This is a genomic window from Nisaea sp. (genome assembly GCF_017640745.1).
GTDB lineage: Bacteria > Pseudomonadota > Alphaproteobacteria > Thalassobaculales > Thalassobaculaceae > Nisaea.
The window spans coordinates 57,332-113,648 of sequence record NZ_JAEPQA010000009.1 but is presented as its reverse complement, the minus strand read 5'-3'; the positions used below and the strand labels follow the sequence as shown (position 1 = coordinate 113,648).

Below are 56,317 nucleotides of genomic sequence, written 5' to 3'. Positions count from 1 at the left end.
CTCGACCTCTGCGCCCATTGGGGCCGGCGGGGCCGCATCTGATGGCGCGCTATCTCATCACCGGCGGCTGCGGCTTCATCGGCGGCCATCTGGCCCGCGCGCTCGTCCAGGCGGGCAACCGTGTCACCGTTCTCGACGATCTCTCCAGCGGACGGGAGGGCAACCTGCCGCCGGAGGCCGATCTCGAGCGGGGGTGCGTGACCGACGGCGCGCGGCTTGCGGCCATCGCGGGACAGTGCGACGGCATCGTCCATCTCGCCGCCATCGCCTCGGTCGAAGCGGCGGCAGCGGATCCGCGCCGGGCCGAAGCGGTCAATCTCGGCGGCGCCCGGAACGCCGTCGAGGCGGCGCGAACTGAAAAGCTCCCGCTCGTCTACGCGTCCTCCGCCGCCGTCTATGGCGATGCCGGGCCCCGACCGATTGCCGAAACCCATATCTGCGCGCCGCTCTCCGCCTATGGCCGCCACAAGCTGGAGAGCGAGAGCGCCGTTCTGACGCTCGGCCCGCGCGCCACGATCATCCGGCCGTTCAACGTCTACGGGCCGCGCCAGCATCCGGCCTCGCCCTATAGCGGGGTGATCGCGCGGTTCATTTCCGCCTGCCTTGCCGGCGAGACGATCACGGTGAACGGCGAGGGTCTCCAGAGCCGCGATTTCATCTATGTCGGCGATATTGTCCGTCTCTTCCTCGCCGCCATGAGCCGCGCACCGGAGGCCCCTCTGACCGTGAACGGCTGCACCGGGCAGGCGATCAGCATCCTGAAGCTGACACGGGCGATCGGGGAGGCCTGCGGCACCGATCTCAAGCTAAGACACGGTCCGGCACGGCCGGGCGATATCCTCCACTCCCGCGGCAACCCCCGGCACGCTCACGAAACCCTCGGCTTCCAGGCCGAAGTCCGGCTCGGAGACGGTCTCGCGGACACAATTGCCTGGCTACGCGAGGAAGATCAGTAGGCGGAGCGTCCGGTCCCGACCTCGATCACGGTCAGCGCCAGGATTTTCAGGTCGAAACCGAGGGACCAGTTCTCGATGTAAAAGAGGTCGAGCTCGACGCGCCGGCGCATCTTCTCGACCGTGTCGGTCTCTCCGCGAAGACCGTTGACCTGCGCCCAGCCGGTGATGCCCGGCTTCACCCGGTGGCGGCCGAGATAACCGTCGATGATGCCGGCATACTGGCGATTGTGGGCCACCGCATGGGGACGCGGTCCGACCAGCGACATGCTGCCGCCGAGCACGTTCAGCAGCTGCGGCAATTCGTCGAGGCTGGTGCGGCGGAGAATGCGGCCGAGCGCGGTGACGCGGGGATCGTCGCGCGTGGCCTGTTTTAGCGTTCCGGCGTCTGCGGACTCGGTGCCGCCGTTCCGCATGGTGCGGAACTTCAGCATCGTGAACTCGTCGTTGTTGAAGCCGAAACGGCGCTGGCGGAAGAAAATCGGCCGCCCCATCGTCAGCAGGACCGCGAGCGCAATCGCCAGCATCACCGGCGCCAGAGCGACGATCATCACGCTCCCCAGCACGATGTCGACAAAGCGCTTCTGCACGCTCGACCAGCCGCCGATCGGTACGTCCGCGAGGATGATACCGGTCTCGCCCGCGATCCGGTCAATGCCGAGAACCGGGACGCCGGCGAGATAGCCGGGCAGCTGGAGGCGGATATTGACCGGCTGTTCGCGAAGCCGCGCGAGGGCCGCGCGGAACGCTTTCTCGTGCCCCGGCTCGTAACAGAGCAGCACATCGTCGACCCGTCCGGCCGCGATGATGCGATGAAGGCTCTCCTCGCTGCCGAAGAGCGGCACCTCCTGGAAATAGTCATTGCCGAGACCGTCGCCGACGAAACCGCCGACCAGTCGCGTCGCGCCGCCCCGTCCGGCGACCATGGCGAGGGTTTCCTCTTTGACCAGGCGGGGCGAGCCGAGGACGGCGATGCTGGCGGAAAACCATCCATTCCGCCTGACCTTCCGGACCCAGGCCAGCGCGAGGGTTCGCACCGCCACAAGGCCGACGCTGCCCCCGACAACCATCTCCACCAGCCAGAAACGGGAGAAATCCTCCGAGATCTTGAAAGCGAACAGCGCGACGATGAAGATCACCATTGTTCCGATCCAGCAGCGCAGCGACTGCATCGCGTGGATCCGCTCGATGTCGCTGCGGTGGAAGGCGTAACTGCCCTGGTTGCTGCCGCAGATCAGGTAGAGGGCGCAAAGGAACAGCCCGGCGAGGACGTAGCGTTCGGGCAGCACGAAGCTTCCGTTCCGGACCGCATAGCCGACCACGTTGATGGCGAAGAGAGTGACCGCTTCCAGAACCGCGAGCCAGACGGCGAGCCAGATGAGGGATCTGTTCTGCATCGCTCACGCCGTCCCGGCCGATGACGGACTCATCGTGCGTTGGCCCAGCCGGGCTCCTCGGCGTCGAGGGAGACTTTTGAATCAACGCCGTAATACTGGCCGTCATAGGCTTCCGCGCCGCCGTCGATCGATTGAATCCGGAGGTTGTTCTTCGACATCACGATGCCGGAGAGGTTCTCGCCGAGTTCGTAGATCTCCCGGATGGCCTGCTCCGCGGTTTCGCGGCGGGTCCGCTCCCATTCGATGACGAAGACAGTGGCGTCGACCTGGGGCACCAGGACCAGGGTATCGGACACAACCGACGCCGGGCCGGAATCGATCACCGTGAAGTCGAAATTCTTCTCCGCGTACCGCAGCAGCTCGGCCATCCGGCGCGAAGCGAAATAATCGTCCGAGCTCGACATCACGCCGCCGGTCGCGACGTAATGGACTCCGAGACCGAGATCGAACTCGATCGCGTCCTCGATCTCCGCCTCGCCGTGAAGAAACTGCTTGAGGCCCCGGCTGGTATCGCCGTTCAGATGCTTGGTGACGGACCCGTTGACCGTATCGCAATCGATGATCAGGACACGCAATCCGGCGGAGACCGCGTTGACCACCAGGGCGAGCGCGATCGAGGACTTGCCCTCGCCCGCAATCGAAGACGTGATCAGGACGGTGCGGATCGGCTTGCCCTCGCCAAGCAGATTGAGCGCGGTGCGCAGCTTGCGGATACCCTGGCCGACGGCGGAGCCCGGACGGCGGCGGACCAGCTCGAACAGCGGTGTCTTCGATTCGTCTACCTGCTGCGACAGCGGAATGCTGGCGATCACCGGAAGCCCGGTCGCCTGCTCCACCTGTTTGGCGTTCTTGAAGCCGCGGATCAGGAAGTCCATCAGCAGCGCGAGCAGCGCGGCGAGAATCATCGCGGCCAGGATGGAGGCCAGCACCGCCAGCTTCTTCTTCGGCGCGATCGGCACGCGGGGCGCCACGGCGCGCGAAATCACCTCGGCGCCGGCCTGCTCCGGCTCGCGCTGCTCGATATCCACCGCCGCCAGCCGGTTCAGCATGATCTCGTAGAGATTCTGGTTCGCGGCCACCTCGGCCTGGATCGCCCGGAGCGCGATTTCCGCCTCCGTCTGGTCCTCCATCGTCGCCTTCAGCTCCGAGACCGCGTTCTGCACGTTCGCCTCGCGCACCCGCGCGATCTCGGTCTCGTTGCGCATCGACTGCACGATCTTGCGCACTTCGCCCGCGATCGTCGTGCGAACGTCCTCCAGTTCCCGGCGGGTCTTGATCACGTCGGGATGGCCGTCGCGCAGGGTCGTCAGCTGTTCGGCGAGACGCTGCTGGATCCTCGATTCCTGGAGCCGCAGATTGTTGATCAGCTGGGAGGCGAGCACCGGGGCCAGACTCTCGGTGCCGTCCTGCTGATCGATCAGGAGCTGTACCTGACGCAGCCGCGCCTCGCGCTCCGCCCGCTCGGTACTGGCCTGGATCAGCTGGTCGTTCAGCTTGATGAGCTGCTGGCGCATCAGCTCCGTGCCGCGCACGTCGAGCAGACCTTCCTCGCGACGGAACCGCTCGAGCTTCTCCTCCGACTGCAGCACCCGTTCCTGCAGCGCCGCGACCTGATTTGTCAGCCACTGACTGGACTGCCGCACCGCTTCGTCGCGCTGATCGCGCTTCTGCTCGAGGAACATGTCGGCAATGGTGTTCGGCACCAGAGCCGCGAAAGTCGCATCGTTGCTTTGGAATTCGATTGTGATGACGCGCGAGAGCTGCTCCCCGTCGACCGTCAGCCGGTCGAGGAAGGTGTCTGTCACCTCGGCATAAAGCGCCTCTGGAGACAGCATCTCGGACTTGCCCGCGTCGGGCGAGGCGAGCTTTCCGAGATCGAGCCCAAGATTGTCGACCAGCCAGGCGTTGGCGGCCTCAGACCAGTGCGAGATCGTCTTGTCGATATGCAGAATGGCCGCAAGTTCGACCGCGCCGCTCTTGATCTTGCCCCAGGCCGTGTCCGCTTCCGAACGCAGTGCCGGATTGAATTCGGGAACCCGGTCGAGCTCCAGCTTGTCGATAACCTTCGACGCGAAGGCCCGCGACCTCAGATAGGCGGTCTCCGTCGGAAGGTTCGCGTTTCCGGTGCCGAGGCCCTGCGGCAGGGTGAGGCCGGGAATGTTGAGGTTCCCGCCGGGCTCGCTCATCTGCAGCTTCGTGCTGCCGGAAAAGACCGGCTTCATGGAAAACACGACGAGACCGGTCGCGAGCGGCACCAGGATCAGCACGGTCAGGATCAGCAGAAAGCGCCGGCGCATCACCGAGACCAGGCGCCACAGATCGAAGGTCTCGCCGGTTTCAAGCGGATCGGCGAACAGCGCCGACGGCGCCTCGGCGCCGCGGCGGTTTCTCGGGAATGCCGTGATGTTCGCCATCCGCCCCCCTAGAACCAGCGCCGCTTGATCTCGATGACGTCGCCCGGATAGACCGAGGTATCGAGACTGACGTCACGGACGGTCTGCCCGTGCTCCGTCCGCCGGGTGAGAAGCACCTGCGACTTCGCCGCGCGGCGGGTGAAGCCGCCGGCTTCGGCCACCGCCTTGCGCATGTTCAGACCGAGCACGAAGTCATAGCTTCCGGGCGTGTTCACCTCGCCCAGCACATAGAACGGCTGGTAGCGCGCGATCACGATATCGACCTTCGGATCGATGACGAACTGCCGGTCGACGATCTCGGTCACCAGCGCCCGCAGTTCCAGCGCGGTCTTGCCGCGGGCCTCGACCTTGCCGACCAGCGGCAGCTCCAGTTTTCCGTCCTCGGCGATATCGACGATGGCGGAAAGTTCCTCATGGCCGAACACGGTCACCGCGACCCGGTCGCCCTCGACCAGCCGGTATTCGGCGATGGTCGGAGTCGTGGGCGGCGGCAGTTCGTCGACCTCGGACGAGGCGCAGGCGGCAAGCGCGAGGCTGAGACCCAACAACGCGAGGGCCGCGAGCCGGTTCGATGCGAGAATGAGATCTGACCGCATCATTCTCTCCTAGAGCCGCCCGAGATTGAACGGATCGACGACCCCTTCGTCAATCCTGCAACAGAGCTTCATCCCGAGCCGGAACGCGATCGTTGTCGCCTCGAAATCACGGCTCGCCACCGTCGAATCGGAGACCTCGTGCTCGAGACTGAGGCCGGCGAAGAAATACTCGTTGATCAGATAGGTCGCTCTGAGGCCGACCGTGTAATCGTCATCCTCGCGCTCGATCTGCTGGAAATCCTCGTTGGCGTAGGAGAAGTAGGCATTGAAGATCAGCTGCTCGAACGGATCGTAGTCGAGTCCGGCATTGAAGCCATGCGTGAGCTTGGTCCCCGCGGTCGGATCGTCCGATTGCTGGTTCTCGATCTGGGCGCCCGCGGTGAAGGTCATGACCGGCGTGAGGTTCCAGAGCAGCGCGCCGGAAGCGACGAAATCCGTCTGGGAAGACCGCGAATCCTCGTCGAAGATGCGATGCGACATGCCCACCCGGCCGCTGAAGGCGCTGACACCGGTCACGTCCCGGGCCGCGCCGACGCTCAGGGTGAACCGGGTCGAATCCTGGTTCTGCGAAACCTTCTCGACGAACATCTCGCGCAACAGGCTGGGCGAGACGAAGAGATCGTACTCGCCGCCGGTCGAGATCCCCACCAGGCCGCGCAGATTGAGAGAGGTGCGGTCGAGGGAGTCCCGGTTGACGCCGTCCGTCGCGTTGTAGTCCCGGTGTAGCACCTCGCCGACGACGCGGGAAAAAATCCGGTCGTTCTGCCGGTCGTCATAGGTCGCGCCGACAAGATACTGGTTATAGGTCAGCGGCTCGAAAGCGGCGCCGGGATCGGCATCGTCGCCGCGCCGGATGTGTCCGCGTTTGGCTTCGGCGAAACCGCGCGCGAAAAGCTCCTCGTCGAGATCGTAGCGGCCCGCTGCGCCGAGACTGATGTCCGTGGTGTTCTCGCGGCTGGACTCCCCGACCCTCCGGTCGTCCACGTTCACGATCAGCAACGCCTCGTGATTGGTCCAGTTCGACCGGAGCGCGGCGGCGGCCGACACTTCGGTGAAGCCGGACCCGGTCTCGTTGTCGGTGGTGCGGAGGATATTGCTGTCATGGCCCGCATCCACGGTCGCGCGCGGAAAAAGATCGAAGCTTCCGCCGAGCCGGGCGGTATCCGAGGTGTCTCCTGGCCGGGTCAGCATGTCGAGCGAAAGCCCGTAACTCTGGAAATCCAGCCGGGGCCGCCCCTGGACCGACTCCTTGCCGGCAAGCTGCGCCGCGGCGGGAAGCGCGAAAGACAAAAGCGCAAGCAAAGCAAACGCCAGGCCGGCGAGCCCCTTGCCGGCTGACCTGACTGCGCGGCTCCGCCCGCACAGAAGCCACGATTGAGAAAAGTCCATGTGACCGGCCAGCTGATTCTATCCCGAACGCGGTTTGGCTGCGCTTAGGCAGCGCTTTAAAGTAGTCGAATTATCCATTGAAACAAAACATTTTTATGAGCATAGTTAGCTGACAAGACTCATGATGGCCGCGAAAACGTAAAAATTTGGTGGCTTTTTATGTGAAAGTGCGTTTTTTCGCGGTAGAGATATCGCCCGGCCGTCCTGAGCCTTTTTGACTGTATGCTGTCCACGCCCCGCGGTTTCCGGTGAATTACCGGGTGCCTGCAAAACCGGTGGCATGGTAAGAAAGAACCTGGGAAACGGCCCTACTGAGTTTTAAGCGGAGGACCGCATGGCACTCAGCCAAGTCCAGAACCGAAATCGGGGCCCGAGCCAGGAATACCTGCTGCTCGACTATCTGCAGCGCCTCGGACGGAACGTGGATGGCCGCATGGCCGTTCACATCCATCTGTCGCGCCTCCGCCCGCAGAACCGTCAGGATCACCATATCCGGATCGCGGCGGCGACCTTCGAAGGCATGGTCCAGAACTACGAGGGCCAGATCTTCATCCTGAGCAATTCGGATCTGTTCTTCGTCTGTAAGGACGCCACCGTCGAGGATATCGACGCGGCGATCATGAAGGTCCGCTACCTCTTCTCCGAGGACCCGCTTTCCCAGGGCGACGAGGAAGAGGATCTCGCCCGCTTCTGCTCCTGGTACAATGTCGCGACCCAGTACGAGGACCTTCTTGAGCTGGTCAAGCAGATGCACCGCGAGCGCGAGCGCAAGTCGCGCCTTGCCGTCAGTGCCGACCAGAAGGTGGACCCGCGCACCAAGGGCTCGCGCAAGCCGCTCGACCCGGAGCAGCTCGGCAAACTCGAATCCTTCCTGCAGCGCGCCGACCTCTCCAACCTGATGCGCCGCCAGCCGGTCTGCGCGCTGACGCCGAACAACCCGAATCCGCAGCCGGTCTTCCGCGAGCTCTTCATCTCGATCCACGACCTGCAGCAAACCGTTCTGCCGGAGTTCGACCTCGCCTCGAATCTCTGGCTGTTCCAGCACCTGACCCAGACGCTCGACGCGCGGATGCTGTCGCTTCTGATCCGCAACGACGACAGCTCGATCGCAAGCTCCTTCAGCGTCAATCTGAACGTGCAGACGATCCTTTCGCCGCCGTTCCTGAACTTCGATTCGAGCCTGAAGGCGGTCGCCCGCGGTACTGTCGTGATCGAGCTGCAGAAGATCGACATCTTCGGCGACATGGGCGCCTACATGTTCGCGCGCGACTTCATGCGCGAGCGCGGCTATCGCATCTGCCTCGACGGGCTGAACCATCTGACGCTGCAGTTCATCGACCGCGAACGGCTCGGCCTCGACCTCCTGAAGCTGATCTGGACCCCGGACATGGCCGACGACATGTCGGGCGCCCGGACCACGGAGCTGAAGGAGCATGTCGACCGCTGCGGCCGCGCCCGCATCATCCTGACCCGCTGCGACAGTGACGAGGCGGTGCGCTTCGGCCAGTCGCTCGGCATCACGATGTTCCAGGGCCGCTATATCGACAAGCTGCTGACCTCGGAAGGAAGGGTGGCCTGAACATCGTCATCCCGGCCGCAGAGCCGGTACCTTTCGACGATTAGGACCGCATCCGTCGCAACGAGGTCCCGGGTCAAGCCCGGGATGACGGCCAAAGCTGAATAAGATAGGGAACTAACCCCGCGGGGCGTGCTTGTTCAGGATGCGCTGCAGGGTACGGCGGTGCATGCGCAGGCGCCGGGCGGTTTCGGAGACATTGCGGCCGCACTGCTCGAAGACCCGCTGGATATGCTCCCAGCGCACCCGGTCCGCGGACATCGGATTGTCCGGCGGCGGGGGAAGGGCTTGCTCATGGTCCAGCAGCGCGGCGGCGACCGCATCGGCATCGGCCGGCTTCGGCAGGTAATCCACCGCACCCGCCTTCACCGCGGCAACCGCCGTCGCGATATTGCCGTAGCCGGTCAGCATGATGATGCGGGCATCCGGATTGGCCTCACGCAGCGCGGTCACCACATCGAGCCCACTGCCGTCTGTGAGCCGCATGTCGAGCACCGCATAGGACGGCGGATCGTTCTTCACCGCGTCCAGTCCCTCGGCCACCGAGCCGGCGCTGGTCACGCTGAAACCGCGCTTCTCCATCGCCCGCACGAGACGGTTGCGGAACGGCTCGTCATCGTCGAGCACAAGCAATTTCCGGGTCTCGTCGACCCCGGTCAGTTCGTCTGTCACCTAGCGTCTCCGCCATTCGGGCCGGTCCGGCCCCTTTCCGGTTAATAAAGGAAAACTGCGTCCGGTCAAGAATCCGTCACCCCGGCCTCCAGGTCGGACCGGAGCCAGCGAATCGCCACGCGGGCACCGCCCTCGGCCCTGTTGGAGAAGGAAAGCGTGGCGCCGCCGCGTTCCAGCAGCGTCTTCGCGATGAAAATGCCGAGCCCCATATGGCCGTCCTTGCCGGAGCGGCTGGAGACGTAGGGCTCGCCCAGCCGGTCAAGAACCAGGGGCGAGAAACCCGGACCGTCATCCTCGATGATGACCGATGCCATGCTGTCGTCCCAATAAACCGTGATCTCGACCGTCTCGGCGGCGAACTGCACCGCGTTCTGCACAAGCGTGCCGATCCCCTGGTTCATCTCCGGGGTCAGCACCACGCGCGGCTGGTCCGCGGCAACCGTCTCCTCGTCAGGTTCGAGATCGAGCGCACCGCCCGGCCCGTGCTGCTCGACGATGACGACGATGTCGTCGCGCTGGTGCGGCGCGGCGGCGGTTTCGACCGCGGCGCTGAAGGGAACGGTCTTGAACGGGCCAGGCGTATCCTGATCCGGCCGGCGGGAGAATTCCGTCAGGATATCCCGGCAACGGGCCGTCTCGCTCAGGAGCAGATCCAGATCCTCCCGCCATTCGCTGTCCTCGGGAATGTCCTTGCGCAGTTCGCGGGCGACGACGGCGATGGTGCTGAGCGGCGTTCCGAGCTCGTGCGCCGCGGCGGCCGCGAGCCCGCCGAGCGCGGATAGCTGCTGTTCACGGGAGAGCGCGAGACGGGTGGCGGCGAAAGCGTCCGACATACGCCGCGCGTCCCGGCTCACCCGGTAGGTGTAGCCGGCGATGAAGAGCGTCGCGATCACGATCGCGGCCCAGAGGCCGAAGACATAGATGTCCGGAAGCTCCAGACCGTCGCCCGACCAGGGCAGCGGCCGGTGCACCACGGCGAGAGCGGATGCCGAGACCAGGGCGAGGAAACTCAGCCAGACGGTCGCCCGACCGGAGAGGATGGTCGCCGAGACCGTGACCGGCGCGATCAGCATTAGCGCGAACGGGTTTTCGAGACCGCCGGTCCAGTAAAGCAGAGAGCCGAGCTGCGCGATGTCGAAGGCCAGGCCGAACGCGGCGACCCGGCCGTTGCGGACCGGTCCGCCCTGGCGGAGGCTCTGGCAGACGACGTTGTAGAAGGCGCCGAAGGCGATGATGCCGAGCGTGATCTCCAGCGGCACCGGAAAACCGAGCCCGTAATGCACGACGAGCAGGCTGATGAGCTGGCCCATCAGCGCCACCCAGCGGATCATCACCAGCGTCCGTGCGCCAGCCGGTCCCAGCCCGTCGGCAAGGCCGAAGCGGACCTCGAGATCTTCCAGATTCCTGCGCTCTGTGGCCACCCGCGCCGTCTCCCCGGTTTCCGTCATTGTCCACTAGCACGCCTCGGGCTAAGGTCGCGACGCCCATTTCGGCGCATCAGAACTGCACATCCACAGAGTTCGAACCCATGAGCAAGGCGGTCATCGACGTCCGGGACCTGGAAAAGCGCTATGGCGCGGTGCATGCCGTGCGCGGCGTCGGTTTCACCGCCGAAGCCGGAACCACCGTCGGCCTGCTCGGCGGCAACGGAGCCGGCAAGACCACAACCATCGCGATGATGCTGGGCCTTCTGGAGCCGACCGGCGGCAGTGTCTCGATCCTCGGCTGCGACATGGCGACGGACCGCTACCGTGCCCTGCCCTTCATGAATTTCTCCTCGCCCTATGTCGACCTGCCGCATCGCCTGACCGTGCGCGAGAACCTCATGGTCTATGCCAGGCTCTATTCCGTGCCCGACCCCAAGACGCGGATTGCCGAGCTGGCGATGCAGCTCGACATGGAGGACTTCATGAACCGGCCCTCCGGCAAGCTCTCGGCCGGACAGAAGACCCGCGTCGCGCTGGCCAAGGCGCTTATCAATACGCCGAAGGTGCTGCTGCTGGACGAGCCGACCGCCTCGCTCGACCCGGATACCGGGGACTGGATCCGCACATATCTCGAGACCTACCAGCGCGAGAACGGGGCCACCCTGCTGCTCGCCTCGCACAACATGCAGGAAGTCGAGCGGCTCTGCTCCAAGGTGCTGATGATGCGCAAGGGCGAGATCGTCGACCGGGGCAGCCCGGCGGACCTGCTGGCCAAGTACGGACGCAAGACCATGGACGAGGTATTCCTCGACGTCGCCCGGCAGACCGGTGCCGCGAACCGAAAACAGGAAGACCGGGAGACGGCATGAGCGGGAACACGGATTTCACCCCGCCGCCGGCCTCGCTGTTCTCGGCAGGCCGCATCGGCGCCATGGCGCTGCGCTATTTCTACCTGCTGCGCAATTCCTGGCCGCGGCTGATCGAGATGGCCTACTGGCCGACCATGCAGATGATCCTCTGGGGCTTCGTCACCAAGTTCTTCATCGGCGAGTCGAGCTGGATCGCGGGCGCCGCGGGCGTGCTGCTGGCAGGCGTGCTGCTCTGGGACATCCTGTTCCGGGGCCAGATGGGCTTCGCGATCTGTTTCCTCGAGGAGATGTGGTCCCGCAATCTCGGCCATCTCTTCGTCAGCCCGCTCCGGCCGCATGAATTCGTCGCCGCGCTGATGACGATGAGCCTGGTGCGGACCCTGATCGGCGCGTTACCGCCCGCCCTGCTCGCCATCGTCTTCTACCAGTTCTCGATCTTTTCCCTCGGCCTGCCGCTGGTCGCCTTCATGGCCTGCCTCTTCTTCATGGGTTGGGGCGTCGGCCTGCTGGTGATCGGCGTGATCCTGCGCTTCGGCCTCGGCGCGGAGAGCCTCGCATGGGTGCTGGTCTTCGCTTTCGCCCCGATCTCGGCGGTCTACTACCCGGTCGAGACGATGCCGGAGTGGCTGCAGACCGTCGCCTGGTGCACGCCGTCCGCCTATGTCTTCGAAGGCATGCGCGCGGTGCTGTTCGACGGCGATTTCAGGCTCGACCTGATCGCGGGTGCGATGGTCATGAACGTGATCTATTTCGCCATCGGCGCGTTCATCTTCTGGCTCGCCTACCGCAGCGCCCGGCGCGACGGACGGCTGCTTCAGCTCGGCGAATAGAGCGGCGCCAGGATCTCTCTCAGCTCCGCCATCTTCGGATCGCCCGAGGTCAGGATATAGAGCCCGGCCTCGTGCAGCCCGACCAGATGCATCGCCGTCATCCGGAGCTCGCGCGCGAGCAGGCAACGGTAAAGCTCTTCCAGCGGCACCGGCACGGTCTCGATATCCTCGGCTTCGTCGAACGAGGTCTCGCCGGTGATCCGGGCCCCGGTGGCGAGGAAGCTGAAGCAGGTATTGGAATTGACCGCCGCGTTCGGAAACATCCGCCCGGTCTGCACCCAGTGGAGCGCTTCCGCCCCGGTCTCCTCGGCAAGCTCACGCTGCGCCGTACGGAGAGGATCGGTCTCGCCCGGATCGACGGTTCCGCTCGGCAGGCCGAACACGACCTCGCCGATCCCGTGGCGATACTCCTCGATCATCAGCACCCGGGCATCGTCGGTCACCGCCACCATGTTCACCCAGTTCGGCAGCTCGATCACGTGATAGGGCTCGACGACGACGCCGTGCGCGGTCTCGCAGCGGTCCATGCGGTGGGTAAGGTACCGGTCGCTGTAATTGATCCGGCTGTCGAGCACGCGCCAAGGCTTCGGCATGGGAACTCCTCGGAGGCTCAGGACGGGCCGCTGACGCCAGCATCGGCGAAGGTCGCCATGCCGTTGTGGCAGGCGACGGCCGCCTTGACGATCCCGATCGCGACCGCCGCGCCGGACCCCTCGCCGAGACGCATGCCGAGATCGAGGATCGGCGCCTTGCCGATCTTCTCCAGCAGCAGGCGGTGACCCGGTTCGGCCGAGCAATGCCCGACCTGGCAATGTTCGATGCTGCGCGGATCGGCGGCGTGGAGCACCGCGGCGGCGGCCGTGCAGGCAAAGCCGTCGAGCAGCACCGGCACCCGGCCCATGCGGGCGGCCAGAATGGCGCCGGCGATCGCCGCGAGTTCCAAGCCGCCGACGGCGGCGAAGAGCTCAAGCGGATCTTCCGTGCGGGCCTTGTGCAGGGCGACGCCGTCCGCCACCGCCTTCACCTTGGCCGCGAAGGCCGCGCCGGTGACACCGGTGCCCGGACCGGTCCAGTCCTCGGCCGCGCCACCGAAGAGCGCATGGCAGATCGCCGCGGCGGAGGTCGAGTTGCCGATCCCCATCTCGCCGAGGCAAAGCAGGTCGATACCCGGCTCCACCGCCATCATGCCGTAGGCCATGGCCTTGGCGCATTCGTCCTCGCTCATGGCCGGCGCCTCGGTGAAGTCCGCCGTCGGCTGCTCAAGCGCCATCTCGTAGACCCGGAGATCGGCATCGTGAAGCTCCGCGAGCTGGTTCACCGCCGCGCCGCCGGAGACGAAATTATGCACCATCTGCTGGGTGACCTCGGCGGGGTAGGCCGAGACGCCCTTGGCGGTGACGCCGTGGTTGGCGGCGAAGACGCAGATCCGCGGATGCGCGACGCTCGGCGGATGCTTGCCCTGCCAGGCGGCGACCCAGCGCGTCAGTTCCTCCAGCTTGCCGAGGGAGCCCGCCGGCTTGGTCAGCTGCGCCTCGCGGCTGGCCGCTTCGGTGCCCGCCTCGAGATCGGCCGGCGGCAGGGCGCGGAACAGGCCGCGGATCTCGTCGAAGGTCGCGCTCTCGGGGGAAAAACGTTCGTTGCTCATCGCTGCCAGCCGGGAAGTGTCTTTCGGATTGCCGCCCCCTATACAGGTCCGGACGGCCAATGCATAGTCCGCGGGCGACGGCCGGCGCCGCCGCGGGATCAGTCCGGCACGACGAGAGCGGGGAAAGATGGCGAGCGAGAGACCGGCGCCCGTGCGGCGCCCCTGGTGGGCCGACGATCTTGCCCATGCCGCGATGTTCCTGACCCGCCTGCCCGTCCCGGCCCTGGCCCGCACCGACCGGCCGCTGATGCATGCGGGCTGGGCTTTCCCGCTGATCGGTCTCCTGACCGGCGCGCTCGGCGGCGGCGCCCTCTGGCTCGGCGCCTCGGCCGGACTGCCGCTGCTCGCGGCCGCGCTCTGCGCGCTCGCCGTCACCGCATTCGTCACCGGCGCCCTGCATGAGGACGGTCTCGCCGATCTCGCCGACGGGTTCGGCGGCGGCGGCACCAAGGAACGCAAGATTGAGATCATGCGGGACAGCCGGGTCGGCAGCTACGGCGTGCTCGCGCTGGTGCTCGCGACCGGTCTCAAGGCCGCCGCGCTCGCGAATATCGCCGTCGCCTCGCCCATACTCGCCGCCTGCGCTTTCGCGGCGGCGCACATCCTCGGCCGCAGCGCGATCCTGCCAATCGCCTATTTCCTCCCGCCCGCGACGGCAAGCGGCCTCGGGACCGGTGCCGGGCGGCCGAAAGCTGTCACGACCGGGCTCTGCATCGCCCTCGGGACCCTCCTTACCTTCTCGCTTCTGCCCGGCTTCGGCTTCATCGCGGCGCTCCTGGCAGCAAGTATCGCCGCCCTTGCCACCGCCCTGCTCGCCCGGCGCCAGATCGGCGGCTATACCGGCGACGTGCTCGGCGGCAGCGAGCAGGTGGTGGAATGTTTCGTCCTGCTCGCCCTCTCCGCGCTGCCTACCGGCGCCGCCGGGTTCCTCTGGCCGCTATGAGTGCTCCGACCCGCTGGCACCTGCTGCGCCACGCCCCGGCCGCCGTCGCGACAGGCACGATCTACGGGCGGACCGATGTCGCGGCGGAAGATCAGGACGGGGACCTGCTGCGCGGGATCGCGTCCCGGCTCCCGGCGAATGCGGTGCTGGTCACCACGCCGCTCAGGCGGACGTCCGACACAGCGCAGATGCTGCGTGGTGCGGGATGGGCGGCGGATGAGGAAATCGTCGAGGAGGCGTTCCGCGAACAGGATTTCGGCGCCTGGGAAGGCCGGACCCATGCGGCGCTCGCGGACACGGGTGAGGAAGACTACAGAGCCTTCTGGGACGATCCCGCCCGCAACCGTCCGCCCGGCGGCGAGAGCTTCGCCGACCTCATGGCACGCGTGGCGCCCGCCGTCGCGACCCTCAATGACCAGTTCAAGGGCCGTGAAATCGTCCTCGTCGGCCATGGCGGATCGATCCGGGCCATACTCGCGGTAGTGCTGAAACTGACGCCTGAGGTCGCCCTGTCGCTGGAAGTTGCGCCGCTCTCCCTCAGCCTCGCGGACCACTTTCCGGGCGGTGCCGCGGAGCCCTCCTGGAGGCTGCGTGGCGTGAACCTTCCCGCGGGCTTCTGAACTTCACATTCCCGCCACAAGGTTCTTCTAGTATTTTACCGTCAGATCAGACGGATAGGATCACCGGGGGACCGACCATGCGCTTCACGATTTTCGCCGCACTGCTGCTCGCAACCGCGTTCGCGGCCGGTCCGGCGCGGGCCGACGACAGCCCCGCCTTCATCGTCGAGAAGGCCCGACTGACGCTGCAGGACCTCACCACGGATCCCGGCGCGGTCGGCCCGGTCGCCGACTATCTGAAGAAGGCCAAGGGCGTGCTGATCATCCCGGAACTGGTCAAAGCCGGGCTCATCGTCGGCGGCGAATACGGCAAGGGCGTGCTCGTCGCCCGCACCGCGCCGGGCGACTGGAGCGATCCCGCCTTCTACTCGCTCGCCGCCGGCAGCATCGGCCTGCAGATCGGCGTCGAGGCGAAACAGATCCTGCTCGTCGTGATGACCGAGAAGGGCCTGAACTCGCTCATGAGCGACCAGCTCAAGTTCGGCGCCGATGCGAGCGTGGCGGTCGGCACCATCGGCGGCGGCGTCGGGGCCTCCAGCGCCGGGTCCCTCGGCGCGGACTTCATCGCCTTCGCCAAATCAAAGGGCCTCTTCGGCGGCGGCGCCCTCGACGGGGCGGTGATCAAGACCCAGCCCGCGCAGAATGAGGCGTTTTACCGCACCGCCGCCTCTCCCAAGCAAATCCTGATAGAACGGCGCTTCACCTCGGCCGAGGCGGACGGATTGCGCAGCGCGCTCTCGAAATACTGACGCCGCGCCGCCATATAGCGCCGTGAACGCCCGGCCCGGAGACGGGCCGGCGCAGGCACCGGGATAGATTCATGTCGAAAAAGACCTTCCTCTTCCTCGTCTCCTTCCTCGGCCTCGCCCTGGTCGGCTCGATCGCGGCCGGCTACTGGCTGGTCAGCGGCGGGCGGATCGGCCAGACGGAGACCGCGGACCTTGTCGGCGGCCCCTTCAGCCTGACCGACGAGACCGGCGCGACGCTGACGAACGAGGATCTGAAGGGCCGCTACATGATGGTCTTCTTCGGCTACACCTACTGCCCGGACGTCTGCCCGACGACCCTGACCGTGGTGACCCAAGCGCTCGACCAACTGGACCCGGCGGTCCGCGACAAGGTCGAGCCGGTCTTCATCACCATCGATCCGGCGCGCGACACCTCCGCCGCGCTCGCCGCCTATTCGCAGCATTTCCACGACAAGATCCATTACCTGACCGGGACGCCGGAAGAGATCGCCGAGGTCGCGAAGGCCTACCGGGTGTTCTACCAGAAGGTCGAGAGCGAGGAGTTCAGCGACTATCTGATGGACCACTCGACGGTGACCTACCTGATGGGCCCGGACGGCCGCTATGTCAGCCACTACGGCTTCAATGCGGAGCCGGAGGAGATCGCCGCGGACCTGACCAAGCGCATCGCCGGGTAAAACCCGCCGATTTCAGCGCACGCAGCACGAAACTTCTTCCACATCGCGGGCGCGGCGCCGCTTGCCGGGAAATCCGCGTCGGACTAAGCTCCCGCTTCTTTTCGCCCCGCCAGACAAGGAGAGTGCGCATGAGCTCTAGCCCGCGCATCAAGGGTGTGATGGCCGCCGGCCTCACCGCCTTCAACGACGATCTTTCGGTCGATACCGACCTCACCCTCGAACATACCGCCTGGCTGCTGGATAAAGGCTGCGACGGCGTGCTGCTGTTCGGCACCACCGGCGAGGCGAACTCGCTCTCCGTCGACGAGCGGCTGTCCTTCCTCGACAAGCTCGGCGCCTCGAAGCTGCCGAAGGACCGTCTGATGATCGGCACCGGCTGCTGCGCCCTGCCGGACACCGTCGCGCTCACCAGGAAGAGCCTCGAGATCGGCATCGAGCATGTCCTGATGCTGCCGCCCTTCTACTACAAGAACCCGAGCGACGCGGGCCTCTTCGCCCATTTCGCCCGCACCTTCGAGGCCGTCGGCAGCGACGCCATGAAGGTCTATCTCTATCACTTCCCGCAGATGTCCGCGGTGCCTTTCAGCCATGATTTGATCGGCCGGCTGCTGAAGGAATTCCCGGGCCTGATCTGCGGCGTGAAGGACAGCTCCGGCGATTTCGAGAACATGAAGGCGATGGCCGAGAAGTTCCCGGGCTTCGACGTCTTCGCCGGCACCGAGCGCTATCTGCTCGACGTTCTGAAGGCCGGCGGCGTCGGCACCATCACCGCGACCGGCAACGTCACGGTCGGCGGCTGCGCCAAGGTCTACAGCGCCTGGAAGGCAGGTTCGGCAGATGCCGAGGCGCTGCAGGAGCAGCTGACCCGCGAGCGCCTGACGCTGCAGAACTATCCGGCCGCCGCCGCGCTGAAGGAACTGCTCGCCCGCGAGAGCGGCAAGGCGAGCTGGCGCAACGTCCGCGCCCCGTTCATGCCGCTGCCGGCGGAAAAGGCGGCCTCGCTGGTCAGCGAGCTCGACGCCGTGAACTTCGAGCTGCCCGCCCTCGCCGCGTAAGCGTCAGAGAATACATTTTTGAGAGAGCGCCCCGGCCCCGGCCGGGGCGTTTTCGTTTTCAGCGCGCCTTGCGGCCGAGATTGACCAGCACCATCGAGGTGAAGACGCAACCGACCGCGCCCCAGATCCAGAGCGAATGGATCTCGCCGAACACCACCCAGCCCCAGAACAGGCCGAACAGGTTGACCATGTAGGAGACCAGGCTGAGAAAGACCGGCCCGGCCCGCTTCAGCACCTCGAAATAGAGGATATAGGCGACCGAGGAGATCGCGATCTGCCCGAGCATGGCGTAGTCGGTCGGGCCCGGGTCGGCCATCAGCGGATAAAAGCCGTCCACCGCGAGCATCAGCGGCAGGGTGCCGAGCGAGGCGACGATCAGCATGCCGCGCGCGGCGGCCAGCGAGTGCGTGCTCTCGGGCCGCATGCGGTCGCTGTAGATCCCGCTGCAGGCATAGAGCGCCGGGGTGAGGAAGGCCATCAGCACCCAGGGCACCATATCGCGCGAGGGCAGGCTGGTCTCCGGCAGCACCATCATCAGCGCCCCGACCAGGCCGAGGCAGATACCGATGGCGCTGTTCCAGCGAAAGCCCTCGATGCGGAAGGCGACCGCGAGGACGTAGCCCAGCACCGGCACGGTCGAGATCACCGTGCTCATCACGCCGGCGGGAATGTGTTTCGCCGTGGTGATGATGTTGATGTTCGGCAGCACCAGGCCGATGAAGGCGGCGCCAAGGAAGAAGACGAGATGCGGCCGGTCGATCTCGAAGGGGATCCCCTTCTTCCAGCAGACCAGGGTGAGGAACACCGCCGCGCCGGTCGATTGCATCCAGGCATAGGCGAAGGGATGCACCCCGCCCATCGCCGCGATCTTGGAAAGCGAGAAGGATAGCCCCCAGAGGCAGCCGAGCAGGGTCAGCATGAGCAGCGGGAGCAGGAGCTTCGGGTCGATCAGCCCCTCGCGCTTCAGATCCTCTGCCATGTCCTGCTCAGAACGGCCAGACGATCGGCAGGAGCGGCACCGCCACGGCGAGAATGATCAGGTCGAGCGGCAGCCCGACCCGCCAGTAATCGCTGAACCTGTAGCCTGCCGGCCCCATGACCAGCAGATTGTTCTGGTGCCCGATCGGCGTCAGGAAGGCGCTGGAGGCGCCGATCGCCACCGCCATCAGGAACGGGTCCGGGCTGACCGAGAGCCGTTCGGCAACACCAAGCGCGACAGGCGCCATGACCAGCGCCGTCGCCGCGTTGTTCATCATGTCGGTGAGGAACATGGTCAGCATGATGAGCAGCGCGAGCACGAGATAGAGCGAGTAACCGGAAGCCGCGTCCGCCACCACGCCGGCAATCAGGCCCGCGGCCCCCGTCTCGTGCATTGCCGAGCCGACGGGGATCATCGCGCCCAGCAGGATCACGACCTGCCAGTCGATCGCCTCGTAGACCTCGCTCATCGGGATCATGTCGAGCAGCACCATGACGGCGAGCCCGGTCACGAGACAGACCGCCGCCGGAACGATGCCTGCGCTTGCGGCGACGATGGCGGAGAGAAAGACCAGCGCGGGCGCGAGGATCTTCGGCCGCTCGAGACTCATCCGGCGCTGCGCCAGCGGCAGGCAGCCGAGGGCCGAGATGGTGCCGTAGATCTGGTCGGCATCGCCCTGCAGCATGAGCACGTCGCCCGCCCGGAAGCGCACGTCGCGCAGCCGCGTGTTGATCGGCGCGCCGCCGCGGGCGACGCCAAGCAGGTTCAGCCCATAGCGCGAGCGCAGACGGAGCATGGCGGCGCTGCGGCCCTCGATCCAGGCGCGCGGCGGCATCACCGCCTCGACCACGGCGAGCTGCGCGTCCTCGCCCGAATCCTTGGTCGCATCCAGCTCCTTGGCGTCGACCAGTTCGAGGCCCTTCTGCACCGCCGCCTCGATCTGTTCCGCCGTGCCGTGCGCCAGAAGCAGGTCACCCTCGGCGAGCGGCTCGCGGGTCAGGCGCCGGACCACGCGCTCGTTGCCGCGCAGCAGCGCCAGCACGGTCGGGCGGCCGCTATCCTCGTGCCGGTCGCCGAGGGCGCGGATCGACTGGCCGATCAGCCGCGAGCCGGCCGGGACCCGGAACTCGGTCACATAGCTGGAGAGCTCGAACAGCCGCTTGCCCTCGTCGTTGCCGCGCCGGTTCGGCACCAGGCGCACGCCGACGATGACGAGATAGACGATCCCGACCAGCGCCACGGCGAGACCGACCGGCGCGAAGTCGAACATGTGGAATTCCTCGCCGATGGCGTTGCGGCGGTAATCGGCGATGATAAGGTTCGGCGGCGTACCGATGAGCGTGATCATGCCGCCGAGCAGCGAGGCAAAGGAGAGCGGCATCAGCAGCCGCGACGGCGAAAGACCGGCCCGCCGGGCGACGGAGAGCGCAACCGGCATCAGGAGCGCGAGCGCGCCGACATTGTTCATGAAGCTTGAGAGAAAACCCGCGAGCCCAACCAGCGAGAAGGTCTTCGCGGTCTCTGAGTCAGTGCGTTGGGCGAGCCGCTCGGCAATCATCCCGACGGCGCCGGAGCGTGTCAGCGCGGCCGACATGCCGAGCACGGCGACCACGGTGATCACCGCCGGATGGCCGAAGCCGGCAAAGGCATGCGCCGGATCGACGACCCCCGCCGCCACCGCCAGCAGGAGCGCCAGCAGGGCGACGAGGTCGATCCTGTAGCGGCCCCAGATGAAGGCCGCGAGGGCGCCGAGGATGATCGCGAGGATCGCTGTCTGCTCGAAGGTCATGGCCGAGCTATAGCGCTCCGGCGCCCGGCACGGAAGGGGAATCGCGGCAGAATCTCGCCCGCCGCGCGATCAGCCCCGGCGCTGGGCCAGCACCGTGAGCGCGATCCCGGCGGCGATCACCACGGCGCCGCCCCAGGTCTCCCAGCTGTAGCGTTCGCCGAGCAGAATGGTGGCGACAACCAGGCCGACGGAGGCCGCGACATAGCCGATCTGGCTCAGCAGCACCGCGCCGCCGAGCTGCTGCAGGCGGAAGAAAAGCGGGAAGGTCGCGGCCGCCGCGACGGCCTGGGCCAGCGCCGCCCCGGGAACCGCCGCGAGCGACAGGACCGGCACGGAGCCTTCGACGATCAACAGCAGGGCGAGGAAGCCGAAGATGGCCGCACCATGGCTCCAGAAAGCGAGCACGTCCGGCGAGACATTCTGCGGCCAGGCGATGCTGCGATAAACGTTGCCGACGGCGAGCGCGATCGGCACCGCGAATCCGGCCATGATCCAGAACGGCTCCGGCGCATCCGCCCCCGACCCACGGGTCAGGCTGACAATGGCGGCACCGATCAGGCCGACGGCGATGCCCGCAAGGCCGAGCCGGTTGGCCGTCTTAAGCCCGAGCAGGGCCGAGAAGGCGAGCGTGAAGACCGGCGACTGGGCGAACATCAGCCCCATATAGCCGGCGCCCGCATGGGGAATGACGGCGAACAGGATGACGTTCGGGATGACGAAGGAGACCAGCCCGCCGAAGACCGCGAATCGGACCACGCTCCGCTCCGGACGCCGCAGCGCGCGGCGCAGGGCGAGCGCGGGAAAGAGGATCGCGGCGACCCCGAGGGACGGGATCATCGCCCAGAGAATGGGCGAGATCCCGGCATCGCCCGCGAGCTTTCCAAGCGGGAAATTGAGGCCGACGAAGGCGCCGGTGGCGATCAGCAGGAGGGAGGGGTTGGCCAGCATCGGTATTGCGTGCGCGCCTTCCGCGCCGCGGTCAAGAGACTCTGACATCGGTCTGTCCTTCACAAGGTGGAGCAAGTCGGATACGGTTCATTAATTCGATCATCGATATTCCGATGTCGAATAATTTGATATCGAACTATTTGATGCAGGACCGCCGATGAGTCAAGAGCCCGCGCGAAAATCGCGTCCGTACGCCGTGCAGGGCGCGCCGCTGGAGAACATTCTCGAACAGTGGAAACGCGAGCGACCGGATCTCGATCCGGGGCCCATGGCGATCTGCGGCGCCATCCGCCGGGCGAACGACCGGGTCCGGACGGCGATCGAGGGCAATGTCGCGGAGGCCGGGCTCGACGGCGCCGGCTTCGACGTGCTGCTGACCCTGCGCCGTCAGGGCAAGGGCGAGACCCTGACGCCGTCGGAACTGGCCGGCGAGATGATGCTTTCGACCTCGGCCATGACCAACCGGCTCGACCGGCTGGAGAAGCGCGGCCTGATCGAACGCCGGTCCGATCCGAAAGACCGGCGCAGCCTCAAGGTCGCGCTGACAGGAGAAGGCTTCGCACTGGCGGACGGGCTCGTCGTGAACCACCTCAGGGTCGAGGAAGAGCTGCTGGCGCCGCTGACCGGTGCCGAGCGCGAGGAGCTGATGCGGCTGCTGGCGAAGGTCGGCGCCTAGAGCCGCCTGCCGCTCTCCGGATCGAACAGGTGCAGGCGCTCCGGCGCGGCGGCGAGATGCATCGTTTCGCCGGAGTTCAGATGCCGGTGACCGGAAAGGCGGACCGTCGTCAGCGCCTTCTTGCCGCCGGTATGACCGTGCACCAGCGTGTCGGCGCCGAGATGCTCGACCAGGTCGATCTTCAGCGCGAGCCCGTGCCCGTCGCCGCCCGGCTCGAAATGTTCCGGACGGATGCCGAGGGAAACCGTCTGCCCCTCGCTGACATTCCCGGCGCTGCCGTTGAGCGGCAGCCTGACGCCATCCTTCAGCACCGCCTCGCCGCTCTCGATCCGCGCCTCCATGAAGTTCATCGAGGGCGAGCCGATGAAGGCGGCGACGAACTTGCTCGCCGGCTTGTCATAGACCTCGATCGGCGTGCCGATCTGCTCGGCGACGCCGGCATTCATCACCACCAGCCGGTCCGCCATGGTCATGGCCTCGACCTGGTCGTGGGTCACATAGAGGCTCGTGGTGCCGAGCTGGCGCTGCAGCTTCTTCACCTCGACCCGCATCTGCACCCGGAGCTTGGCGTCAAGGTTGGAGAGCGGCTCGTCGAACAGAAAGACCGCCGGCTCGCGGACGATGGCGCGGCCCATGGCGACGCGCTGGCGCTGGCCGCCGGAGAGCTGCTGCGGGCGCCGTTCGAGCAGCTCGGACAGCTCGAGGATCTCCGCCGCCTCGCGCACCCGGCGGGCGATCTCGTCCTTCGCCATGCCCCGGTTCTTCAGCCCGTAGGCCATGTTGCCCGACACCGTCATGTGCGGGTAGAGCGCATAGTTCTGGAAAACCATGGCGATGTCCCGGTCCGCCGGCTCCAGCCTGTTCACCTCGCGTCCCGCGATGGAGACCGCACCGCCGGTAATGCTTTCGAGGCCCGCCACCATGCGCAGCAGCGTGGACTTGCCGCAGCCGGACGGGCCGACAAGGGCGATGAATTCGCCGTCCTCGATAGCGACGTCGATTCCGTGAATGGCCTTGAAGCCGTTGGGATAGACCTTCTCGATGCTGTTCAGGGTGACCTCGGCCATCCTCGGTTCCTCACTTTTCGGATTCGACGAGACCCTTCACGAACCAGCGCTGAAAGACGACCACCACCAGGACCGGCGGCAGCAGCGCGAGGATCGAAAGCGCGAGGGCCTTGTTGTATTGCGGGATACGGTTGCCTTCGAGGTCGTTGAGGATCTGCTTGATCCCCATGACGACCGTGAAATAGCTCTCGTCCGTGGTCATCAGGATCGGCCAGAGATACTGGTTCCACCCGACCACGAACATGATGATGAAGATCGCCGCGATCATGGTCCGGGAGAGCGGCAGCAGGATGTCGACGAAGAAGCGGAACGGTCCCGCCCCGTCGATCCGCGCCGCCTCCAGGATCTCCTCCGGCACCGACTTGTAGAACTGGCGGAAGAAGAAGGTCGCGGTCGCGCTGGCGATCAGCGGCAGGATCAGCCCCGTGTAGCTGTTCAGCATGCCGAGGTCGGAAACCACCTTGTAGGAGGGAATGATCCGAACCTCGAGCGGCAGCAGCAGCGAGGAGAAGATGATCCAGAAGAAGAAGCTGCCGGCCGGGAAGCGGAAATAGACGATGGCATAGGCGGCCAGCGTCGAGATGATGATCTTGCCGACCGAGAAGCCGAGCCCGAGCACAAGCGAGTTCTCCAACATCAGCAGCGCGTTGACCTGCTCGGTGAAGCCGGAATTGTCGAGGAGGACCGCGCTGTAGGTCTCCCAGAAATAGTCCCCGAACCAGAACTGCAGCCCCTCGCCGAGCAGCGTCTCCGGGCGGTGCGTCGAGGAGGCGAAGGCGATCCAGATCGGCAGCAGCAGGAAGAGCACGCCGAGCATCAGGATCAAGTGGTCGAGCGGTTTGACGTTTTTCATCGCGCGCTCCCGCTCAGTAATGGATGCGTTTCTCGAGCACGCGGAACTGCACGACGGTGAGCGCGAGCACGAGGATCATGAGAATGACGGACTGGGCGGAGCTGCCGCCGAGATCGGCGCCGAGGAAGCCGTCCTGATAGACCTTGTAGACCAGCGTCGCGGTGCCGCCGCCAGGCGCGCCGCGGGTCATGGTGTCGATCACCCCGAAGGTGTCGAAGAAGGCGTAGGTGATGTTGATCACCAGCACGAAGAAGCCGGTCGGCGCCAGGAGCGGCAGGGTCACGGTCCAGAACCGGCGGAAGCCGTTGCGGCAATCGATCAGGGCGGCCTCGCGCACGGCGCGCGGGATCGACTGCAGGCCGGCGAGGAAATAGATGAAATTGACGCTGACCTGCTTCCAGACCGAGACCAGGATCACGGTGAAGGAGGCGTCGAACACGTCCAGCTGCGGATTGAACGGCCAGCCCGTCGCGTTCAGCAGATGGTTCAGCGAGCCGATCGAGCGGTCAAACAGGAAGGTGCCGATCATCCCGGCGACGGCCGGCGCGACGGCATAAACCCAGGTCAGCATGATCTTGTAGGCCGACTGGCCGTGGATGATCCCGTCCGCCTTGACTGCCAGAAGGAGCGCGATCGCCATCGAGAGGAAGGCGACGAGGGCGGAGAAGACGAGCGTGAAGACGGCCGAGGTCGCGTAATGGTCGCTCGAGACCACCTCGCGGAAATTGTCGAAGCCGACGAACTGGCTGGCGAGCCCGAACGGGTCCTCCAGCATGAAGGACTGGTAGATCGCCTGCGCCGCCGGCCAGACGAAGAAGATCATGATGATCGCGAGCTGCGGCGCGATCAGCAGGTACGGCAGGGAGATGTGGTCGAATTGCTGCCGTTTCATCGGCGGAACCCCAAACGAGCCGGAACGGGAAAACGGCGGGCGATGATCCGCCCGCCGTCTCTCGGGAGATGATGCTTACTGAACCGTCTTGGCGAAGCGGGCGAGCAGCTTGTTGGAGCCGTCCTCGATCGCCGCGAAGGCGTCCTCGACCGACTTGGTGCCGGCGAAGATCTGGTCGTATTCGCGGTTCATGACTTCGCGGATCTGCACGTAGTAGCCAAGGCGATAGCCCTTGTTCCACTCGGCGGACTTCAGGTTCAGCTGCTGGATACCGACCTCGGCGTCCGGCTCGTCCTTGTAGTAGCCGGTCTCCTTGGCGAGCGTGTAGGCCGCGTTGGTGATCGGCACGTAGCCGGTTTCCTTGTGCCAGAAGAACTGGGTTTCCGGCTTGGTCAGGAACTTGAAGAACTGGGCAACGCCTTCATTCTCAGCCTTGTCCTTGCCGGAGAAGGCGAAGAGGGCCGCACCGCCGATGAAGGTCGTGTAGTCCTCGCCCTTGGTGATGCTGTTCCAGTACGGCAGGTTGGTGGTGCCGAAGTCGAATTTCGCCGCCGACTTCAGGCCGCCGAAGGAGCCCGAGGAGCCGAGCCACATGGCGACTTCCTGGTCGATGAAGGGCTTCTGGTTGTCGCCCCACTTGGTGCCGTAATAGCCGAAATAACCGGCCTGCTGCCATTCGCGCGCCTTCGAGAAGTGCATGCGCATGTGCTCGTTGTTGTACTTGATCTCGGTGGCGACGCCGTCGAAGCCGTTATTCTCGTTCGCCATCTGCAGGTTATGGCGGGAGTGGAAGTTCTCGGAGAAGATCCACGGCGTGTGCGACTGGCTGAGCGCGATGTAACCGGCGGCCTTCAGCTTCGGCGCGATGGTCTCGAACTCTTCCCAGGTCTTCGGCGGCTCGACGCCGGCCTTCGCAAGGGCGTCCTTGTTGTAATAGAGCACCGGGGTGGAGCTGTTGAACGGCATGCCGATCATGTCGCCCTTGCTGTCCGCGTAGAAATAGCGGACACCGGCGATGTAATCCTCGGCGTGGAACGGCACGCCGTTCTCGTTCAGCAGGCTGGCGACCGGGTAGACGGCGCCCTTGGCATTGATGATGGTCGCCGCGCCGGCGTCGAAGATCTGGATGATGTTCGGCGCTTCGTTCGCCCGGAACGCGGCGATGCCGGCGGTCATGGTCTCTTCGTAGCCGCCCTTGTAGACCGGGGTCAGCTTGTACTCGCTCTGGGACGCGTTGAAGTCCTTGGCGATGGCATTCACGGTCTCGCCGAGACCGCCGCCCATGGCGTGCCAGAAAGTGATTTCGGTCGCCGCGTGGGCGGCACCCGCGCCGAGCATGGCAAGGCCAGCCGCGGCGGCGAGAAGCGTCTTGGTTGCTTTCATAAGAAGGCTCCATCGGATGAATTACGAGCGCGTGACCCTATGCGCGCCGGGCGTCCGAACGGTGAAGGAACCGTGACATTTTCGTTGCAGTGATTTCGACTAAGCTTTTATTTTCATTCGAAAATATCCGCCGTTCGTTTCACCTTTCCGGTTGCGGAAACGGCCGATCGAAAAGCCGGTTTGCCGCGCAAGGCCCGGATAGTCGGCGAATGGCCCGGGAGGCTATAGAATAGGTCTCGCAACCGAGGAGGCCCGGGCCATGCCGGACAATCCAGTGAGCAATCAGAGCAAGGCATTCACAGACGACGCGGCCCGCTGGGCGGCGGTGACGGAGCGTGACGCGGCTGCCGACGGCGCTTTCTTCTATGCCGTGGTCACGACCGGGATCTATTGCCGGCCGTCCTGCCCCTCGCGCAAACCGAAACGCGAGAACGTTCGTTTTTACGAGAGCCCGGCGGAAGCAGAGGCGGCAGGCTACCGGCCGTGCCGGAAATGCCTCGGTCAGGACGCCGCCGAGGCCCGGCGCCGGCAGGCGGTGACGGAGGCCTGCGCCCTGCTCGACGCGGCGGAGGAGACGGCCCCGACGCTAGAGGAACTTGCAGCAGCGACGGGTCTCTCGCCCCATCACCTGCAACGCACCTTCAAGGCGGTGACCGGGGTCTCGCCCCGGCAATACTGGGACGCGCGGCGGCTGGAGCGGCTGAGGCAGAACCTGAAATCGGGCGAGGCGGTCGCCCCGGCGCTCTATGGTGCCGGCTACGGCTCCTCCAGCCGGCTCTACGAAAAGGCCCGCGGACAGCTCGGCATGACTCCGGCGACCTACGGCAAGGGCGGGCGCGGCGCCGTCATCGCCTTCACCACAGCACCCTCGCCGCTCGGCCGGGTGCTGGTCGCGGCGACGGAGGCGGGGATCTGCTCCGTCGGCCTCGGCGAGGATGCGGGCGCGCTCGAGGCCGAACTGCGGCGGGACTTTCCGCTGGCGGAGATCGTGCGCGAGGACGAGACGCTGGGGCGGCTGACCGACGAGGTGCTCGCCCGGCTCGAGGGAAAGGCGCCGGACCGCAAGCTGCCGCTCGACATCCAGGCCACCGCCTTCCAGCGCCAGGTCTGGGAAGCGCTGATGACCATTCCCACCGGCGAGACCCGGACCTACGGCGAACTCGCGGCCGAGATCGGCAAGCCGGGCGCCTCGCGTGCGGTCGGCCGGGCCTGCGGCAGCAACCGGGTGGCGCTGGTCATCCCCTGCCACCGCGCGGTCGGCGCGAACGGCAGCCTCACCGGCTATCGCTGGGGCGTCGAGCGCAAGCGCCGGCTGCTCGCCGCCGAAGCGGCCGGTGGCCGGGAGGCCGTTGCCGCCACCGGGTAAACCGTGCGGTTTTACCCGGGCCGGATAATGCGCTATGAGAGAGGGGCCGTCCGACGGGGCGGCCCCCGTCTCTTTCGAAGAACATCGATGAAAAATTCCGATTACCGGGTCGATTCGCTCGGCGGCATCACGACGCTGACCCTGATGGTCGCGCTCGGGCAGATGTCGGTCGGCCTGTTCGTACCGTCCCTGCCCTCGCTGGTCGCGTATTTCGACACCGACATGGGTACGGTCCAGCTCACGCTGACGGTCTATTTCGCGGCCTTCGCCCTGTTCCAGCTCTTCATCGGACCGCTTTCGGACCGTGCCGGGCGGCGGCCGGTGCTGCTGAGCGGGCTGCTGGTCTATGCCGCCGGTGCCATCGCCTGCGCGCTCGCCAGTTCGATCTGGACCCTGATCGCGGCCCGCCTGCTGCTCGCCATCGGCGCCTGCGCCGGGCAGGCGATCAGCCGCGCCGTCGTCCGCGACAAGACCGAGGGCGCCGAATCGGCGCGTATCCTCTCCTATATCGGCATGGCGATGGCGCTCTCGCCCGCCCTGACCCCGACCGTAGGCGGCCAGCTGCACACCCATTTCGGCTGGCAGGCGAATTTCGTGCTGATGGCCACCATCGCGCTCGGCCTCGCGCTTTTCTGCCTCCTTCGCCTGCCGGAGACGATCCGCGAGAAGCGGCCCGACGCGACCGATTTCGGCGCCATGCTGCGCAACTATCGCAGCCTCGTCACCGACCGGCGCTTCAGCGGCTACGCCCTTCTGATCGGCGCCATCTTCGGCGCCCTCTTCGCCTATCAGACCGGGTCGCCCTATCTGCTCATGGTCGAGCTCGGCTTCTCGCCCCAGAGCTACGGGCTGCTGATTCTCTTCAACGTCGCGGGCTTCCTCTCCGGCAACCTGATCACCAATCGCTTCGGGCGAAAGGTCGGCCTCTACGGCATGGTGCGGGCGGGCGCGATCCTCGCCTTCATTTCCGGGATCACGATGGTGGTTCCGGCGCAACTCGGCCATGTCAGCGCGCTCACCATCATCGGTCCGAGCATGATCCTGCTCTTCGCCATGGGCCTCGCCCTGCCGAGCGCGATGGCGGGCGCGATGCAGCACTTTCCGCACATGGCCGGGTCCTCCTCGGCGCTGCTCGGCTTCACCCAGATGGGCACCGGCGCTCTCGGCTCGCTGGTGATCAGCAGCCTGCAGAACCAGCACCCGCACGTGATGCCGGACGTGTTCGCGGTCTCGGGCCTGCTTGCGCTTGTCGCGCTGGCCCTGATTCCCCGCCCGAAGGGGGCCGCGGAATGATCGAAGGCGGTCCCGCAAGCTCAAATATGTAGTAGACTGGCCCCGCCAACCCCCAACCGCTTGGTGATGCCGCACCATGAAAGACGCCCGCCCGCTGATCGTCACAGGACGTGACGGCGCGCTGATCGAGGTCCCCGTCAGGATCTCGGCCCGCGCCCGGCGGCTGTCGCTCAAGGTCGATCCGGCGCGCGGCATGCCGGAACTGGTGCTCCCCCGCGGGGTCGCGCCGACCCAGGCGGAGAGCTTCGTCGCTCGCAACGTCGTCTGGCTCGAGGAGCGGCTGAAGCGGCTACCGGACTCCGTCCCCTTCGCCGACGGCGTCACCATCCCCCTGCTCGGCACCGACCATCTGATCCGACACACCCCGGAACGGCGCGGCACGGTCCGCCGGATCGAGGCGCGGGAGACCGAGCCCGCCCGACTGGAGATCTCCGGCGGCGCCGATCATCTGCCCCGCCGCCTGACCGACTGGCTGAAACGCGAGGCGCGGCGCGAGATCTCGGAGCGGGCGCGGCATTACGCCGAGCAGCTCGGCCGCCGTCCGTCACGGATCTCGATCCGCGATACGCGAAGCCGCTGGGGCAGCTGTTCCTCGAAAGGCGCGCTCTCCTTCTCCTGGCGCCTAATCCTCGCGCCCGAGCATGTGCTCGACTATGTCTGCGCCCACGAGGCGGCGCATCTGATCGAGATGAATCACTCGCACCGCTTCTGGGCCCTCGTCGAGCGGCTGGTCGAGGACATGGACACCTCGCGCGCCTGGCTGAAACGGCACGGCGCGGTGCTGCACCGCTACGGCTGAGCGCTGCGCCTTAAAGCCTTCACTTTCCGGTCAAATTTCGAGGCGAAAGTCCGCACCGTCTTTCGTGTCTTTCTCCGAGCGCAGGGTTTTTCCCTCATGGATTCTCTGAAGCGGTTCGCGATCTATTGCTCCTGGGGCATTGCCGCCGCCCTCATCGCCGGAATGCTCGGCGCGTTTCATCCGCTGGCCGACAGTTTCTCGCATTTCCGCCTGCATCTCGTGGTGCTCGCCCTCCCGTTCGTTCCGCTGCTCTTCCTGACCGGCGCCTGGGTCAACGGCCTCGCCCTCGCGGCGACCATCGTGGTGAGCGTCGGCCTGCTCGGACAGCTCTTCGGAGGGGGGGCCTCGGCGGCCGATGCGGGCAAGGAAGGCGGGGACCTCCGGATCGTTTCCCTCAACCTCCACCACATCTATGCCGACGCGGACCGGGTCGCCGCGTTCATTGCCGGTGCCGATCCCGACGTCGTTTCTTTGCAGGAACTGTCGCTGGAGTCACCCAAGGTCATCCGGCGACTCAAGAAGGATTATCCCCATCAACTGATCTGCCGCTATCGCAGTTCCTCTGCCATAGCCGTGCTGTCCCGCACCCCCTTCACCGCAACGGGATGTCAGAACGATTACCGCCTCGCCTGGGCTTCGGTCGAACGGGATAGCCAGGACGTGACCGTCGCCTCCCTGCATCTGAGATGGCCGTTCCCCTCGCCGCAGGCCGCCCAGATCGCGGGATTGTCCGCCGCATGGCCGGAGATCGGCACACCGCTCGTCCTCACCGGCGATTTCAACGCCGCGCCCTGGAGCCATGCGGTGCAGGAAGTGGCCCGCAACTCAGGCACCAGGGTCGTTCCCGGGCTCCGGCGCACCTATACCTGGGGAGAGAACTGGCTCGGATCGGCGATGGCGCTGCCGCTCGACCATGTGCTGGTCACGCCCACGCTCGATGTGAAGAGTACGGCGCTCGGTCCGCATGTCAGCTCGGACCACCTGCCGCTGATCGTGGATATCGGGATGCCGCGCTTCTAGGAAACCAGGTTCAGAGCCTGTTCGCCCTGCCCTGGTCGAGGCCCGCGAGCGGGCGCGGCGGACCTTTCGCGGCTTCCGACATGAAGGCCGCCCAGATTTCCGCCGGCAGGCTGCCGCCCGTCACCCCGTCCATCGGCGAGGCGTCGTCGCGGCCGACCCAGATCCCGGCGACGAGATCCGCCGTGTAGCCGATGAACCACGCGTCGCGGAACCCCTGGGACGTCCCGGTCTTGCCGGCGGCGGGCCGGTCGATCCAGGCCCGCTTGCCGGTGCCGCGCTCGACCACGCTCTGCAGCATCCGATTGAGATCGGAGACGGCGCGGGCATCGACCACTTCCGGCGCGTTGGTTTCCGGGCGCGCATAGATCGTTCCGCCGGCCGTGGTCCCGATGGCCTCGATCGCATAGGGCGTGACGAAACGGCCGTGATTGGCGAAGGCGGCATAGGCCGCGGTCATCTCCAGCAGCGTCACCTCTCCCGAACCGAGCGCGAGGCTCGGCTGGTCCGGCAGGGTCGCGGTCAGGCCGAGACGCCGTGCGACGGAGAGCGCCCGGCGGCGGCCGATGGCTTCCGAGAGACTGACCGTCGCCGCATTGAGCGAGTCGGCGAGCGCATCCTCAAGCGTGACCTCGCCCCGGAAACGACCGTCGAAATTGCGCGGCTGCCAGCCGTCGATGGCGAGCGCGGCGTCGGTCACAGGCGTTTCCGGCTGATATCCCGCCTCGAGCGCGGCAAGGAACACGAAGGGCTTGAAGGCGGAGCCCGGCTGGCGCAGCGCCTGGGTCGCCCGGTTGAATTGGGAGGCGCCGTAGTCGCGGCCGCCGATCATGGCCCGGACCGCGCCGTCGGGAGACATCACCACCATGGCGACCTGGCGGACCCCCTTCTTGACGCCGCGCTTCATGCCCTCCGCGACAGCCTGCTCGGCAAGGCGCTGCAGGCGCAGGTCGAGCGTGGTGCGGATCGTGCGGTCGCCGCCGCCGGGCCCTGCATACCCGCTCGCCCGCTCGCGTGCCCAATCGGCGAAGTAACGGTGATTGCGGCTTACTCCGGCCGCGCCGCGGATCGCCGCCGGCTTCGAGGCAATCCGAAGCGCTTCGGCTTCGGTGAGGTAGCCCGCATCCGCCATGTTCAGCAGCACCTGCTTGGTGCGACCTTCGGAAAGCTCCCGGTGCACCGCCGGATTGTAGCGCGACGGCGCCTTCAGCAGGCCGATCAGCATTGCCGACTGATAGGCTGTGAGATCCTCCACCGGGCGGCCGTAATATTTCCGCGCCGCGGCGTCGACCCCATAGGCGCCCGCGCCGAAATAGACCCGGTTCAGGTAGATCGCGAGGATCTCCTGCTTCGAGAAGCGGTGCTCCAGCCAGAAGGAGAGCAGCAGCTCCTGGATCTTCCGTGAATAGGAGCGCTCGGCGCTGAGGAAGACGTTCTTGGCAAGCTGCTGGGTCAGCGTGCTTCCGCCCTGCACGGTGCGGCCGGCCTGCAAATTGACCAGGGCCGCACGCGCGATCGAGATCGGGTCGATCCCGAAATGAGAGAAGAAGCGCCGGTCCTCAGTCGCGACCAGGGCCTGAACCAGGCTTTCCGGCAGCCTGTTCGCGGCGACCGGTTTCCCGTGCAGCGCTCCGTAGGACACGAACATCGCACCATCCCGGTCGAGCAGACGGGTCGCGCCGGCGCGCTCGTAGCGGTCGAGATCGGTGATGTCGGGAAGCTGGTAGGCGTGATAGGCGAGCAGGCCGCCGACGGCGACGCCGATCCAGATCGCAGCGACGAAGCCGTATTTCAGGAGCGCGCCGAGGAACCCGGTCCGCTTACGCACGACCGCCGACTTGCGGCGCCGCGGCGTGGCGCGGCTTCGGGATTTCACGCCGGGTTTGGCAGCGGCACTGTCCCGCGCTGCGCCGGATTTCGCCTTTCCGGAACGCGCGTTTCGCCCGTCTGCCGCGGGTTTTCGTGTCGGAGTCCGTGCCATCGGTTTCCGTAGCTCATGTTTGATTTGAGAATTAACTCATAAGCTCTTGATATAGGCAAATAATTTTCCATCACTTAATATATTGCTTTAACTGCGAAAATCGCATCAAAGGCGGATTAAATTTCATAATTCTTGCTATAGACCAATAAGTTAAAGGAGATAGCTCAAGTTATTTCTGATTTATCCGATTAACCCGCTAAATACATTATATATTTCACGATGAAATTCAATCTGTCCCGTATGCGGAACCATGTTCAAGACCTGATCACGCGCTCTCGCATTGTGCGTGATCGGCCCGGAGCGTAGCTATCCAGCAGTGCAATGAGATCCCGCCGGGAGACCCGCCATGATCATCCATGACAGCCGCGACCTCGCTGTCTCGACCGCCGATGCCGACCTCGTCGCCGGACTGGAAAAGGCTCACGAGCTGTTCCTGACCTACTCCGGAGATCCTATCGGCGAGATCGAGGAAGTTCTCGACGGCGCGCCGGATTTCGTCATGGGCCATATCTTCAAGGCGGCCCTGCTGACCCAGGCGATGGAGACGCGGATTTACGGCGACATGGTGAATGCGCTGGAGAGGGCGGAGGCGCTGGCGTCCCGCGCGAACGAACGCGAGCGGATGCATATCCGGGCGATCCGCGCCTGGGCCGACGGCGACTTCCACCGCGCCGTCGATCTCTGGGACGACGTGCTGGTGCATTATCCGCGCGACCTGCTCGCCCTGCAGCTCGCCCATCTCTCGGACGTGCTGCTCGGCGACACCACGAACCAGCGCGACCGGGTCGCCCGCATCCTCCATGCCTGGGACGAGAGCGTTCCCGGATACGGCTATGTGCTCGGACTCTATGCCTTCGGGCTGGAGGAGAACCGGGATTTTGCCATGGCGGAGGAATGCGGCCGCCGCGCCGTCGCCCTCAATCCGGCCGACGCCTACGCCGTCCATGCGGTCGCCCACGTGATGGAGAGTCAGGGGCGGCAGTCCGGCGGGATCAACTGGATGCGCTCACGCGAAGGGGATTGGGCCTACGGCAATTTCGCTAACCATCTCTGGTGGCACCTCTCCCTCTACCATCTCGATCTCGGCCAGACCGACCGCGTGCTGGATGTCTACGACACCTGCCTGCGCAGCACGGACCAGAGCGGCGACCGCTACGAGGAACTCGATGCCGCGGCCCTGCTCTGGCGGCTCAATCTGCTGGGAATCGATGTCGGAGACCGCTGGAAGACGCTCGCCGACAAGTGGGAATCAAGCGCGACCGACACGCTCTACGCCTTCAACGATGTCCACGCCATGATGACCTTCGTGGCGGACGGGCGCTGGGAGGTGGCCGACCGGGTGCTGCACGCACACGAGCGCTACACGTCCGCCGCGAACGATGCGAATTCGGCGATGACGCGCACGGTCGGGGAGCCGTTCTGCCGGGCCCTGAAAGCCTTCGCAAAGGAAGAATACGGTGCGGCGGTCGAAACCCTCCTGCCGATCCGCTACCGCACCCGCTATCTCGGCGGCAGCCATGCCCAGCGCGACATCATCGGACTGACGCTATTGGAAGCCGCGCTCCGCGACGGACGGCACGAACTCGCTTTGGCACTCGCTTCGGAACGCACCGCGCTGAAGCCGACCAGCCCGCAGAACTGGCGCTTTGCCGCCCGGGCCCATCGCGGGCTCGGCGACCATCGGCGCGCGGCGGAGGCCGAAGCCCGCGCCGTCGCGCTGCACGGTTAGGAAGAGCCGGAGGTCAGCTCGAGGCCTGGCGGTTCCAGGGCATCAGCGCGAGGAAGCGCGCCATGCCGCACCAGCCGGTGGTGCCCGCGACCAGCAGGCCGGCGCCGACAAAGGCGGCGATCAGGGCATAGGCCGGATCCACAAGATAGCCGGCGAGACCGCCCGCCAGCGCGATGCCGCCGGCGATGATTTGCACCTGGCGCATGATTTCCAGCGGCGCCTTGCGGTTCTTGTTCACCGGCATACCGGCATCCTTCCAGCCTTCGATGCCGCCCTGCAGATAGGAAACATCGGAGAACCCGGCCTCGACGAAGAGCGGCGCGTTGACCACCGTCCGGTTGCCGGAGCGGCAATGCAGCACCACCCGCTTGCCCTTGTAGGGCGAGAGGTCCGCGCCGCGCCATTCGGAAAGCGGGATCGAGACCGAGCCCGGGATCCATTCACGGGCCCGCTCGTCCTTCTCGCGAATGTCGATCAAAACGGCCTTCCCGCCTTCGATATCGGGCGCGACGCTCCGCGTGTCGATGCCTTTGAACTGTGTTTCACTTGCTTGCATGTCTCTGTCCTCGGTTCCTGTTATGCGGTCACTCGGCGGCGGCCCGCGCGCTTTCAGGCGGGCAGAAATGCTTCTGCAATGCGGCGAGCAGATCGCTGACCGGCCCCTCGCTCAATGCGTAGTAGCGGCGGCGTCCATCCGCCCGGACGGTGATGAGCTTTTCCTCTGTCATTCGCGCCAGATGCTGGGAGAGTGCCGGTTGCGAGAGCCGGACCAGTCCGGCCAGCTCCGTCACCGTCAGCTCTCCCGCCTCGGCGAGATGGCAGAGCACCATCAGCCTGTTCCGGTTGGCGGCCGCCATCAGAAAGTCGGCCACTTCGGCTGCTTTCCTGTCCATTGCTTCGATTGGAAGCGCTGGCATCGCCCCATCCTCGCGTTTCGGATATTATATAAGTGATTGCTTATATATTATTCAGCAGCCGTGAATACAACCCCATCCTTGGAAGGGGAAGAACGGACAATCTGACGAGAGCGCCTGTCGAAGAATTTCCGACATGTGCAGCCAGGTGAGATCGCCCGTGGCGCAAAACGGCCGAAGCCTGAGAGAATGCGACGTTCCGGCGCGCCGTTCAGGAGCCGAGCGCAGCCCGCCGCCGCTCGTATTCCGCCTGATCGATATCGCCATTGAGGAAGGCGTTCATAAGGTTCTGCAGCGCGTCCCTGCTGCCGGCTTCGACCGGCGGCCTGCTGGATGCGACCGCAGTCGGGCGGGGCACAGAGCGGGTTGACGGCGTCGCCGTCACCGCGCCCGCATCGGGCTTCAGATTGCCGTCCTCGTCGAAACGTGCGGCATATTCCGCCTTCGCGGTCTCGACATCGAGCGCCATCTGGATGTCGCAGCCTTTCTCGCGCCCATACTGAACGAGAATGTCGTTGCGGGCAGCGAGCCCGGTCATTTCCTGACCGGCCCCGTCCTTCAGGTCGAGCGCGAACAGCGCCGGCCAGAACAGCAGGATCCCGACGGCACCCACCATTGCGTTGCGCCCGGTCCGGTTGCTGGATTCGATGACACGCGCCCGAATGCCCGCATTGTTGCGGCCGATTTCGCGGTCGATCTCGGCGCAGGACATCTGTTCGTCGTGGCGCTGGTAGGATTCTACCATCACCGGCTCGCGGCCCGCGCAGGCGACAAGCGTGAGGACGGCGCAGAACGCCGTTACCCGTCGGAGCATGAATAAGTTCCCCCAGAAAAAACCGTTCCCCGGGGGAACTTTATCAACACATAGAATCACGGGCAACGGACTGATGAATTTCAACAATTCGGTCCGCTGTCGTGACTGCCGGCCGATCAGATATCGAGATTGGCGACCTTGAGGGCGTTTTCCTGGATGAACTCGCGCCGCGGCTCGACCACGTCGCCCATAAGCGTCGAGAAGATCTCCTGGGCTTCGTCGAGATGATCGACGCGGACCTGCAGCAGGGTGCGCTGGTTGGCATCCAGCGTGGTCTCCCAGAGCTGGTCCGGGTTCATCTCGCCGAGACCCTTGTAGCGGTTCACCGCGAGACCCTTGCGGCCGGTCTCCTGGATCGCCTCGATGAGGGCGATCGGGCCATGGATCGCCCGCTCCGTATCCTTCATCTGCAACGAGGCGCCCTTGCCGTAGGTCGCGGCAAGCTCGGCCGCAAGGCCGGTCAGGCGGCGCGCCTCGGGCGTGCGGACCTGAACCTGGTCGATCCGATAGCGTTCTGTCACCCCGCGCAGCGTGCGCTCGAAGACGAGTTCGATATTGTCGGCATCGTAGTGCCCGGTCCAGCCGCGCTCGATATCCTCCGACAGCGCATCGAGCCGCGCGGCGATGCTCGCCGCAGCCTCAGTCGCCCGGGCCTCGTCGGCCAGCAGTTCCGGGTTGAGAACGCCGGCGACGGCGCATTGCTCGACCACGAAGGAGGAGCCGATGCGGCGCACAAGCGGCTCGATCAGGGTCTTGGCGTCACGTGCCTGCTCGGCGAGCCGCTCAAGGTCGGAGCCGAGGATCTGGGTCCCGTCGGCAAGCCTCAGGGTGACCCCGTCGATGCCGTTGCTGATCAGGTAGGCCTCCAGCTCCCGGTCGTCCTTCAGATAGGTCTCCGAGCTGCCCTTCTTGGCACGGTAGAGCGGCGGCTGGGCAATGTAGAGATGGCCGCGCTCGACCAGTTCCGGCATCTGCCGGAAAAAGAAGGTCAGCAACAGGGTCCGGATGTGGCTGCCGTCGACGTCGGCGTCCGTCATGATGATGATCTTGTGGTAGCGCAGCTTCTCGATATTGAACTCTTCCGAGCCGATGCTGGTGCCGAGCGCGGCGATGATGGTGCCGATCTCCTGGCTCGAGAGCATCTTGTCGAAGCGGGCCCGCTCCACGTTCAGGATCTTGCCGCGCAGCGGCAGGATCGCCTGGGTCTTCCTGTCGCGCGCCTGCTTGGCGGAACCGCCGGCGCTGTCGCCCTCGACCAGGAACAATTCGCAGAGCGAGGGGTCCCGCTCCTGGCAGTCGGCCAGCTTGCCGGGCAGGTTGGCGATATCGAGCACGCCCTTGCGCCGGGTCAGCTCGCGCGCCTTGCGCGCCGCCTCGCGGGCGGCGGCGGCCTCATAGGCCTTCGAGACGATGCGCTTCGCGTCCTGCGGATGTTCCTCGAACCATTGCTGCATCTTCTCGCCGAGGATGGACTCGACCACCGGCCGGACCTCGGAGGAGACCAGCTTGTCCTTGGTCTGCGAGGAGAATTTCGGATCCGGCACCTTGACCGAGAGCACGCAGGTGAGGCCCTCGCGGGCGTCGTCGCCGCTCAGCTGGGCCTTCTCCTTCTTCGCGATGCCGCTTTCCTGGGCGTAGTTGTTGACCGTCCGGGTCAGCGCCCCGCGGAAACCGGCAAGGTGCGTCCCGCCGTCCCGCTGCGGGATGTTGTTGGTGAAGCAGAGCGTGTTCTCATGATAGCTGTCGGTCCACTCCATCGCGACCTCGACGGTGATCCCGTCGCGCTCGCCGATGACCACGATCGGCTCATGCAGCGCCTGGTGATTGCGGTCGAGATATTCGACGAAGGCCTTCAGCCCACCCTCGTAGAACAGATCCACCTTCACCGGCTCGGCCTCGCGCGCGTCGGTCAGCAGCACGTGCACCCCGGAATTGAGGAAGGCGAGCTCACGCAGGCGGTGCTCAAGCGTCTTGAAGTCGAACACGGTCTTGGTGAAGGTCTGGGCGGAGGGCAGGAAGGTGATCTCGGTGCCTTTCTTGCCGTTCGCGGGACCGACCACCTCCAGCGGCGCCTCGGCCTCGCCATGGCGGAAGCGGATGACATGCTCCTTGCCCTCGCGCCAGATCCGAACCTCAAGGCTCTCCGAAAGCGCGTTCACCACCGAGACGCCGACGCCGTGCAGGCCGCCGGAGACCTTGTAGGAGTTCTGGTCGAATTTCCCGCCCGCATGGAGCTGGGTCATGATCACCTCGGCGGCGGAGACGCCCTCCTCGGCATGGATGTCGACCGGAATGCCGCGCCCGTTGTCGGAGATCGTCGCCGATCCGTCCGCGTTCAACGTCACTGTCACGAGGTCGCAATGTCCGGCCAGCGCCTCGTCGATGGCGTTATCCACGACCTCGTAGATCATGTGGTGCAGGCCCGAGCCGTCATCGGTGTCCCCGATATACATGCCCGGCCGCTTCCGGACCGCATCAAGACCGCGCAGGACCTTGATCGATTCGGCGCCGTATTCGGCCTGCTCGCCATTCGCGCCGTTCTGTTCCGGAAGATCGTCTTGTGCCATGTCGGCTCCCAGTTACGCAGGTGATCAGTCGGCCCGGACCGCGCCGTCCTCGACGGCGAAGAACTGGCCGGCGCCCTCGAGGGACGCGAAAAGCGCGCGGTCGGTGCCGGTCATCCAGACCTGCCCGCCGAGCGCGAGTAGAATATCATAAAGCGCGGCCCGGCGGCCGCTATCGAGATGCGCCGCGACCTCGTCCAGCAGCAGGACCGGCACCGCGCCGGTCTCCTGCGCGCCGAGGCGGGCATGGCCGAGCACGATGGCGATCAGCAGCGCCTTCTGCTCGCCGGTCGAACAATGCGGCGCCATCATGTCCTTCGGAATGTGACGCACCAGGAGATCGCTGCGATGCGGGCCCGGCACCGGCGCCGGCTCGCTGCCGTTGAGGCGCCGCGTGGCTTCGAGCTGGGCCTTCAGATCATCCTCGACCGCGAGCGCGGGCCGGGTCGCGATATCGGCCTCGACCTCGCCTTCGAGGGAGAGTTCGGCCCCCGGAAACGGTCCGGAGCCGGCTTCCGTCTCCGCGTTGAGGCGCGCCACCAGGCCCGTACGCGCGGCGGCGATCGCGACCGCCTTCTCGGCGATGGATTCCTCGAGCGCCGCAAACCATGCCCGGTCTCGGATGCCGTTCTTCAGCAGCCGCGCCCGCTCGCGCAGCGCGTGGGTGTAGGCATTCACCCGGCCGGCATGGTCCGGATCGAAGGTATAGACCAGACGGTCGAGGAAACGGCGCCGGTTGGAGGCGCCCTCGATGAAGAGCCGATCCATCTGCGGCGTCAGCCAGGAGACGGAGAGATGCTCGGCAAGCGCGGACTGGCTCTTCGCCGGTACGCCGTCTATCCGCACCAGCCGTTTCTCGCCGCCGGCGCGGCCGTCGCCCTCGGGTCCCGGATCTCGCCCGGTGCCGATGGAGACCGCGCCTTCGAGTCCGTCCACCTCGGCCGCGACCGCCCAGTTGGCATGGCTGCCGTCCGGACTGGCCCGTCCGACCTCGGAAATCTGCGCCCGACGCAGCCCGCGCCCGGGAGAGAGGAAGGAGACGGCCTCGAGCAGATTGGTCTTGCCGGCCCCGTTCGGGCCGGTCAGGACGACAGCCGGCGCGTCGGTCTCGATGCGGGCGGCGGTATAATTGCGGAACCCGGTCACGGACAGGCGGCTGACGCACGGCGAAACCCGTCCGGCGATGATCTCAGCCGGTCCGGGCATCGGTCGGGACATGTCCGTGTTTCGCAATGCGTTCAACATTTCCATTCGTGCTGGCTCAGCCGCCGGGACGCCGGGGAACCGGTCCGTCCTCAGACGCGCATCGGCATCAGCACGTAAAGCGCGCTCTCGTCATCCTGGTCGAGGATGATCGTCGGCGAGGCCTGGTCGGCAAGCTTGAACACGGCCTTCTCGCCCTCGATCTGGCCGGTGATGTCCAGCAGGTATTTCGAGTTGAAGCCGATCTCGAGATCGCTCGCGCTGTAATCGACCTCGACCTCTTCCTGCGCGGTGCCGTTGTCCGGGCTGCTCGCAGACAGCGTCAGCTGGCCGCTAGTCACGGCGAGCTTCACCGAGCGCGACTTCTCGGTCGAGATCGTCGCCACACGGTCCACCGCCTCGGAGAAGCGCTGACGGTCGACATGCAGCATCTTGTCGTTGCCGCTCGGGATCACCCGCTCATAGTCCGGGAAGGTGCCGTCGATCAGCTTGGTGGTGACCACGGTATCCTCGAACGCGACGCGCAGCTTGGTGTCGGAGAGGGACACAGTAACATCGCCCTCGACCTCGCCGATCAGCTTGTAGATCTCGTTCACCGCCTTGCGCGGCACGATCACGCCCGGCATCTCCTCGGCGCCCTGCGGCAGCGGCATCTGTACCCGCGCCAGACGGTGGCCGTCTGTCGCGACCGCGCGCAGCACCTTGACGCCGTTGGCGTCGGCTGCGTGCAGATAGATGCCGTTCAGGTAATAGCGGGTCTCCTCGGTGGAGATCGCGAAACGGGTCCGGTCGATCAGCATGCAGATGTCGGCCGCGCTGATCACGAAGCTGTGCGGCAGGGCATCGCCGCTGAGCGCGGGGAACTCCTCCGGCATCAGGGCCGGCAGGGAGAAGTTCGAGCGCCCGGCGCGGATCGTGACCCGGCTGACATCGCCGGTCGCGGCCAGCTCGACATCCGACCCCTCGGGCAGCTTGCGCACGATATCGTAGAGCGTGTGGGCGGGCACCGTAACGACGCCGGCTTCCGCCACTTCGCAGGCCACCGCCTCGACGATGTCCATGTCCATGTCGGTGGTGCTGAGGGAGAGCCGGCCGTCCGCCGCCTTCAACAGAACGTTGGACAGAATCGGGATCGTATTCCGCCGTTCCACCACACTTTGGACGTGTCCGAGAGGCTTCAGCAAAGCCGCGCGATCAATAACGATTTTCATATTCTTCTACTTATCGGCTGGAACGTTGATCCCCAATTTACCAACCCGCCGGCAGCCATGGGCCACCATATGAGGCAGGTCCGTGAAACTATAGCACAAGTGCATGGTGCTTGCGGTAGTTTCAAGGGCAAAAAAGTTCGCTTTTCTGACCTATCGGAACCGGTCCCGGAAGCAGCCGCCGGGGGTCAGGATTCCAGCATCCGGCGGAGCAGGTCGACATCGTCGTTGAACTGCTTGTCCTGGCCCCGGAGCTCCTCGACCTTCTTCACCGCGTGCAGCACCGTGGTGTGGTCGCGGCCGCCGAATTTCCGCCCGATATCGGGCAGCGACTGCGAGGTGAGCTGCTTGGAAAGATACATCGCCACCTGACGAGGCCGCGCGATCGCGCGCGAGCGGCGGGCCGAATGCATCTCCGAGAGCCGGATCTGGAAATGGTTCGCCACCTGACGCTGGATCTCCTCGACGGTGACCCGGCGGTCGTTGGCCCGGAGCAGGTCCGCCAGGACCTCCTGGGTCATCTCGAGCGAGATATCCCGGCCGACCAGCGTCGAATGCGCGACGATCCGGTTCAGCGCCCCCTCGAGCTCGCGGACGTTCGAGGAGATCTTGTGCGAGAGAAACTCCAGCACCTTCTCCGGCATCTCGACGCCGAGCCGTTCGGCCTTCGACTGCATGATGCCGAGGCGCAGCTCGTAGTTCGTCGGATGGATATCCGCCACAAGGCCCCAGCCGAGGCGGGAGCGCAGCCGCTCCTCCATGCCCTCGAGGTCGGTCGGCGACTTGTCGGCGGAAATCACTACCTGCCGGTTCTGGTCCACCAGCGCGTTGAAGGTATGGAAGAACTCTTCCTGCGTGGAATCCTTGCCGCTGATGAACTGCACGTCGTCGATCATCAGCAGGTCTACCGAGCGGAACTGCTCCTTGAACGCGACCGTGTCGCGGAAGCGCAGCGCCCGGATGAACTGGTACATGAACTTCTCGGCGGAGAGATAGATCACCCGCCGGCGCGGATGCTTCTGCCGGACATGCCAGGCGATGGCATGCATCAGGTGGGTCTTGCCGAGACCGACGCCGCCATAGAGGAACAGCGGGTTGAACGGCACGGCCTCGCTTTCCGCGACCCGGCGGGCGGCGGCGAAGGCCAGTTCGTTCGGCTTGCCGACGACGAAATTGTCGAAGGTGAAACGCGGATCGAGCGGCGCCTCGAAATCGGGCCGCTCCTCGGGCTCGTAAACGCCCCTCACCGCCGGCGCCGGCATCGGCGCTCCGGTCTCCGCGGCGTCAGCAGCCGGGCTTTCGCCCTCGGACGCCTCGGACACCGGTTCGGGTTTCGCGCGGCCCGCAGCAAAGATCGCGATCGACTTGACGCCGGGATGTTCGACAGACCAGATCGCGCGCAGACGATCGGAATATTGCGACCGCACCCGGTCGCGTACGAAAGGACTCGGCGCCCGCATGATCGCCGTGCCTTCGTCGATTCCTTCGAAGCTCAGCGGCTTCAGCCAGTTGCGGAAGACCGCGTCACCCAGTTCGGTCCTCAACCGGCCGCGCACCCGCGCCCAGCACAGTTCCTGATCGCCGGACATATCCGCGGTCATTTGCCCACCCCCGCCAACATGCCGTCCCGGTCCGAATTCACCCAACACATCCAAACCTCTTCTTGTCCCCTTCTCCAACGCGGCTTCGGTCATCAAAATATGCCCCACCAAAATGACCGGCCGGCCAGAACTTCATTCCCCCGGACGCACTTTCCCCAGCAGAAATCGCTCCCGGCGACGCCCTGAACTCTTCGGGTTGTGCGAAATAAAACTCTGAAATGCCGAAGTTCTTACTTGGCGCTCATGGTGAATGCCTGTCCGAACCACAACATATAGAGAGCACCGAAACTGAAGTTTTGAAATTTACTATTCATTTTGTTTGCACCTCAGCGCGGCAACAGGCAGCCAAACTACCCAAGACCCCCTCCGGGCGCAACCTAGACTCTGTCCAAAATGACGATTTTTTTTCGTTCTGCGCGGGGATCTTTTCCTTGACAGAATCAATCTCCGCTTTGAATCAAAGCCTTGAATTCCGTCCTTCAAAGATGACATCGCGTTCCGATTTCATCCTCCGGAAGGAAGTTATTAACACACTGTTTTTAATGAGATTTTATAAATAAACGCGCCGCATCGGAGCGTCCGCGCGGGTCATCGGGCCGGTTTTCGGCCACCAAACCCCAACGAAACTGTCATCGGGCCGTCACGGAAGTCCGCTCCCGCGCGACAACGGTCGGTCAAAATGAAAAAGCCGCGGCCAAGGCCGCGGCTCTTCAATCCAGTCCTGTCGGAGAGACAGAACTTAAGCGGAAATCGCCTTGATGCGTGCGGACAGCCGCGACAGCTTGCGGGCCACGGTGTTCTTGTGCAGAACGCCCTTGGTCACGCCACGCTGCATTTCGGGCTGCGCGGACTTGAAGGCGGCCTGGGCCGCTTCCTTGTCCCCGCCGGCAATCGCCATCTCGACCTTCTTCACGAAGGTGCGGATCCGGCTGATCCGGGCATGGTTGACAACCCGGCGCCGTTCGTTCCGGCGAATACGTTTCTTGGCAGACTGATGTTGCGCCATTTGCTTCTAATCCCAGCTCGATGCGCGGAAAATCAAGAGCGCGGCTTATAGACGAGTGCCCCCGTCGCGTCAACCGCGTAAATCCGACTGATTTCAGGAATCAGCGGTGTTTGAAATTGGGCTGCCGTTTTTCCGCGAATGCCGACATGCCTTCCTTCTGGTCTTCGGTGGCGAACGTGGCGTGGAACAGCCGCCGTTCGAACTTGATGCCCTCGGCCAGCGTGCTCTCGTAGGCCCGGTTCACGGCCTCCTTCGCCATCATGACGGAGGGGCGCGACATGGCCGCGATCCGCTCCGCCGTCTTGATCGCCTCGTCCAGCAGCTCGGCCGCCGGAACGATCCGGCTGACGAGGCCCGCACGCTCGGCTTCCTCGGCATCCATCATGCGCCCGGTCAGGCACATTTCCATCGCCTTGGACTTGCCGACGAAGCGCGTCAGGCGCTGGGTGCCGCCGGACCCCGGGATGGTCCCGATGGTGATTTCCGGCTGGCCGAACTTGGCGGTGTCGGCCGCGAGGATGAAGTCGCACATCATCGCGACCTCGCAGCCGCCGCCGAGCGCGTAGCCCGCGACCGCCGCTATCACCGGCTTGCGGCAGCGGGTCAGATCTTCCCAGCCGCTGGTGATGAAATCCTCGCTGAACACGTCGGCGAAGCTCTTGCTCTGCATTTCCTTGATGTCTGCGCCGGCGGCAAAGGCCTTCTCGCTGCCGGTCAGGACCATGCAGCCGACCTCGTCATCCGCCTCGAACGCGGCGAGTGCCTCGCCAAGTTCCGCCATGAGCTTGCTCGACAGCGCATTCAGCGCCTTCGGACGGTTCAGCGTGATCAGGCCGACCGGCCCGCGCTTTTCGATTTCGATACATTCATACGCCATCGGATTGCTCCCATTCATCCGTTACCGGCCGCCCGAAGGGGGCCGCGCGGTCACCTTGGCAACAAGGAAAACCGGACCAGCGTTTCCCCGCCGTCCGGTGTGAAATCCAGCGTCAGTCTCTCCCCCTCACGCTGGAAGCTGTCCTCCCCCGCGCCGCTCCAGCCGAGCTGGCCGAGCGTTTCCGCGTAGAAGGACCGGATCTGATCCGCGGACAGAGGCCCGCGGGCAAAGGCGACGACAATCCGTCCGCTGGCCGCGTCGAAAGCCAGCGAAGCATCCTGGATCTGCTCCAGACCCGGCATCAGCGGCAGGTCGGCAAAGCCTTCGACAAAGCCGTCCGCCGCCGTTCCCGTCCGGGCGAACGCCAGGAGCAGGACCAGAGTCAGCACGCTTGCAAGAGAACGGAGGGCCGGGATCAGGGACCCGCTCCTCATCTGTCGCCGAATAGACATGACGGCTGCTTCTACCTCAGCGCTGGCAGCGGGGACAATAGAAAGTGGAGCGGCCGGACTGCACGATCCGGCGAACCGGGCCGTGCCCGGCCTCGACCGGACAGGGCACGCCCTCACGGTCATAGACCTGGAAGGAATGCTGAAAATAGCCGAGTTCCCCGTCCGGGCGCTGATGGTCGCGCAGGGTGGAGCCGCCGGCGAGGATCGCGGCTTCCAGCACCTCGCGGATCGCCGCGGCCAACCGCTCGGCCCGCTGGCCCTGCACATTCGCCGCCAGGCGGAGCGGCGAGATGCCGGACCGGAACAGCGCTTCCGAGACGTAGATGTTGCCGAGCCCTGCGACCACCTTCTGGTCCAGCAGCGCCGCCTTGATCGGGGTCCGCTTGCCCTTGAGCGCGGCGGCCAGCGCCGGGCCGTTGAAGGCGTTGGAGAGCGGTTCCGGACCAAGCGCGGCGATCAGCTTGTGACCGGCGAGCCCGGCTTCCGGGATCAGGTCCATGGCGCCGAAGCGGCGGTGGTCGTTGAAGCGGATCACCGTGCCGTCCTCCATGGTGAAGACGATGTGGTCGTGCTTCTCGAGTTCCGCCGGGCGGGCCGTGTCGATATTGACCTTTCCCGACATCCCGAGATGCCAGAGCAGCACCGTGCCGTCCTCCATATGGACGAGGATGTATTTCGCCCGCCGCGTCATGTGGTCGACGCGGCGTCCCTCCAGACGGGTGACGAAATCGGCCGGCAGCGGCCAGCGCAGATCCGGGCGCCGTTGCTCCACGCGCGCCAGCCGCCGGCCTTCCATGAAAGGCTGCAGGCCGCGCATCACGGTTTCGACTTCGGGCAGTTCGGGCACGGGCGGCTCCCTCGTCCTGGACGCTCGCCTTCTCTCTAGGCGAGCGCGCGGCGTGCGACAAGCGCGCACGCTTCTGCAGTTGGATTACGCGTCACTCTGGGCTAGATCACGGGGGGACACGGCGCCGGTGCCGGTCGCAATTGCGGGAACATCTCTATGACAGAGAGCGCCACCACCCATTTCGGCTTCAGGGACGTGCCGGTCGGCGAGAAGGCCGAGATGGTGCGCCAGGTGTTCGATTCCGTCGCCGGGCGCTACGACCTGATGAACGACCTGATGAGCCTCGGCATCCACCGGCTCTGGAAGGACGCGCTGATGGACTGGATCGCGCCCAGGCCGGACCTCGCGCTGCTCGACGTCGCCGGCGGGACCGGGGACATCGCCTTCCGCTACCGGGCACGCGGCGGCGGGCCGGTGACGGTCTGCGACATCAACGAGGCCATGCTGACCGTCGGCCGCGAGCGGGCCGCGGAGAAAGGCATCGACGGCCTCACCTGGATCGTCGGCAATGCCGAGATTCTGCCGGTCGAGAGCAACTCCGTCGACCTCTACACCATCGCCTTCGGGCTCCGGAACGTGACCGATATCGACGCCGCGCTCCGCGAGGCGAAGCGGGTGCTGAAGCCGGGCGGCCGCTTCCTCTGCCTCGAATTCAGCCGGCTCGCCATTCCGGCGCTCGACCCGGTCTACGATTTCTATTCCTTCAAGGTTCTGCCGGAAATCGGCGCCCGCGTCGCCGACGACCGCGAAGCCTACCAGTATCTCGCCGAGAGCATCCGCAAGTTCCCGGATCAGGAGAGCTTCGTCGAGCGCATCGGCGCGACCGGCCTCGGCCGCATCCGCTACCGCAACCTCTCGGGCGGGATCGCGGCGATCCATTCCGCCTGGAAGCTCTGACCCGTCATGTGGCGTGCCCTGCGCAACCTGCTCCGCCTCTGCGGCTCGGCCTGGATCCTCGCCCGGCACGGCGCGCTTGCGCCGCTGGCGAACATCCCGCAGGCACCGGCCCTGGCCGTCGCGGCACGTTTCGTCCTGCTGTTCCGCGACCGGCGCTATGACCGGCTGCGCCCGGGCGAACGGCTTGCGGCAGCGCTGAGCGCGCTCGGACCGAGCTTCATCAAGTTCGGCCAGTCGCTGGCGACCCGCTCCGACCTGATCGGCGAGGAGCAGGCACATGACCTCTCGCGCCTGCAGGACCGCCTCAAGCCGTTTTCGACGGAGATCGCCAAACGGACCCTCGAAGACGAACTGGAGCGGCCGATCGCCGAGGTCTTCGCCTCTTTCGAGGAAAAGCCCGTCGCCGCCGCCTCGATCGCCCAGGTGCATTTCGCGGTGACGACCGAGGGCGAGGAAGTCGCGGTCAAGATCCTGCGCCCGGACATCGAGAAGCGTTTCGCCCGCGATCTCGACCTGTTCCACTGGATCGCCGAGCTGCTGGAGACCCACTGGCCCTGGATCCGCCGCCTTAAGCCGGTTGAGGTGATCGAACTCTTCCGGGAAACCGTAGAGATGGAAATGGATCTGCGCATGGAGGCCGCCGCCGCCTCCGAGCTGGCGCAGAATTTCGAGAACGATCCGGGCTTCCGGGTGCCGAAGGTCGACTGGAGCCGGACCACGGCCCGGGTGATGACGATCGAGCGGGTGCACGGCACGCGGATCGACGATCTCGAGACCCTCATCGAGCAGGGCCAGGAGCCGACGGAAATCCTCCGCCGCGCCGCCACCGCCTTCTTCAACCAGGTCTTCCGCGACGGCTTCTTCCATGCCGACATGCATCCGGGCAACGCCTTCGTCGACGCCGAAGGACGCGTGGTGCCGGTCGATTTCGGCATCATGGGCCGGCTCGACCAGAAGACCCGCTACTATCTCGCCGACATGCTGACCGGCTTCCTGACCGGCGATTACCGCAAGGTCGCCGAGGTGCATTTCCGCGCCGGCTACGTCCCCGCGCACAAGAGCGTCGAGGCCTTTACCCAGGCCTGCCGCTCGATCGGCGAGCCGCTGCTCGGCCGGCCGCTGAACGAAATCTCCGTGGCGCGCCTCCTGGCCCAGCTCTTCCGCATCACCGAGCAGTTCGAGATGGAGACCCAACCCCAGCTCCTGCTGCTGCAGAAGACCATGGTGGTGGCCGAGGGCGTCGGACGGACGCTCAATCCCGACGTCAACATGTGGGAACTGCCGCGCCCGATGATCGAGGACTGGATGCGCGAGCATCGCGGCCCGCAGGCCCGGGTCCGCGAAGCGGCGTCACAGGCCATTTCGCTTGCGGAACGGTTGCCGCAGATCATCGAGGCGACGGACCGGGTGATGGGCACGCTGACCGAGGGAGGGATGAAGCTGCATCCCGAGACCGTCGCCCGCTTCGCCGAAGAGAACGCCCGCCGCCGCCGCTCCTTCTGGCCGGTCTGGCTGGCGCTCTTCATCGCCGTGCTGGCACTGCTTTTCGACTGACGCCGGTCCGGATCAGGCGGCGGTTGCGTGGGCCTCCGGCCGGGCCAGTTTGCGCACCAGCTTGTCGACGGCCTCTTCGGCAGTTGCGATCGAAGCCCGCAGCCGCTGGTCCGCGAACTCGTCATACTCGATCGCGATCCGGTGCACGTCGGTGATGCCGATATAGGCGAACGGCGTCTCGACCCCGGGCTCGACATGGTTCATATGCGCCAGCCGCCGGCCCGGGCCGTAATCGTAGTCACCCCGGGCGGAGAGGATGACAAGAGTTTTGCCCTCGGGCACGAGCGGCCAATAGGGAACATCGCCGCGCGAGCGATCAAATCCGAAGGTCCGGCCCACGCGGACGATATTGTCGATGTAGGCCTTGAACTGGGCCGGCATCCCGAAATTGTACATCGGAACCCCGGCGACGATGATATCGGCGGACAGGAGTTCATCGACCAGTTCGTCGCTCTCGGCCAGCGCCTCTCCCATCCACGCCTCCCGGTCTTTCGCCGGGGTGAACGCCGCATGAATCCAGTCGCCGCTTACGGGCTTCGGCGGCGAGGCGCCGACATCACGACTGACGATAGGATCGTCCGGACAATGGCTTCGCCACCGGGCCACGAAACGGTCCGTCAGCCGCCTGCTATGCGACCCGAACCGGTTTTCGGCGGAAGTGCCGGAGCGTGCGCTGCTGTCTATACGAAGTATGGATCTCATTCTTTCATTCCCATGATGCCTGAAAGGACAGCGATCTTTGTCGAAGGACTCCGTCAAGGATCGTTCAACAGATGAATTTTGTTGTTATGATGGGAAGCTACAAACTCGGATTTTTCATCATGAAGATGAATTAGATTCATTCATGTCACGTTTACCGACCGTCACCGCTTTGAGAGCCTTCGAGGCCGCCGCGAGACATCTGAGCTTCAAGCGTGCGGCCGGAGAGTTGGCGGTGACACCGACCGCCATCAGTCATCAGGTTCGGCAGCTCGAAGAAGAGCTCGGAAAAAAGCTGTTCCGGCGCACTCCGCGGAAGGTGGAGCTGACACCCGAGGGGCAGGATCTCTTCCCGGTCGTCCGGAACGCGTTCGCCTCCATGGCCATGGCCGTCGACCGCATCCGCACGCCGACCCGCGACCGGGTCCTCACGCTGTCGGCGACAACCGGCTTCACGGCGCGATGGCTGATCCCGAGATTGGCCGGCCTGAAAGCCCGAGGACCCGGTTTTACCCTCAGACTGCATGCATCAGACGATCCGGTGGATCTGCATGGCGGCGAAGCGGACCTCGCCATCAGGTACGGAACTGCGCCCTTCCCCGGCCTTGTCGCGGAACCGGTCCTCGAGGAGAGCTTTGCGCCGATGTGCAGCCCCGCCCTCGCCATCGGGAGCTACAGCGATCTTCAGAATGCGCCGCTGCTCCGCAGCGAATGGCGCCTGGAAGACGCCCGGACCCCAAGCTGGAGGCGCTGGCACGAGACCGCAGGTCTGCCTGCTCCAAATGCCGACGCGGCGACGGTCTTCACCGACGACAATCATCTGATCCTGGCCACCCTGGCCGGACAGGGCGTCGCGTTGCTCAGCCCCGTGCTTGTCGCGGAGGAACTGGCAAGCGGCGCCCTGGTCCGACCATTCGGACCGGAACTGGCGGGCGAGACCTACTACCTTGTCCATACCGGCCGGGAGGATCTGGAGACCGACCTGCCGGTCTTGCGGGACTGGTTGAAAGGCGAAACCGCGTGCCTGACAGCTGAGTAGGATCAGGCTGGCGACACAGTACTTTTTTCGCGGGCACAATCCGGAAAGGGGCGGCACGCCCGCCGATAGCGCTCCTTCTGGCGCTGATCTTCGACTGAGCAAACCCGCCGTTTTCCGGCAAACGTCGCAAAAAATTACAAGCGGGGGTGGAAAAACAGGGCACAAATTCTGTAGGGTCGGAGAACAAACCCACGCCCTGCCCTGACACACTCAATCGAGAGGCCGCCACAATGGCCACACCGAAAGAGACGAACCTTCCCGGCATTCCGACCTTCGACCATCCGCAGCGCGACGACCTGCTCAAGGATGCGGATCCCGAAATCCAGAGGGTCGCCGAAGACCTCCATCGCGACGGCTATGCCGTGATCGATTTCCCCGATCCCGGCATCGACGGGCTGATGGAAGAGATCCGCACCGCGCTCACACCCCGTTTCGATTTCGGCCATTGGCGCGAGAAGCTCTGGCCGGTCTCCGACGGGCTTCGACTCCAGGATCTCTGGCAGGAGGTCGAGGCCGTCCACCGGATTGCCTGCAACGAGCGGGTTCTGCAGATCCTCAGCGCCGTCTTCGGCCGCAAGGCCTTTCCCTTCCAGACCCTGAACTTCCCGGTCGGCACGCAGCAGACGCTGCATTCGGACGCCGCCTTCTTCTCCAGCGTTCCAGACGGCTTCATGTGCGGCGTCTGGCTCGCCTTTGAAGAGACGGACGAAGGCAACGGCGCGCTGCAATATGCCCCCGGCAGCCACCGCACGCCGCTGCTGACCAACGACCTGATTGGCATGCGGGCGACCGGAGGCGATCAGAGAAAGCTGCAGGAAAGACTTGCCTTCGCCTGGCAGGATCTGGTGCACGGCAACGGCTACAGCCCGGAGATCTTCAAGGCGAAGAAGGGGCAGGCGCTGATCTGGTCCGCGCATCTCCTGCATGGCGGCTCACGCCATGCCGATATCGATCGGACGCGCTGGAGCCAGGTGACCCACTATTATTTCGAAGACTGCCTCTACTGGACACCGTCTTACAGCGATGTTTTCGAGGGGCACACCTATGTGCGTGCGCCCTTCAACATCGTGACCGGCGAGAGCGAGGAGAGCACATATCTCGGCCGTTCCGTCCCGGCCAGCGAAAGTCCGGCCAAACCTGCCGCGAGACCGGCAGGGAACCTCGTCGAGAAAGCCGTGAGACGGGTCGCCCGGAGGGTTGCGGCACATTCCGTCGCGCTCGCCGAGGGTTTCGACAGGGAGGCCTATCTCGCCGCCAATCCGGACGTGCGCGAGTCGGGCGTTTCGCCGAAACAGCACTGGATCCGCCATGGCTACCGGGAGGGACGGAAGCTGCGCTAGGAGACCCTGCGGCATTCCGACGCAGCTTTATTGCCGGAAACACGCGTTCCCGGCACCTGATGGTCCGGTTCCAGGACAAATACGACCGGAAATTTTCGGCTGAATCCCCCACATTTAAAGCAACGGATTGTCGGCCCGAGCGGCGGCGATAAGAGCGGCGCTCGGTGGCCCGGCGGCAATGATCCAGTCGGGAGGAAAGCCATGAGCGCTGTCTTCGACTCACCCAGCTTCGACGGCCATGAGACCGTCAGCTACGCCCATTGCCCGGAAACCGGGCTGAAAGCCATCATCGCAATTCATTCGACCGCCCTCGGCCCCGCCGCGGGTGGCTGCCGCATGCGGCATTACGACAGCACGGACGAGGCGCTGACCGACGTGCTCCGGCTCTCGCGCGGCATGACCTACAAGAACGCCATGGCCGAACTGCCGCTCGGCGGCGGCAAGGCGGTGGTGATCGGCGACCCCGAGACGGACAAGACGGACCGCTTCCTCGAAAGCCTCGGGGATGCGGTCGAGAGGCTCGGCGGCAGCTACTGGATCGCCGAGGACATGGGCATCGGCCCCGAGGATATGGCGAAGGTCGCCCGTCGCACCCGCTATGTCGCGGGCCTGACCAGAGGCAAGGCGGCGAGCGGCGATCCCTCGCCCGTCACCGCGGAGGGCGTCTTTCGCGGCCTGAAGATCGCCGTGAAGCACAAGCTGCAGCGCCCGAGCGTCAAGGGCCTCACAATCGCCATCCAGGGCATCGGTCATGTCGGCTACGGCCTCGCCCGACTGCTGCACGACGCGGGCGCCTGCCTCGTCGTCGCCGACGTGAACGAGAGCGCTTTGAAGGCCGCCGTCAGCGAGTTCGGCGCCGACGTCGTCGATCCGGAGGCGATCTACGATGTCGACGCGGATGTCTTCGCCCCCTGCGCCGCCGGAGCGATCCTGAACGCGACGACCATCCCGCGCCTGAAGGTCCCGGTCGTCGCCGGCGCGGCGAATAACCAGCTCGACGGCCCGGAGAGCGGTGCCCTGCTGCAGGAGCGCGGCATCCTCTACGCGCCGGACTATGTGATCAACGGCGGCGGCATCATCAATGTCGCGGCGGAAATCTCCGGCAATTACGACCCGGAATGGGTCCGCGCCAAGCTCGACCGCCTGATGCAGACCCTCGACGCCGTCTTCACCGAAGCCGCCCGCCAGGACCTGCCCCCGGGCGAGGTCGCCGACCGGATCGCGCGGCAACGGATCGAGGAGGCGCGGTTGAGAAAGGCTGGGTGAAAAGTTTTAGAAGAGGAATTCAACCATTTCCGGCGCTTTGCGAACGAAAAGCGGCCATGCCCAGAGGAAAACATATCCGGTCGCCACGCAAATCGTGATGTTCTGAAAGACTGCGAAAATCTGGAACCCTCGGAGATAAAACCGGAAATCCCCGCGTTCCGTGCTGCCTGATGCCGCGCAGGCATAAGCCATCGCCCATCGCATGCCAACTGTCAAAAAATAGAATACTGCCATTGCAAACAAAGCAGTGAAGAACAGCTTTGGCGCCGCCACACGAGCACCGAGAGCGAAGAGGTCCGTCAGCGACTCCGGTGTCTGCGTTTCGATCCACGATGCAAGGGCAACCTTGCCGGACATAACGCTCAAAGCGTAGAACGCGAAACCGCCAATCGCAGCCATGAAGGCATAGACGGGTGCGGCTTTCAGGACGTCCGACGCCTTTGCGTCGCCCGCAATCTTTTTCAAACGCTCCGCCTCGATCCGATGCACGAAAAGAAAAGGCCAATAAAGCAGACAGCTCGCCTTAAGTGAGAACCGGTAGAGCCACGCGAGCAGGAACAGTGGTCCGAGCGCAAGCATTCCGGCCATCGATACCAGAGGATTACGCTTTATCTCGCCAAGATACACGAATACGAGACTCTCTCGGTCTGTGAAATCCCTCAATAGATCCGTCGGAGTCAAAACGCTGTCTCTGTAGCGCCCATAGGCTTCCTCAACACCTGGAACCAGCTCTGACGGGGAGAAAAGGTCGATCACCAGCATTTGCCGCCGAAAATTGTCGGGAATGGCCGCGAACGATCTCACCGAGAAAGCAAACTGTGCCGCCGTCACAACTTTGATCGCAAGCGAGCCGACTCCAAGACAAAGGAGCCGGAGAAAGAACCATATCCAGCCCAATAATCCGTCTGGGCTGTTCCCCGCCGCATTCAACCGCAAAGCGCGAGTCAGAGACGCAAAACGCGCGACACCCACCTCGACAGACGCCTCTCTTTTCAGGAGAAGAAGAGGCGCGATAGCCGCCCCGGACAGAAGTGGCCAGATGAGGCCTTCGTGAATGAATCCGAGGAGCACCAGAACACACAACACAGTCTCTGCAAGCGCGAGGCGACTGTTCACGCCCAGTAGAAAACTTTCAAGAGTCGACCTCATGATCCAGGCATCGCCCACACCGCAGCGGCTTTTCGCCGCGACGTATCTTTGTATCGCATCCAGTCCGCGCTCGATGATTTTGAGAGGAGGGTCGGTCAGCGGATTGGCGAGGGCGCTGAGATAGGTCAGGGACTTCAGGTCGAAGAGCCGGTCCGGAAGCGTGCCAAGCTGGTTACCGGAAACATTGAGCGAGGTCAGGGCTGTCAGGTCGAAGAGCCGGTCCGGAAGCGTGCCAAGCTCATTACCGGAAACATCGAGCGAGGTCAGAGCCGTCAGGTCGAAGAGCCGGTCCGGAAGCTCCGATAACCCGAGCTCAGACAAATCGAGCAAACCGCTTTCCGATCGAAAGCACTCCTCGATCCGCTGAAGCGCGGTCGCTTTCGGTTCGCCTACCATAGCCCCAGCCCCCATAGGATCCAGACCAATAAATCTCAGGCCAAGGTTGTAGGGCAAGGAAGATTGTGGAACGAAACGCTCGTGTTGCCTCCTCGTGGCCCTGGACCTAGAGTCCGCCACAGTTACTCATACAGGAAGGGTCGCCCATGGCCACCGGCAAACGGGTCCTGCTGATCGTCGGCGGCGGCATTGCTGCCTACAAGTCGCTCGAACTGGTTCGGCTGCTTCGGAAACGCGGCGTCGCCGTGCGTGCAGTGCTCACGAAAGCCGGCGAAGAGTTCGTAACCCCGCTCAGTCTTTCGGCCCTGACCGAGGACAAGGTCTATGGCGAGCTCTTCTCGCTCACCGACGAGGCGGAGATGGGACATATCCAGCTTTCCCGCTCGGCCGACCTGATCGTCGTCGCGCCCGCCACCGCCGACCTGCTCGCGAAGATGCGCGCGGGGCTGGCGAACGACCTCGCCTCCACCCTGCTGCTCGCCACCGACACGGACGTGCTCGCCGCGCCGGCGATGAATGTGCGGATGTGGACCCATGCGGCAACGCAAGAGAATGTGAGGGTTCTGAAGGAGCGCGGCATCGCGTTCATCGGCCCGGACGAGGGCGACATGGCCTGCGGCGAATACGGGCCCGGCCGGATGGCGGAACCGGAGGAGATCGCCGAGGCCGTCATGGCGCGGCTAGATGCGGCGGCGAAGCCGCTCGCCGGAAAGCGCGCAATCGTCACCAGCGGGCCGACGCACGAGCCGATCGACCCGGTGCGCTATATCGCCAACCGCTCGTCCGGCAAGCAGGGCCACGCCATCGCGGCAGCGCTCGCGGCGGCGGGCGCCGAGGTCACGCTGGTGACCGGCCCGACGCGGGAGCCTGATCCGGCAGGGGTCACGGTGAAACACATAGAGACCGCCCGCGAGATGCTGGCCGGGGTCGAGGCGGCGCTGCCTGCCGATATCGCGATCTTCGCCGCCGCCGTCGCCGACTGGCGCGTCGCCGAGGAAGCCGGGCAGAAACTGAAGAAGGACGGCAGCGGCAAGGTGCCGTCGCTCGCCATGACCGAGAACCCGGACATCCTGAAGACGATCTCCGGCCTCGACGGCCAGCGGCCCGCCCTCGTGGTTGGTTTCGCTGCCGAAACGGAAAAGGTCGTCCAGCACGCGACCGAGAAGCGCGCCCGCAAGGGCTGCGACTGGATCCTCGCCAACGATGTCAGCCCGGCGACCGGAACCTTCGGCGGCGAGGCCAATACCATTCACCTGATCACTGGCGCGGGCAGCGAGGACTGGCCGAAGCTGACCAAGAAAGAGGTGGCGGAGAAGCTCGCCGCCCGCATCGTGGAGCATTTCAGCGCATGACCAGCGCCACCGTCGACGTGAAGGTCCGCCGCCTGCCGCACGGGGCCGACCTGCCCCTGCCCGCCTACCAGACCGCGGACAGCGCCGGGATGGACCTGCTGGCCGCGATCGGCGAGGACGTGGTGCTCGCGCCCGGTGAACGAAAGCTGATCCCGACCGGTCTCGCCATCGCGCTTCCGCCGGGCTACGAGGCCCAGGTACGGCCGCGCTCCGGCCTCGCGCTGCGCAACGGAATCACCCAGCTGAACACGCCCGGCACGATCGACGCGGATTATCGCGGTGAGATCGGCGTCATCCTGATCAATCACGGCGCGGAGCCCTTCACCGTCACCCGCGGCATGCGCATCGCGCAGATGGTCGTCGCCCCGGTGATCCAGGCGCGCTGGAACGAGGTTACGGAACTGGACGAAACCGAACGCGGCAGCGGCGGTTTCGGCTCGACCGGGACGGGTTGACGCTGGCGCCGGATCGCGCAGACACCCGTTCTACGGCAAGACTTTAATCCCGCGGCTGGACTGACCAGCTTGAACGGGACGGCTCTTCGGCATGGGAGGA

The 56,317-nt window shown here is 65.4% G+C and carries 52 protein-coding genes (1 of these 52 only partly in view); 23 read left to right on the top strand and 29 right to left on the bottom strand.

The genetic code is table 11. The features are described from left to right. Both JJ959_RS08625 and JJ959_RS08620 read left to right on the top strand, forming a co-directional pair. On the top strand, positions 1-42 hold the final stretch of the coding sequence (locus JJ959_RS08625) for a WecB/TagA/CpsF family glycosyltransferase (RefSeq protein ID WP_292882141.1). It extends 732 nt beyond the left edge of the window; 42 of the gene's 774 nt are visible here — the last part of the coding sequence; its start codon lies beyond the left edge, outside the window; it ends in the stop codon at positions 40-42. Beyond that, entirely contained in the window at positions 42-956 is a 915-nt protein-coding gene (locus JJ959_RS08620; protein ID WP_292882139.1) for an NAD-dependent epimerase/dehydratase family protein, read from the top strand. The genes JJ959_RS08625 and JJ959_RS08620 overlap by 1 nt, the downstream gene beginning before the upstream one ends. On the opposite strand, the gene JJ959_RS08615 is transcribed toward JJ959_RS08620, so the two are convergent. From JJ959_RS08615 to JJ959_RS08600, 4 genes are read right to left on the bottom strand one after another with little or no spacing between them, the layout of a single operon-like run. Then, positions 950-2,350, bottom strand: a complete 1,401-nt coding sequence (locus JJ959_RS08615; RefSeq protein WP_292882137.1) for an undecaprenyl-phosphate glucose phosphotransferase — start codon at positions 2,348-2,350, stop codon at positions 950-952. The two genes, JJ959_RS08620 and JJ959_RS08615, sit on opposite strands and share 7 nt — an antisense overlap. A gap of 29 nt (positions 2,351-2,379) precedes the next feature. Continuing rightward, positions 2,380-4,764, bottom strand: a complete 2,385-nt coding sequence (locus tag JJ959_RS08610; protein ID WP_292882134.1) for a Wzz/FepE/Etk N-terminal domain-containing protein — start codon at positions 4,762-4,764, stop codon at positions 2,380-2,382. Between the two features lie 8 nt (positions 4,765-4,772). Next, positions 4,773-5,360, bottom strand: coding sequence for a polysaccharide biosynthesis/export family protein (locus JJ959_RS08605; RefSeq protein ID WP_292882131.1), 588 nt, complete (start codon positions 5,358-5,360; stop codon positions 4,773-4,775). A gap of 9 nt (positions 5,361-5,369) precedes the next feature. Then, positions 5,370-6,662 (bottom strand): outer membrane beta-barrel protein, encoded by a 1,293-nt coding sequence (locus JJ959_RS08600; RefSeq protein ID WP_292882128.1) that lies wholly within the window; start codon positions 6,660-6,662, stop codon positions 5,370-5,372. Between the two features lie 421 nt (positions 6,663-7,083). Here JJ959_RS08600 and JJ959_RS08595 point away from each other — a divergent pair, with 421 nt between their 5' ends. Next, the gene (locus tag JJ959_RS08595) at positions 7,084-8,328 is read left to right on the top strand and encodes a hypothetical protein (protein ID WP_292882125.1); all 1,245 of its coding nucleotides are present in this window, start codon (positions 7,084-7,086) and stop codon (positions 8,326-8,328) included. Between the two features lie 114 nt (positions 8,329-8,442). Here JJ959_RS08595 and JJ959_RS08590 read toward each other — a convergent pair whose 3' ends face one another. Both JJ959_RS08590 and JJ959_RS08585 read right to left on the bottom strand, forming a co-directional pair. Continuing rightward, the gene (locus JJ959_RS08590; RefSeq protein ID WP_292882123.1) at positions 8,443-8,997 is read right to left on the bottom strand and encodes an ActR/PrrA/RegA family redox response regulator transcription factor; all 555 of its coding nucleotides are present in this window, start codon (positions 8,995-8,997) and stop codon (positions 8,443-8,445) included. Positions 8,998-9,062: 65 nt separating this feature from the next. Further along, positions 9,063-10,418 carry an ActS/PrrB/RegB family redox-sensitive histidine kinase gene (locus JJ959_RS08585; protein WP_292882120.1) on the bottom strand — a complete coding sequence of 452 codons (1,356 nt, stop codon included), beginning with the start codon at positions 10,416-10,418 and terminating at the stop codon, positions 9,063-9,065. 107 nt (positions 10,419-10,525) lie between these two features. Here JJ959_RS08585 and JJ959_RS08580 point away from each other — a divergent pair, with 107 nt between their 5' ends. Next, the gene (locus JJ959_RS08580) at positions 10,526-11,293 is read left to right on the top strand and encodes an ABC transporter ATP-binding protein (protein ID WP_292882117.1); all 768 of its coding nucleotides are present in this window, start codon (positions 10,526-10,528) and stop codon (positions 11,291-11,293) included. Then, positions 11,290-12,123, top strand: a complete 834-nt coding sequence (locus JJ959_RS08575) for an ABC transporter permease (protein WP_292882114.1) — start codon at positions 11,290-11,292, stop codon at positions 12,121-12,123. Before JJ959_RS08580 ends, JJ959_RS08575 begins: the two co-directional genes overlap by 4 nt. Here the strand turns inward: JJ959_RS08575 and JJ959_RS08570 are convergent. Continuing rightward, positions 12,108-12,716: an NUDIX hydrolase gene (locus JJ959_RS08570; RefSeq protein ID WP_292882111.1), complete on the bottom strand. Its 609-nt coding sequence runs from the start codon at positions 12,714-12,716 to the stop codon at positions 12,108-12,110. The genes JJ959_RS08575 and JJ959_RS08570 overlap by 16 nt on opposite strands. 17 nt (positions 12,717-12,733) lie before the next feature. Continuing rightward, positions 12,734-13,768, bottom strand: a complete 1,035-nt coding sequence (gene cobT, locus JJ959_RS08565; RefSeq protein WP_292882108.1) for a nicotinate-nucleotide--dimethylbenzimidazole phosphoribosyltransferase — start codon at positions 13,766-13,768, stop codon at positions 12,734-12,736. Positions 13,769-13,895: 127 nt separating this feature from the next. Here cobT and cobS point away from each other — a divergent pair, with 127 nt between their 5' ends. The 5 genes from cobS to JJ959_RS08540 all read left to right on the top strand — a co-directional run bounded on the left by cobS (position 13,896) and on the right by JJ959_RS08540 (position 17,812). Further along, a complete protein-coding gene (cobS, locus tag JJ959_RS08560; protein WP_292882105.1) occupies positions 13,896-14,711 on the top strand; it encodes an adenosylcobinamide-GDP ribazoletransferase in 816 nt (271 codons plus the stop codon). Then, positions 14,708-15,331: a histidine phosphatase family protein gene (locus JJ959_RS08555; protein WP_292882102.1), complete on the top strand. Its 624-nt coding sequence runs from the start codon at positions 14,708-14,710 to the stop codon at positions 15,329-15,331. Before cobS ends, JJ959_RS08555 begins: the two co-directional genes overlap by 4 nt. A 77-nt stretch (positions 15,332-15,408) precedes the next feature. After that, positions 15,409-16,080 (top strand): lipid-binding SYLF domain-containing protein, encoded by a 672-nt coding sequence (locus tag JJ959_RS08550; protein WP_292882099.1) that lies wholly within the window; start codon positions 15,409-15,411, stop codon positions 16,078-16,080. A gap of 71 nt (positions 16,081-16,151) precedes the next feature. After that, complete coding sequence (locus JJ959_RS08545; RefSeq protein WP_292882097.1) at positions 16,152-16,757, top strand: SCO family protein; 606 nt, start codon at positions 16,152-16,154, stop codon at positions 16,755-16,757. A 128-nt stretch (positions 16,758-16,885) separates the two neighbouring features. Beyond that, positions 16,886-17,812 (top strand): dihydrodipicolinate synthase family protein, encoded by a 927-nt coding sequence (locus tag JJ959_RS08540; RefSeq protein WP_292882094.1) that lies wholly within the window; start codon positions 16,886-16,888, stop codon positions 17,810-17,812. 58 nt (positions 17,813-17,870) lie between these two features. Here JJ959_RS08540 and JJ959_RS08535 read toward each other — a convergent pair whose 3' ends face one another. From JJ959_RS08535 to JJ959_RS08525, 3 genes are all read right to left on the bottom strand, one after another. Beyond that, positions 17,871-18,791 carry a DMT family transporter gene (locus tag JJ959_RS08535; protein ID WP_292882091.1) on the bottom strand — a complete coding sequence of 307 codons (921 nt, stop codon included), beginning with the start codon at positions 18,789-18,791 and terminating at the stop codon, positions 17,871-17,873. Positions 18,792-18,798: 7 nt separating this feature from the next. After that, entirely contained in the window at positions 18,799-20,580 is a 1,782-nt protein-coding gene (locus tag JJ959_RS08530) for an SLC13 family permease (protein WP_292882088.1), read from the bottom strand. A 69-nt stretch (positions 20,581-20,649) separates the two neighbouring features. Beyond that, a complete protein-coding gene (locus JJ959_RS08525) occupies positions 20,650-21,576 on the bottom strand; it encodes a DMT family transporter (RefSeq protein ID WP_292882086.1) in 927 nt (308 codons plus the stop codon). A gap of 109 nt (positions 21,577-21,685) precedes the next feature. Between JJ959_RS08525 and JJ959_RS08520 the strand changes: the two genes are divergently transcribed. Next, the gene (locus tag JJ959_RS08520) at positions 21,686-22,204 is read left to right on the top strand and encodes a MarR family transcriptional regulator (protein WP_292882084.1); all 519 of its coding nucleotides are present in this window, start codon (positions 21,686-21,688) and stop codon (positions 22,202-22,204) included. Here JJ959_RS08520 and JJ959_RS08515 read toward each other — a convergent pair. The 4 genes from JJ959_RS08515 to JJ959_RS08500 form a co-directional block, all read right to left on the bottom strand. Next, the gene (locus tag JJ959_RS08515; RefSeq protein ID WP_292882082.1) at positions 22,201-23,271 is read right to left on the bottom strand and encodes a sn-glycerol-3-phosphate import ATP-binding protein UgpC; all 1,071 of its coding nucleotides are present in this window, start codon (positions 23,269-23,271) and stop codon (positions 22,201-22,203) included. The two genes, JJ959_RS08520 and JJ959_RS08515, sit on opposite strands and share 4 nt — an antisense overlap. A 10-nt stretch (positions 23,272-23,281) precedes the next feature. Beyond that, positions 23,282-24,124, bottom strand: coding sequence for a sn-glycerol-3-phosphate ABC transporter permease UgpE (ugpE, locus tag JJ959_RS08510; RefSeq protein ID WP_292882079.1), 843 nt, complete (start codon positions 24,122-24,124; stop codon positions 23,282-23,284). A gap of 13 nt (positions 24,125-24,137) precedes the next feature. After that, on the bottom strand, positions 24,138-25,016 hold the full coding sequence (locus tag JJ959_RS08505) for an ABC transporter permease subunit (RefSeq protein ID WP_292882077.1): 879 nt from the start codon (positions 25,014-25,016) through the stop codon (positions 24,138-24,140). A 75-nt stretch (positions 25,017-25,091) separates the two neighbouring features. Beyond that, complete coding sequence (locus tag JJ959_RS08500) at positions 25,092-26,399, bottom strand: extracellular solute-binding protein (RefSeq protein ID WP_292882074.1); 1,308 nt, start codon at positions 26,397-26,399, stop codon at positions 25,092-25,094. A 274-nt stretch (positions 26,400-26,673) separates the two neighbouring features. Between JJ959_RS08500 and ada the strand changes: the two genes are divergently transcribed. The 4 genes from ada to JJ959_RS08480 all read left to right on the top strand — a co-directional run bounded on the left by ada (position 26,674) and on the right by JJ959_RS08480 (position 30,877). Then, a complete protein-coding gene (gene ada, locus JJ959_RS08495) occupies positions 26,674-27,765 on the top strand; it encodes a bifunctional DNA-binding transcriptional regulator/O6-methylguanine-DNA methyltransferase Ada (RefSeq protein ID WP_292882072.1) in 1,092 nt (363 codons plus the stop codon). Positions 27,766-27,852: 87 nt separating this feature from the next. After that, positions 27,853-29,058 carry a multidrug effflux MFS transporter gene (locus JJ959_RS08490; protein WP_292882069.1) on the top strand — a complete coding sequence of 402 codons (1,206 nt, stop codon included), beginning with the start codon at positions 27,853-27,855 and terminating at the stop codon, positions 29,056-29,058. Positions 29,059-29,134: 76 nt separating this feature from the next. Then, on the top strand, positions 29,135-29,857 hold the full coding sequence (locus tag JJ959_RS08485) for a SprT family zinc-dependent metalloprotease (RefSeq protein ID WP_292882067.1): 723 nt from the start codon (positions 29,135-29,137) through the stop codon (positions 29,855-29,857). Between the two features lie 96 nt (positions 29,858-29,953). Further along, a complete protein-coding gene (locus JJ959_RS08480) occupies positions 29,954-30,877 on the top strand; it encodes an endonuclease/exonuclease/phosphatase family protein (protein WP_292882064.1) in 924 nt (307 codons plus the stop codon). A 10-nt stretch (positions 30,878-30,887) separates the two neighbouring features. On the opposite strand, the gene JJ959_RS08475 is transcribed toward JJ959_RS08480, so the two are convergent. Beyond that, entirely contained in the window at positions 30,888-32,855 is a 1,968-nt protein-coding gene (locus JJ959_RS08475) for a transglycosylase domain-containing protein (RefSeq protein ID WP_292882061.1), read from the bottom strand. 346 nt (positions 32,856-33,201) lie between these two features. Here JJ959_RS08475 and JJ959_RS08470 point away from each other — a divergent pair, with 346 nt between their 5' ends. Then, on the top strand, positions 33,202-34,584 hold the full coding sequence (locus JJ959_RS08470; protein ID WP_292882059.1) for a tetratricopeptide repeat protein: 1,383 nt from the start codon (positions 33,202-33,204) through the stop codon (positions 34,582-34,584). A gap of 13 nt (positions 34,585-34,597) precedes the next feature. On the opposite strand, the gene JJ959_RS08465 is transcribed toward JJ959_RS08470, so the two are convergent. From JJ959_RS08465 to mutM, 11 genes are all read right to left on the bottom strand, one after another. Next, positions 34,598-35,140: a rhodanese-like domain-containing protein gene (locus tag JJ959_RS08465; protein WP_292882056.1), complete on the bottom strand. Its 543-nt coding sequence runs from the start codon at positions 35,138-35,140 to the stop codon at positions 34,598-34,600. Positions 35,141-35,168: 28 nt separating this feature from the next. After that, a complete protein-coding gene (locus JJ959_RS08460; protein ID WP_292882053.1) occupies positions 35,169-35,501 on the bottom strand; it encodes a metalloregulator ArsR/SmtB family transcription factor in 333 nt (110 codons plus the stop codon). Positions 35,502-35,709: 208 nt separating this feature from the next. After that, positions 35,710-36,312 carry a hypothetical protein gene (locus JJ959_RS08455; RefSeq protein WP_292882051.1) on the bottom strand — a complete coding sequence of 201 codons (603 nt, stop codon included), beginning with the start codon at positions 36,310-36,312 and terminating at the stop codon, positions 35,710-35,712. Positions 36,313-36,428: 116 nt separating this feature from the next. Beyond that, a complete protein-coding gene (gyrB, locus tag JJ959_RS08450; RefSeq protein ID WP_292882048.1) occupies positions 36,429-38,879 on the bottom strand; it encodes a DNA topoisomerase (ATP-hydrolyzing) subunit B in 2,451 nt (816 codons plus the stop codon). A gap of 24 nt (positions 38,880-38,903) precedes the next feature. Continuing rightward, the gene (gene recF, locus JJ959_RS08445; protein ID WP_292882046.1) at positions 38,904-40,082 is read right to left on the bottom strand and encodes a DNA replication/repair protein RecF; all 1,179 of its coding nucleotides are present in this window, start codon (positions 40,080-40,082) and stop codon (positions 38,904-38,906) included. Between the two features lie 89 nt (positions 40,083-40,171). Next, on the bottom strand, positions 40,172-41,290 hold the full coding sequence (gene dnaN / locus JJ959_RS08440; protein ID WP_292882043.1) for a DNA polymerase III subunit beta: 1,119 nt from the start codon (positions 41,288-41,290) through the stop codon (positions 40,172-40,174). 185 nt (positions 41,291-41,475) lie between these two features. Next, positions 41,476-42,888 carry a chromosomal replication initiator protein DnaA gene (gene dnaA, locus JJ959_RS08435; RefSeq protein WP_292882041.1) on the bottom strand — a complete coding sequence of 471 codons (1,413 nt, stop codon included), beginning with the start codon at positions 42,886-42,888 and terminating at the stop codon, positions 41,476-41,478. A gap of 739 nt (positions 42,889-43,627) precedes the next feature. Beyond that, positions 43,628-43,894, bottom strand: a complete 267-nt coding sequence (gene rpsT, locus JJ959_RS08430; protein ID WP_292882038.1) for a 30S ribosomal protein S20 — start codon at positions 43,892-43,894, stop codon at positions 43,628-43,630. 100 nt (positions 43,895-43,994) lie between these two features. Continuing rightward, positions 43,995-44,771: an enoyl-CoA hydratase gene (locus JJ959_RS08425; RefSeq protein WP_292882036.1), complete on the bottom strand. Its 777-nt coding sequence runs from the start codon at positions 44,769-44,771 to the stop codon at positions 43,995-43,997. A gap of 50 nt (positions 44,772-44,821) precedes the next feature. Continuing rightward, entirely contained in the window at positions 44,822-45,205 is a 384-nt protein-coding gene (locus JJ959_RS08420; protein ID WP_292882033.1) for a hypothetical protein, read from the bottom strand. Between the two features lie 34 nt (positions 45,206-45,239). Continuing rightward, positions 45,240-46,070: a bifunctional DNA-formamidopyrimidine glycosylase/DNA-(apurinic or apyrimidinic site) lyase gene (mutM, locus tag JJ959_RS08415; RefSeq protein WP_292882030.1), complete on the bottom strand. Its 831-nt coding sequence runs from the start codon at positions 46,068-46,070 to the stop codon at positions 45,240-45,242. Positions 46,071-46,226: 156 nt separating this feature from the next. On the opposite strand from mutM, the gene ubiE reads away from it, so the two are divergent. Both ubiE and ubiB read left to right on the top strand, forming a co-directional pair. Then, positions 46,227-46,967: a bifunctional demethylmenaquinone methyltransferase/2-methoxy-6-polyprenyl-1,4-benzoquinol methylase UbiE gene (gene ubiE / locus JJ959_RS08410; RefSeq protein WP_292882027.1), complete on the top strand. Its 741-nt coding sequence runs from the start codon at positions 46,227-46,229 to the stop codon at positions 46,965-46,967. A gap of 6 nt (positions 46,968-46,973) precedes the next feature. Further along, complete coding sequence (gene ubiB, locus JJ959_RS08405) at positions 46,974-48,521, top strand: 2-polyprenylphenol 6-hydroxylase (RefSeq protein WP_292882024.1); 1,548 nt, start codon at positions 46,974-46,976, stop codon at positions 48,519-48,521. A gap of 12 nt (positions 48,522-48,533) precedes the next feature. Here ubiB and JJ959_RS08400 read toward each other — a convergent pair whose 3' ends face one another. Beyond that, positions 48,534-49,223, bottom strand: coding sequence for an NAD(P)H-dependent oxidoreductase (locus JJ959_RS08400; protein WP_292882021.1), 690 nt, complete (start codon positions 49,221-49,223; stop codon positions 48,534-48,536). A gap of 142 nt (positions 49,224-49,365) precedes the next feature. On the opposite strand from JJ959_RS08400, the gene JJ959_RS08395 reads away from it, so the two are divergent. From JJ959_RS08395 to JJ959_RS08385, 3 genes are all read left to right on the top strand, one after another. After that, entirely contained in the window at positions 49,366-50,259 is an 894-nt protein-coding gene (locus tag JJ959_RS08395) for a LysR substrate-binding domain-containing protein (protein ID WP_292882018.1), read from the top strand. Positions 50,260-50,489: 230 nt separating this feature from the next. Beyond that, positions 50,490-51,599 carry a phytanoyl-CoA dioxygenase family protein gene (locus JJ959_RS08390; RefSeq protein ID WP_292882015.1) on the top strand — a complete coding sequence of 370 codons (1,110 nt, stop codon included), beginning with the start codon at positions 50,490-50,492 and terminating at the stop codon, positions 51,597-51,599. A gap of 201 nt (positions 51,600-51,800) precedes the next feature. After that, positions 51,801-52,865 (top strand): Glu/Leu/Phe/Val dehydrogenase, encoded by a 1,065-nt coding sequence (locus JJ959_RS08385; RefSeq protein WP_292882012.1) that lies wholly within the window; start codon positions 51,801-51,803, stop codon positions 52,863-52,865. A 6-nt stretch (positions 52,866-52,871) separates the two neighbouring features. Here the strand turns inward: JJ959_RS08385 and JJ959_RS08380 are convergent, their stop codons facing one another. Next, complete coding sequence (locus tag JJ959_RS08380) at positions 52,872-54,410, bottom strand: leucine-rich repeat domain-containing protein (RefSeq protein ID WP_292882010.1); 1,539 nt, start codon at positions 54,408-54,410, stop codon at positions 52,872-52,874. 146 nt (positions 54,411-54,556) lie between these two features. Between JJ959_RS08380 and coaBC the strand changes: the two genes are divergently transcribed. Together coaBC and dut are read left to right on the top strand one after the other, a co-directional pair. Then, the gene (coaBC, locus tag JJ959_RS08375) at positions 54,557-55,762 is read left to right on the top strand and encodes a bifunctional phosphopantothenoylcysteine decarboxylase/phosphopantothenate--cysteine ligase CoaBC (protein ID WP_292882008.1); all 1,206 of its coding nucleotides are present in this window, start codon (positions 54,557-54,559) and stop codon (positions 55,760-55,762) included. Further along, positions 55,759-56,217, top strand: a complete 459-nt coding sequence (gene dut, locus JJ959_RS08370) for a dUTP diphosphatase (protein ID WP_292882005.1) — start codon at positions 55,759-55,761, stop codon at positions 56,215-56,217. Before coaBC ends, dut begins: the two co-directional genes overlap by 4 nt. Positions 56,218-56,317: the final 100 nt, after the last annotated feature.

Bases quoted from the DNA above. Each gene is read 5' to 3' on its own strand.
- ugpE (WP_292882079.1), bottom strand. From the start codon at position 24,124: ATGAAAAACGTCAAACCGCTCGACCACTTGATCCTGATGCTCGGCGTG.
- JJ959_RS08395 (WP_292882018.1), top strand. From the start codon at position 49,366: ATGTCACGTTTACCGACCGTCACCGCTTTGAGAGCCTTCGAGGCCGCC.
- JJ959_RS08615 (WP_292882137.1), bottom strand. From the start codon at position 2,350: ATGCAGAACAGATCCCTCATCTGGCTCGCCGTCTGGCTCGCGGTTCTG.
- gyrB (WP_292882048.1), bottom strand. From the start codon at position 38,879: ATGGCACAAGACGATCTTCCGGAACAGAACGGCGCGAATGGCGAGCAG.
- JJ959_RS08480 (WP_292882064.1), top strand. From the start codon at position 29,954: ATGGATTCTCTGAAGCGGTTCGCGATCTATTGCTCCTGGGGCATTGCC.
- JJ959_RS08570 (WP_292882111.1), bottom strand. From the start codon at position 12,716: ATGCCGAAGCCTTGGCGCGTGCTCGACAGCCGGATCAATTACAGCGAC.
- JJ959_RS08545 (WP_292882097.1), top strand. From the start codon at position 16,152: ATGTCGAAAAAGACCTTCCTCTTCCTCGTCTCCTTCCTCGGCCTCGCC.
- JJ959_RS08580 (WP_292882117.1), top strand. From the start codon at position 10,526: ATGAGCAAGGCGGTCATCGACGTCCGGGACCTGGAAAAGCGCTATGGC.
- JJ959_RS08380 (WP_292882010.1), bottom strand. From the start codon at position 54,410: ATGGTAGGCGAACCGAAAGCGACCGCGCTTCAGCGGATCGAGGAGTGC.
- JJ959_RS08540 (WP_292882094.1), top strand. From the start codon at position 16,886: ATGAGCTCTAGCCCGCGCATCAAGGGTGTGATGGCCGCCGGCCTCACC.
- JJ959_RS08555 (WP_292882102.1), top strand. From the start codon at position 14,708: ATGAGTGCTCCGACCCGCTGGCACCTGCTGCGCCACGCCCCGGCCGCC.
- JJ959_RS08520 (WP_292882084.1), top strand. From the start codon at position 21,686: ATGAGTCAAGAGCCCGCGCGAAAATCGCGTCCGTACGCCGTGCAGGGC.
- JJ959_RS08505 (WP_292882077.1), bottom strand. From the start codon at position 25,016: ATGAAACGGCAGCAATTCGACCACATCTCCCTGCCGTACCTGCTGATC.
- JJ959_RS08575 (WP_292882114.1), top strand. From the start codon at position 11,290: ATGAGCGGGAACACGGATTTCACCCCGCCGCCGGCCTCGCTGTTCTCG.
- JJ959_RS08455 (WP_292882051.1), bottom strand. From the start codon at position 36,312: ATGCTCCGACGGGTAACGGCGTTCTGCGCCGTCCTCACGCTTGTCGCC.
- JJ959_RS08420 (WP_292882033.1), bottom strand. From the start codon at position 45,205: ATGAGGAGCGGGTCCCTGATCCCGGCCCTCCGTTCTCTTGCAAGCGTG.
- JJ959_RS08605 (WP_292882131.1), bottom strand. From the start codon at position 5,360: ATGCGGTCAGATCTCATTCTCGCATCGAACCGGCTCGCGGCCCTCGCG.
- JJ959_RS08550 (WP_292882099.1), top strand. From the start codon at position 15,409: ATGCGCTTCACGATTTTCGCCGCACTGCTGCTCGCAACCGCGTTCGCG.
- JJ959_RS08475 (WP_292882061.1), bottom strand. From the start codon at position 32,855: ATGGCACGGACTCCGACACGAAAACCCGCGGCAGACGGGCGAAACGCG.
- cobT (WP_292882108.1), bottom strand. From the start codon at position 13,768: ATGAGCAACGAACGTTTTTCCCCCGAGAGCGCGACCTTCGACGAGATC.
- dut (WP_292882005.1), top strand. From the start codon at position 55,759: ATGACCAGCGCCACCGTCGACGTGAAGGTCCGCCGCCTGCCGCACGGG.
- JJ959_RS08385 (WP_292882012.1), top strand. From the start codon at position 51,801: ATGAGCGCTGTCTTCGACTCACCCAGCTTCGACGGCCATGAGACCGTC.
- JJ959_RS08460 (WP_292882053.1), bottom strand. From the start codon at position 35,501: ATGCCAGCGCTTCCAATCGAAGCAATGGACAGGAAAGCAGCCGAAGTG.
- JJ959_RS08535 (WP_292882091.1), bottom strand. From the start codon at position 18,791: ATGGCAGAGGATCTGAAGCGCGAGGGGCTGATCGACCCGAAGCTCCTG.
- JJ959_RS08515 (WP_292882082.1), bottom strand. From the start codon at position 23,271: ATGGCCGAGGTCACCCTGAACAGCATCGAGAAGGTCTATCCCAACGGC.
- JJ959_RS08465 (WP_292882056.1), bottom strand. From the start codon at position 35,140: ATGCAAGCAAGTGAAACACAGTTCAAAGGCATCGACACGCGGAGCGTC.
- dnaN (WP_292882043.1), bottom strand. From the start codon at position 41,290: ATGAAAATCGTTATTGATCGCGCGGCTTTGCTGAAGCCTCTCGGACAC.
- JJ959_RS08500 (WP_292882074.1), bottom strand. From the start codon at position 26,399: ATGAAAGCAACCAAGACGCTTCTCGCCGCCGCGGCTGGCCTTGCCATG.
- dnaA (WP_292882041.1), bottom strand. From the start codon at position 42,888: ATGACCGCGGATATGTCCGGCGATCAGGAACTGTGCTGGGCGCGGGTG.
- recF (WP_292882046.1), bottom strand. From the start codon at position 40,082: ATGCCCGGACCGGCTGAGATCATCGCCGGACGGGTTTCGCCGTGCGTC.
- JJ959_RS08470 (WP_292882059.1), top strand. From the start codon at position 33,202: ATGATCATCCATGACAGCCGCGACCTCGCTGTCTCGACCGCCGATGCC.
- JJ959_RS08525 (WP_292882086.1), bottom strand. From the start codon at position 21,576: ATGTCAGAGTCTCTTGACCGCGGCGCGGAAGGCGCGCACGCAATACCG.
- JJ959_RS08610 (WP_292882134.1), bottom strand. From the start codon at position 4,764: ATGGCGAACATCACGGCATTCCCGAGAAACCGCCGCGGCGCCGAGGCG.
- JJ959_RS08530 (WP_292882088.1), bottom strand. From the start codon at position 20,580: ATGACCTTCGAGCAGACAGCGATCCTCGCGATCATCCTCGGCGCCCTC.
- coaBC (WP_292882008.1), top strand. From the start codon at position 54,557: ATGGCCACCGGCAAACGGGTCCTGCTGATCGTCGGCGGCGGCATTGCT.
- rpsT (WP_292882038.1), bottom strand. From the start codon at position 43,894: ATGGCGCAACATCAGTCTGCCAAGAAACGTATTCGCCGGAACGAACGG.
- JJ959_RS08595 (WP_292882125.1), top strand. From the start codon at position 7,084: ATGGCACTCAGCCAAGTCCAGAACCGAAATCGGGGCCCGAGCCAGGAA.
- ubiE (WP_292882027.1), top strand. From the start codon at position 46,227: ATGACAGAGAGCGCCACCACCCATTTCGGCTTCAGGGACGTGCCGGTC.
- JJ959_RS08390 (WP_292882015.1), top strand. From the start codon at position 50,490: ATGGCCACACCGAAAGAGACGAACCTTCCCGGCATTCCGACCTTCGAC.
- JJ959_RS08490 (WP_292882069.1), top strand. From the start codon at position 27,853: ATGAAAAATTCCGATTACCGGGTCGATTCGCTCGGCGGCATCACGACG.
- JJ959_RS08400 (WP_292882021.1), bottom strand. From the start codon at position 49,223: ATGAGATCCATACTTCGTATAGACAGCAGCGCACGCTCCGGCACTTCC.
- cobS (WP_292882105.1), top strand. From the start codon at position 13,896: ATGGCGAGCGAGAGACCGGCGCCCGTGCGGCGCCCCTGGTGGGCCGAC.
- JJ959_RS08425 (WP_292882036.1), bottom strand. From the start codon at position 44,771: ATGGCGTATGAATGTATCGAAATCGAAAAGCGCGGGCCGGTCGGCCTG.
- JJ959_RS08620 (WP_292882139.1), top strand. From the start codon at position 42: ATGGCGCGCTATCTCATCACCGGCGGCTGCGGCTTCATCGGCGGCCAT.
- JJ959_RS08485 (WP_292882067.1), top strand. From the start codon at position 29,135: ATGAAAGACGCCCGCCCGCTGATCGTCACAGGACGTGACGGCGCGCTG.
- ubiB (WP_292882024.1), top strand. From the start codon at position 46,974: ATGTGGCGTGCCCTGCGCAACCTGCTCCGCCTCTGCGGCTCGGCCTGG.